52 protein-coding genes and 4 tRNA genes (2 of these 56 cut by a window edge) are annotated in these 57,157 nt (G+C 58.6%); 35 read left to right on the forward strand and 21 right to left on the reverse strand.

Annotated elements, in window-relative coordinates:
• The 5 genes from KUW67_RS01330 to KUW67_RS01350 form a co-directional block, all read left to right on the forward strand.
• On the forward strand, window positions 1-112 hold the final stretch of the coding sequence (locus KUW67_RS01330; protein WP_224823465.1) for a molybdopterin-binding protein. 881 nt of this gene lie to the left of the window's left edge; only the last 112 of its 993 coding nucleotides appear in the window; its start codon lies off the left edge, out of view; its stop codon occupies window positions 110-112.
• A 149-nt stretch (window positions 113-261) separates the two neighbouring features.
• Window positions 262-747: a (2Fe-2S)-binding protein gene (locus KUW67_RS01335; protein WP_224823466.1), complete on the forward strand. Its 486-nt coding sequence runs from the start codon at window positions 262-264 to the stop codon at window positions 745-747.
• Between the two features lie 65 nt (window positions 748-812).
• Window positions 813-3,176 carry a xanthine dehydrogenase family protein molybdopterin-binding subunit gene (locus tag KUW67_RS01340; protein WP_224823467.1) on the forward strand — a complete coding sequence of 788 codons (2,364 nt, stop codon included), beginning with the start codon at window positions 813-815 and terminating at the stop codon, window positions 3,174-3,176.
• Between the two features lie 98 nt (window positions 3,177-3,274).
• Entirely contained in the window at window positions 3,275-4,063 is a 789-nt protein-coding gene (locus KUW67_RS01345; protein ID WP_224823468.1) for a xanthine dehydrogenase family protein subunit M, read from the forward strand.
• Window positions 4,064-4,090: 27 nt separating this feature from the next.
• Window positions 4,091-4,534: a hypothetical protein gene (locus KUW67_RS01350; protein WP_224823469.1), complete on the forward strand. Its 444-nt coding sequence runs from the start codon at window positions 4,091-4,093 to the stop codon at window positions 4,532-4,534.
• A 46-nt stretch (window positions 4,535-4,580) separates the two neighbouring features.
• On the opposite strand, the gene infC is transcribed toward KUW67_RS01350, so the two are convergent.
• Window positions 4,581-5,096 (reverse strand): translation initiation factor IF-3, encoded by a 516-nt coding sequence (gene infC, locus KUW67_RS01355; RefSeq protein ID WP_370634860.1) that lies wholly within the window; start codon window positions 5,094-5,096, stop codon window positions 4,581-4,583.
• A gap of 217 nt (window positions 5,097-5,313) precedes the next feature.
• Between infC and KUW67_RS01360 the strand changes: the two genes are divergently transcribed.
• Window positions 5,314-6,159, forward strand: coding sequence for a translation initiation factor 3 (locus tag KUW67_RS01360; RefSeq protein WP_224823470.1), 846 nt, complete (start codon window positions 5,314-5,316; stop codon window positions 6,157-6,159).
• A 97-nt stretch (window positions 6,160-6,256) separates the two neighbouring features.
• Here the strand turns inward: KUW67_RS01360 and KUW67_RS01365 are convergent, their stop codons facing one another.
• The 6 genes from KUW67_RS01365 to cysG all read right to left on the reverse strand — a co-directional run bounded on the left by KUW67_RS01365 (window position 6,257) and on the right by cysG (window position 11,647).
• Window positions 6,257-7,075: a ferredoxin--NADP reductase gene (locus KUW67_RS01365; RefSeq protein WP_224823471.1), complete on the reverse strand. Its 819-nt coding sequence runs from the start codon at window positions 7,073-7,075 to the stop codon at window positions 6,257-6,259.
• A 70-nt stretch (window positions 7,076-7,145) separates the two neighbouring features.
• Entirely contained in the window at window positions 7,146-7,553 is a 408-nt protein-coding gene (locus KUW67_RS01370; RefSeq protein ID WP_224823472.1) for a DUF934 domain-containing protein, read from the reverse strand.
• 11 nt (window positions 7,554-7,564) lie between these two features.
• Window positions 7,565-8,290 carry a phosphoadenylyl-sulfate reductase gene (locus KUW67_RS01375; protein ID WP_224823473.1) on the reverse strand — a complete coding sequence of 242 codons (726 nt, stop codon included), beginning with the start codon at window positions 8,288-8,290 and terminating at the stop codon, window positions 7,565-7,567.
• On the reverse strand, window positions 8,280-9,950 hold the full coding sequence (locus KUW67_RS01380; RefSeq protein ID WP_224823474.1) for a nitrite/sulfite reductase: 1,671 nt from the start codon (window positions 9,948-9,950) through the stop codon (window positions 8,280-8,282). The genes KUW67_RS01375 and KUW67_RS01380 overlap by 11 nt, the downstream gene beginning before the upstream one ends.
• Before the next feature lie 3 nt (window positions 9,951-9,953).
• A complete protein-coding gene (locus KUW67_RS01385) occupies window positions 9,954-10,250 on the reverse strand; it encodes a DUF2849 domain-containing protein (RefSeq protein ID WP_224823475.1) in 297 nt (98 codons plus the stop codon).
• On the reverse strand, window positions 10,250-11,647 hold the full coding sequence (gene cysG, locus KUW67_RS01390; RefSeq protein ID WP_224823476.1) for a siroheme synthase CysG: 1,398 nt from the start codon (window positions 11,645-11,647) through the stop codon (window positions 10,250-10,252). Before cysG ends, KUW67_RS01385 begins: the two co-directional genes overlap by 1 nt.
• 135 nt (window positions 11,648-11,782) lie before the next feature.
• Between cysG and KUW67_RS01395 the strand changes: the two genes are divergently transcribed.
• Window positions 11,783-12,244, forward strand: coding sequence for an Lrp/AsnC family transcriptional regulator (locus KUW67_RS01395; protein ID WP_224823477.1), 462 nt, complete (start codon window positions 11,783-11,785; stop codon window positions 12,242-12,244).
• On the opposite strand, the gene KUW67_RS01400 is transcribed toward KUW67_RS01395, so the two are convergent.
• The 4 genes from KUW67_RS01400 to KUW67_RS01415 all read right to left on the reverse strand — a co-directional run bounded on the left by KUW67_RS01400 (window position 12,241) and on the right by KUW67_RS01415 (window position 15,030).
• Entirely contained in the window at window positions 12,241-13,365 is a 1,125-nt protein-coding gene (locus tag KUW67_RS01400) for a cytochrome P450 (RefSeq protein ID WP_370634861.1), read from the reverse strand. The genes KUW67_RS01395 and KUW67_RS01400 overlap by 4 nt on opposite strands.
• A gap of 35 nt (window positions 13,366-13,400) precedes the next feature.
• Window positions 13,401-14,144, reverse strand: a complete 744-nt coding sequence (gene tpiA, locus KUW67_RS01405; protein WP_224823478.1) for a triose-phosphate isomerase — start codon at window positions 14,142-14,144, stop codon at window positions 13,401-13,403.
• Between the two features lie 101 nt (window positions 14,145-14,245).
• On the reverse strand, window positions 14,246-14,608 hold the full coding sequence (locus tag KUW67_RS01410) for an iron-sulfur cluster assembly accessory protein (RefSeq protein WP_224823479.1): 363 nt from the start codon (window positions 14,606-14,608) through the stop codon (window positions 14,246-14,248).
• A gap of 59 nt (window positions 14,609-14,667) precedes the next feature.
• The gene (locus KUW67_RS01415) at window positions 14,668-15,030 is read right to left on the reverse strand and encodes an SUF system Fe-S cluster assembly protein (protein ID WP_224823480.1); all 363 of its coding nucleotides are present in this window, start codon (window positions 15,028-15,030) and stop codon (window positions 14,668-14,670) included.
• 151 nt (window positions 15,031-15,181) lie between these two features.
• Between KUW67_RS01415 and tgt the strand changes: the two genes are divergently transcribed.
• The 11 genes from tgt (at window position 15,182) to KUW67_RS01470 (ending at window position 23,038) form a co-directional block, all read left to right on the forward strand.
• A complete protein-coding gene (tgt, locus tag KUW67_RS01420) occupies window positions 15,182-16,312 on the forward strand; it encodes a tRNA guanosine(34) transglycosylase Tgt (RefSeq protein WP_224823481.1) in 1,131 nt (376 codons plus the stop codon).
• A gap of 302 nt (window positions 16,313-16,614) precedes the next feature.
• The gene (lon, locus tag KUW67_RS01425; protein ID WP_224823482.1) at window positions 16,615-19,026 is read left to right on the forward strand and encodes an endopeptidase La; all 2,412 of its coding nucleotides are present in this window, start codon (window positions 16,615-16,617) and stop codon (window positions 19,024-19,026) included.
• Window positions 19,027-19,222: 196 nt separating this feature from the next.
• Complete coding sequence (locus tag KUW67_RS01430; RefSeq protein ID WP_224823483.1) at window positions 19,223-19,666, forward strand: HU family DNA-binding protein; 444 nt, start codon at window positions 19,223-19,225, stop codon at window positions 19,664-19,666.
• A 19-nt stretch (window positions 19,667-19,685) separates the two neighbouring features.
• Window positions 19,686-19,760, forward strand: a tRNA-Val gene (locus tag KUW67_RS01435).
• A 25-nt stretch (window positions 19,761-19,785) separates the two neighbouring features.
• Window positions 19,786-20,340 (forward strand): histidine phosphatase family protein, encoded by a 555-nt coding sequence (locus tag KUW67_RS01440; protein ID WP_224823484.1) that lies wholly within the window; start codon window positions 19,786-19,788, stop codon window positions 20,338-20,340.
• Between the two features lie 121 nt (window positions 20,341-20,461).
• A tRNA-Val gene (locus tag KUW67_RS01445) sits at window positions 20,462-20,537 on the forward strand.
• Between the two features lie 100 nt (window positions 20,538-20,637).
• Window positions 20,638-21,378 (forward strand): LuxR family transcriptional regulator, encoded by a 741-nt coding sequence (locus KUW67_RS01450; RefSeq protein WP_224823485.1) that lies wholly within the window; start codon window positions 20,638-20,640, stop codon window positions 21,376-21,378.
• A gap of 97 nt (window positions 21,379-21,475) precedes the next feature.
• A complete protein-coding gene (locus KUW67_RS01455; protein ID WP_224823486.1) occupies window positions 21,476-21,721 on the forward strand; it encodes a hypothetical protein in 246 nt (81 codons plus the stop codon).
• A gap of 101 nt (window positions 21,722-21,822) precedes the next feature.
• Window positions 21,823-22,761, forward strand: a complete 939-nt coding sequence (locus KUW67_RS01460; RefSeq protein WP_224823487.1) for a pirin family protein — start codon at window positions 21,823-21,825, stop codon at window positions 22,759-22,761.
• Between the two features lie 74 nt (window positions 22,762-22,835).
• Window positions 22,836-22,912, forward strand: a tRNA-Asp gene (locus tag KUW67_RS01465).
• Window positions 22,913-22,961: 49 nt separating this feature from the next.
• Window positions 22,962-23,038: transfer RNA gene (locus KUW67_RS01470), tRNA-Asp, on the forward strand.
• 216 nt (window positions 23,039-23,254) lie between these two features.
• On the opposite strand, the gene KUW67_RS01475 is transcribed toward KUW67_RS01470, so the two are convergent.
• Complete coding sequence (locus tag KUW67_RS01475; RefSeq protein WP_224823488.1) at window positions 23,255-24,628, reverse strand: M20/M25/M40 family metallo-hydrolase; 1,374 nt, start codon at window positions 24,626-24,628, stop codon at window positions 23,255-23,257.
• A 94-nt stretch (window positions 24,629-24,722) separates the two neighbouring features.
• Between KUW67_RS01475 and KUW67_RS01480 the strand changes: the two genes are divergently transcribed.
• The 4 genes from KUW67_RS01480 (at window position 24,723) to ispG (ending at window position 29,162) form a co-directional block, all read left to right on the forward strand.
• Window positions 24,723-25,298 (forward strand): 5-aminolevulic acid synthase, encoded by a 576-nt coding sequence (locus KUW67_RS01480; protein WP_224823489.1) that lies wholly within the window; start codon window positions 24,723-24,725, stop codon window positions 25,296-25,298.
• A 131-nt stretch (window positions 25,299-25,429) separates the two neighbouring features.
• On the forward strand, window positions 25,430-26,659 hold the full coding sequence (hemA, locus tag KUW67_RS01485; RefSeq protein ID WP_224823490.1) for a 5-aminolevulinate synthase: 1,230 nt from the start codon (window positions 25,430-25,432) through the stop codon (window positions 26,657-26,659).
• 112 nt (window positions 26,660-26,771) lie between these two features.
• Window positions 26,772-27,959 (forward strand): helix-turn-helix domain-containing protein, encoded by a 1,188-nt coding sequence (locus tag KUW67_RS01490; RefSeq protein WP_224823491.1) that lies wholly within the window; start codon window positions 26,772-26,774, stop codon window positions 27,957-27,959.
• A gap of 69 nt (window positions 27,960-28,028) precedes the next feature.
• A complete protein-coding gene (gene ispG / locus KUW67_RS01495; RefSeq protein ID WP_224823492.1) occupies window positions 28,029-29,162 on the forward strand; it encodes a flavodoxin-dependent (E)-4-hydroxy-3-methylbut-2-enyl-diphosphate synthase in 1,134 nt (377 codons plus the stop codon).
• A 165-nt stretch (window positions 29,163-29,327) separates the two neighbouring features.
• Here ispG and KUW67_RS01500 read toward each other — a convergent pair whose 3' ends face one another.
• Together KUW67_RS01500 and KUW67_RS01505 are read right to left on the reverse strand one after the other, a co-directional pair.
• Entirely contained in the window at window positions 29,328-30,077 is a 750-nt protein-coding gene (locus KUW67_RS01500; protein WP_224823493.1) for a DsbA family protein, read from the reverse strand.
• Window positions 30,078-30,088: 11 nt separating this feature from the next.
• A complete protein-coding gene (locus tag KUW67_RS01505) occupies window positions 30,089-31,447 on the reverse strand; it encodes a M48 family metalloprotease (protein ID WP_224823494.1) in 1,359 nt (452 codons plus the stop codon).
• A gap of 22 nt (window positions 31,448-31,469) precedes the next feature.
• Between KUW67_RS01505 and KUW67_RS01510 the strand changes: the two genes are divergently transcribed.
• Together KUW67_RS01510 and KUW67_RS01515 are read left to right on the forward strand one after the other, a co-directional pair.
• Window positions 31,470-32,615 (forward strand): pyridoxal phosphate-dependent aminotransferase, encoded by a 1,146-nt coding sequence (locus KUW67_RS01510; protein WP_224823495.1) that lies wholly within the window; start codon window positions 31,470-31,472, stop codon window positions 32,613-32,615.
• 61 nt (window positions 32,616-32,676) lie between these two features.
• Window positions 32,677-33,897, forward strand: a complete 1,221-nt coding sequence (locus KUW67_RS01515; RefSeq protein ID WP_224823496.1) for an N-acetylmuramoyl-L-alanine amidase — start codon at window positions 32,677-32,679, stop codon at window positions 33,895-33,897.
• Window positions 33,898-34,015: 118 nt separating this feature from the next.
• Here KUW67_RS01515 and KUW67_RS01520 read toward each other — a convergent pair whose 3' ends face one another.
• Window positions 34,016-34,606 (reverse strand): trans-aconitate 2-methyltransferase, encoded by a 591-nt coding sequence (locus tag KUW67_RS01520; protein ID WP_224823497.1) that lies wholly within the window; start codon window positions 34,604-34,606, stop codon window positions 34,016-34,018.
• 122 nt (window positions 34,607-34,728) lie between these two features.
• On the opposite strand from KUW67_RS01520, the gene KUW67_RS01525 reads away from it, so the two are divergent.
• The 3 genes from KUW67_RS01525 to KUW67_RS01535 all read left to right on the forward strand — a co-directional run bounded on the left by KUW67_RS01525 (window position 34,729) and on the right by KUW67_RS01535 (window position 39,544).
• Complete coding sequence (locus KUW67_RS01525; RefSeq protein WP_224823498.1) at window positions 34,729-37,284, forward strand: PBP1A family penicillin-binding protein; 2,556 nt, start codon at window positions 34,729-34,731, stop codon at window positions 37,282-37,284.
• A 79-nt stretch (window positions 37,285-37,363) separates the two neighbouring features.
• A complete protein-coding gene (gene prfB, locus KUW67_RS01530) occupies window positions 37,364-38,491 on the forward strand; it encodes a peptide chain release factor 2 (RefSeq protein WP_224823499.1) in 1,128 nt (375 codons plus the stop codon).
• A 270-nt stretch (window positions 38,492-38,761) separates the two neighbouring features.
• Entirely contained in the window at window positions 38,762-39,544 is a 783-nt protein-coding gene (locus KUW67_RS01535; protein ID WP_224823500.1) for a DUF2189 domain-containing protein, read from the forward strand.
• Between the two features lie 151 nt (window positions 39,545-39,695).
• Here KUW67_RS01535 and KUW67_RS01540 read toward each other — a convergent pair whose 3' ends face one another.
• From KUW67_RS01540 to bcp, 4 genes are all read right to left on the reverse strand, one after another.
• A complete protein-coding gene (locus KUW67_RS01540; RefSeq protein ID WP_224823501.1) occupies window positions 39,696-40,187 on the reverse strand; it encodes a polymer-forming cytoskeletal protein in 492 nt (163 codons plus the stop codon).
• Complete coding sequence (locus KUW67_RS01545; RefSeq protein ID WP_224823502.1) at window positions 40,177-41,511, reverse strand: M23 family metallopeptidase; 1,335 nt, start codon at window positions 41,509-41,511, stop codon at window positions 40,177-40,179. Before KUW67_RS01545 ends, KUW67_RS01540 begins: the two co-directional genes overlap by 11 nt.
• A gap of 184 nt (window positions 41,512-41,695) precedes the next feature.
• Window positions 41,696-42,490 carry a ferritin-like domain-containing protein gene (locus tag KUW67_RS01550; protein WP_224823806.1) on the reverse strand — a complete coding sequence of 265 codons (795 nt, stop codon included), beginning with the start codon at window positions 42,488-42,490 and terminating at the stop codon, window positions 41,696-41,698.
• Between the two features lie 14 nt (window positions 42,491-42,504).
• Window positions 42,505-42,966: a thioredoxin-dependent thiol peroxidase gene (gene bcp, locus KUW67_RS01555; protein ID WP_224823503.1), complete on the reverse strand. Its 462-nt coding sequence runs from the start codon at window positions 42,964-42,966 to the stop codon at window positions 42,505-42,507.
• A 67-nt stretch (window positions 42,967-43,033) separates the two neighbouring features.
• Between bcp and KUW67_RS01560 the strand changes: the two genes are divergently transcribed.
• The 8 genes from KUW67_RS01560 to KUW67_RS01595 all read left to right on the forward strand — a co-directional run bounded on the left by KUW67_RS01560 (window position 43,034) and on the right by KUW67_RS01595 (window position 55,652).
• The gene (locus KUW67_RS01560; RefSeq protein ID WP_224823504.1) at window positions 43,034-46,324 is read left to right on the forward strand and encodes a DUF3971 domain-containing protein; all 3,291 of its coding nucleotides are present in this window, start codon (window positions 43,034-43,036) and stop codon (window positions 46,322-46,324) included.
• 10 nt (window positions 46,325-46,334) lie between these two features.
• Entirely contained in the window at window positions 46,335-47,381 is a 1,047-nt protein-coding gene (gene queA, locus KUW67_RS01565; protein ID WP_224823505.1) for a tRNA preQ1(34) S-adenosylmethionine ribosyltransferase-isomerase QueA, read from the forward strand.
• A gap of 111 nt (window positions 47,382-47,492) precedes the next feature.
• Entirely contained in the window at window positions 47,493-48,767 is a 1,275-nt protein-coding gene (locus tag KUW67_RS01570; protein ID WP_224823506.1) for an MFS transporter, read from the forward strand.
• A gap of 109 nt (window positions 48,768-48,876) precedes the next feature.
• A complete protein-coding gene (locus KUW67_RS01575; RefSeq protein ID WP_224823507.1) occupies window positions 48,877-49,449 on the forward strand; it encodes a DUF924 family protein in 573 nt (190 codons plus the stop codon).
• A 92-nt stretch (window positions 49,450-49,541) separates the two neighbouring features.
• Window positions 49,542-50,939 (forward strand): dihydrolipoyl dehydrogenase, encoded by a 1,398-nt coding sequence (lpdA, locus tag KUW67_RS01580; protein WP_224823508.1) that lies wholly within the window; start codon window positions 49,542-49,544, stop codon window positions 50,937-50,939.
• A gap of 180 nt (window positions 50,940-51,119) precedes the next feature.
• Window positions 51,120-52,250: an MFS transporter gene (locus KUW67_RS01585; protein WP_224823509.1), complete on the forward strand. Its 1,131-nt coding sequence runs from the start codon at window positions 51,120-51,122 to the stop codon at window positions 52,248-52,250.
• Window positions 52,251-52,332: 82 nt separating this feature from the next.
• Window positions 52,333-55,197 (forward strand): excinuclease ABC subunit UvrA, encoded by a 2,865-nt coding sequence (gene uvrA / locus KUW67_RS01590; RefSeq protein WP_224823510.1) that lies wholly within the window; start codon window positions 52,333-52,335, stop codon window positions 55,195-55,197.
• A gap of 155 nt (window positions 55,198-55,352) precedes the next feature.
• Window positions 55,353-55,652, forward strand: coding sequence for a hypothetical protein (locus KUW67_RS01595; protein WP_224823511.1), 300 nt, complete (start codon window positions 55,353-55,355; stop codon window positions 55,650-55,652).
• Here the strand turns inward: KUW67_RS01595 and mmsB are convergent.
• Both mmsB and KUW67_RS01605 read right to left on the reverse strand, forming a co-directional pair.
• Complete coding sequence (gene mmsB, locus KUW67_RS01600; protein WP_224823512.1) at window positions 55,649-56,518, reverse strand: 3-hydroxyisobutyrate dehydrogenase; 870 nt, start codon at window positions 56,516-56,518, stop codon at window positions 55,649-55,651. The two genes, KUW67_RS01595 and mmsB, sit on opposite strands and share 4 nt — an antisense overlap.
• A gap of 11 nt (window positions 56,519-56,529) precedes the next feature.
• Window positions 56,530-57,157 carry the 3' portion of an enoyl-CoA hydratase/isomerase family protein gene (locus KUW67_RS01605; protein ID WP_224823807.1) on the reverse strand. The gene runs 401 nt beyond the window's last position, so only the last 628 of its 1,029 coding nucleotides appear in the window; the start codon falls outside the window, past its right edge — the gene reads right to left on this strand; it ends in the stop codon at window positions 56,530-56,532.

The raw sequence follows: 57,157 nt of genomic DNA on the forward strand, positions 1-57,157 counted from the left end.
GATGGAGCGTGTTCTGTGCGGTATTCCAGTCACCTCGGATGACATTGCAGCGATGGGAGTAGGTGGCCTTCTTAAGGAAATCAAGACACGGCCCCAGCCCCGCGAAGGCTAGGTCTTCTTTTGTCCAAAAATACCTGAAAGCGCCTCAACCGGCCAAAAGTTGCGACAGGCTGTCCCGATCCGGAACATTCGCAAAAGAATTGTTCTCAAAACGAAAAACCCGTGCTTAACTCTCCTCAAGAATGAAAAGGGAGGAATTTCATGACACAGGTCTCAATGACCGTGAACGGGAAAGCTGTCAGTGGCGAGGTCGAAGGTCGTACGCTTCTGTCGGGTTTCTTGCGCGACAGCCTGAACCTGACAGGCACCCATGTGGGCTGTGACACCAGCCAATGTGGCGCTTGCGTGGTCCATGTCGATGGCGTGGCCGTGAAGGCCTGCACGATGCTGGCAGGCGAAGCTGAAGGTACCGAGGTCACGACAATTGAAGGTATGGCGAACCCTGATGGCTCGCTGTCGACGATCCAGCAGGCGTTTCAGGACCACCACGGGCTGCAATGCGGCTTCTGCACGCCGGGCATGGTGATGTCGGCGGCAGCGCTGCTGCAAGACAATCCCAACCCGTCTGAGACGGAGATCCGCGAATATCTGGAAGGCAATATCTGCCGGTGCACAGGCTATCATAACATCGTCAAAGCGATCATGGCCGCCGCCGGACAAGACGTCAGCAAAATTGCTGCGGAGTAAGACTTCTGACTATGGCGTAGGGGTATCCTCTCCGCGCCTGACCCACCTTTAAGGGAGGTAGAAACATGCCCAAAGACGGAGGCATTGGCGCCAGCTCAAAGCGGCGCGAGGACGTGCGGTTTCTGACCGGACGCGGACGCTACACAGACGACATCAACATCAACAATCAGACCTATGTGCATTTCCTGCGCTCGGATGTGGCCCATGCGACGATCAAGGGGATTGATACCGCTGCGGCTTCGGAAATGCCCGGTGTGGTGCGGATTTTCACAGGGGCCGATTTTGAAGGCATCGGCAGTATTCCTTGCGGTTGGCAGGTCACCGACCGCCACGGTGAGCCGATGCAGGAACCCGCGCACCCCGTGCTGGCCCAAGGTAAGGTGCGCCATGTGGGCGACCCGATCTGCGCCGTGGTGGCCGACACGCTGGAACAGGCCCGCGATGCCGCAGAGGCGATTGAGCTTGATCTGGAAGAGCTGCCCGCCGTTGTGGATATGAAGGCCGCCGTTCAGGATGGCGCCACCAAGGTGCATGACGATCTGACCAGCAATCTTTGCTACGATTGGGGTTTTGTTGAGGAAAACCGTGAGGCCGTGGATGAGGCGATCAAATCCGCTGCCCATGTCACCACGCTGGAACTGGTCAACAACCGCCTTGTCGCCAACCCGATGGAGCCGCGTGTGGCGGTGGGCGACTGGAACGCAGGCACAGACGACTACACGCTCTACACCACAAGCCAGAACCCCCATGTGATCCGGCTGCTGATGGGCGCGTTTGTGCTGGGCATTCCTGAGCATAAGCTGCGTGTGGTTGCCCCCGATGTGGGCGGCGGCTTTGGCACCAAGATCTTCCACTACGCGGAAGAGGCGTTCTGCACCTTTGCGGCCAAGCAGGTCGGGCGTCCGGTCAAATGGACCTCGTCACGTTCGGAAGCGTTCATGTCAGACGCCCATGGGCGCGATCACGTGACCAAGATCGAACTGGCGATGGATGCGGACAATAACTTCACAGCCCTGCGGACAGAGACCTATGCGAATATGGGCGCGTATCTCTCCACCTTTGCGCCGTCCATTCCGACATGGCTGCACGGCACGCTGATGGCGGGCAACTACAAGACGCCGCTCATCTATGTGAACGTAAAGGCCGTGTTTACCAACACGGTGCCGGTGGATGCCTATCGTGGCGCTGGACGGCCAGAAGCAACGTTCCAGTTGGAGCGTGTGGTCGACAAAGCCGCACGCGAGTTGGGCGTTGATCCGATTGAGTTGCGTCGTCAGAACTTTATCACGGAGTTCCCCTATGCCACCCCTGTGGCGGTGGAGTATGACACCGGTGATTATAACGCCACGATGGACAAGCTGGCCGAGATTGGCGATCTTTCCGGGTTCGAGGCGCGATTGGCTGAGTCCAAGAAACGCGGCAAGCTGCGCGGTCTGGGCGTGAACTGCTATATCGAGGCTTGCGGGATTGCCCCGTCGAACCTTGTCGGGCAGTTGGGCGCGCGGGCTGGCTTGTATGAAAGTGCCACCGTGCGGGTGAACGCAACCGGCTCGATTTCCGTGATGACCGGCAGCCACAGCCACGGGCAGGGGCATGAGACCGCCTTTCCGCAAGTGATTGCCGAGATGATCGGGATTGATGAAAGCCAGGTCGAGATTGTCCATGGCGACACGGCGACCTCCCCGATGGGGATGGGGACCTATGGGTCTCGTTCGTTGGCCGTCGGTGGCTCTGCCATGGTCCGCGCCGCCGAGAAGGTGATTAACAAGGCCAAGAAGATCGCCTCGCACCTGCTGGAAGCGTCCGAAGCCGATATCGAGTTGAAGGACGGCCAGTTCACCGTTGCGGGCACGGATAAATCCGTGGCCTGGGGCGATGTGACCTTGGCGGCCTATGTGCCTCACAACTACCCGCTTGAGGAAATCGAGCCGGGGTTAGAGGAAACGGCCTTCTATGATCCCAACAACTTCACCTACCCCTCGGGCGCCTATTGCTGCGAGGTCGAGGTCGATCCCGAGACCGGCAAGGTCACGATTGAGTCCTTCGCGGCAGCTGATGATTTCGGCAATATCGTGAACCCGATGATCGTGTCAGGTCAGGTTCATGGCGGGATCGCCCAAGGGGTTGGGCAGGCTTTGCTGGAGAACTGTTCTTATGACGAGAACGGTCAGATCCTGTCGGCCAGCTATATGGATTACGCCATGCCGCGCGCCGATGATGTGCCGTTCTATTCGGTGGATCACTCCTGCCAAACACCTTGCACGCATAACCCGCTGGGCGTGAAGGGCTGCGGCGAGGCTGGGGCGATTGGATCGCCGCCCTCGGTGGTGAATGCGGTCGTCGATGCACTGCAACGCGCGGGCCATGATGTGACCCATATCGATATGCCGCTGACGCCGGGCAAGGTCTGGGCGGCGATGAACGGATAACCTTTTCGGCGGCGGTCCTGATGGGCTGCCGCCGGATTGAGGTATTTAGAGACAAAAGAAGACAGGGGCATTGCCCAAGATCTTCAGGAGGACGAAAGATGTATGCATTCGAGTTTGAACGGCCCACGACGGTGGAGGATGCGGTCAAGGCGCTGGCATCGGAAGACGCGCAGGCGCTGGGCGGGGGGCAGACGTTGATCCCGACGCTGAAACAGCGGCTGGCGGCACCTGAGACGCTGGTGAGCCTTGGCGGCATTGCCGAGATGAAAGGCGTCTGTATCGGCGACAGTGGCGAGGTGTGTATTGGCGGCGCGACCACCCATGCGACCGTTTCGGGAGAGGCGGGGGATTATCCGGCGCTGGCGGAGCTGGCGTCGCATATCGGCGACCCGGCTGTCCGCAATCGCGGGACCATTGGTGGATCGCTGGCCAATAACGATCCCTCGGCCTGCTATCCGGCGGCGGCGCTTGGGTCGAACGCTACGATCATCACCAACAAGCGTGACATCGCGGCGGATGAATATTTTCAGGGCATGTTCACGACGGCGCTGGAAGAGGGTGAGATTATCACCGAAGTGCGTTTCCCGGTGCCGGAAAAGGCCAACTACCAGAAATTCGTGCAACCGGCCTCGCGCTTTGCGTTGGTGGGCGTTTTCGTTGCGAAATACAGCGATGGGGTGCGGGTGGCTGTGACGGGCGCCTCAGAAGAGGGCGTGCATCGCTGGTCGGAGGCGGAAGAGGCGCTTTCGGCGGATTTCAGCGCAGACGCGATTTCCGGGCTGAGCGTGCCTGCGGACGGTCTGATCGGCGATTTGCACGGCACGCCAGAATACCGTGCGCATCTGGTCAAAGTGCTCACGGGCCGTGCGGTCACCGCAGCTGCGTAATCAGTGCCTTTAAAGAAACGACACCGCGTGGGCCTAGCCTTCGCGGTGTTGCTTGTTGCGGGGGGCGTTCTGTCGGCGCTCCTGGCCTCGGACCGCCGCATCGAAGAACGTCAGCATGCGCGGCTTCAAGCCACGCAAAGCGGTCCGTTGACACCCTTTCAATCGGATGGATGCAGTGGCGGGTTAAGCGAGGTCTGGAGCGCCTTGCCGCGCGAGTTACGCGCGGACCCGCTGCCGTTTGAGGCCTGTTGCGTGACCCATGACCGCGCCTATCACGCAGGCGGAGGCGAAGCGCTACCGCGTGGCGGCTACATGGCGCGGCTCGCAGCTGACCGCGCCCTGCAGGCCTGTGTGGCACAAAGCGGCGGGCGGGCCTTGGCGGACGGGATGTTTCAAGCCGTGCGTTTGGGCGGAATGCCCTGCAGCGGGTTGGCGTGGCGCTGGGGCTATGGCAGGCCTGCCTGCAAATAAAAAGCCCCTCGAAAGGGGCTTTAAGATCACGCTGTAACAGATTGATTTATTTGGAGATCGGCCCGATCATCATGACCATCTGACGGCCTTCCATCTTGGGCATGTTCTCGACCTTGCCGGCCTCTTTGGTGTCCTCGGCCACACGTTCCAGCAATTCGCGGCCCAGATTCTGGTGCGCCATCTCACGGCCCCGGAAGCGCAGTGTCACTTTCACCTTGTCGCCGTTCTCGAGGAACTTGAACACATTGCGCATCTTGACGTCATAGTCATGCGTGTCTGTGTTCGGGCGGAACTTGACCTCTTTGACCTCGATGGTCTTTTGCTTCTTGCGGGCTTCGCTTTCGCGCTTTTGCTGTTCGTACTTGAACTTGCCGAAATCCATGATCTTGCAGACAGGCGGGTTGGCATTGGGCGAGATTTCGACCAGATCAAGCCCAGCCTCATCGGCCAGAACCATCGCGCGTGCAGGCGTCACGACATCCAGGTTTTCACCTTCCGCGCCGATAAGACGAATTTCAGGGGCCTTGATGTGTTCGTTAACACGGGGGCCGGTATTGCGCACCGGAGGTGCGTTATGGGGTCTGCGGGCTATGGCTCAGCTTCCTTCAATGGTGATAAATTCGAGTTGCCAATCTAGCCCCTGTCGGGCGCGCTTTCAACCGCTAAAGGATGCGCAAAAGGGTGCCGCGTCGCAGAATTTCCCCTTTAAGGTGGCAGGTATGAGTGCCATATGATCAGCCATGGGGGGCAAAAAGGCCCCGTAAGAGTGAGGAATTACCATGCGAAGTCTTTTTCTGATTATTGCGGCGGTCGCCGTGGCTGCGGTGGGCTACTTTGTCTACACGGGCGGCACGGCTGAGGACGTCGTGGAGGGCGCTCAGGAAACGGCAACCGAAGCGACTGACACGGCAAGCGAAGCTGCTGATGCCGCAACCGACGCGACAAGCGACGCAGCCGACGCTGCAACAAACGCCGTTGAACAGGCCACCGAAGCTGCAACAGAAGCGGCATCTGATGCTGTGACTGCCGTGGAAGAAGCTGTCGAGGGGGCCACAGAGGCTGCGACCGACGCTGTGAACAGCGCCGTCGAGGCAGTTGAGGGCGCCGTCGATCAGGTCACAGGCGCTGCCGAGGAAACGGCAACGGACGCGGCTGAGGCCACTGAAGAGGCTGCGACTGACGCTGTTGAGGCGACCGAGGGCGCTGCAACCGAAGCTGCGGACGCCACTGAAGAGGCTGCGACTGAAGCGACTGAGACGGCAACCGACGCTGTTGAAGCCACCGAAGACGCAGCAACGAACGCGGCAGAGGCAGCAACAGAGACCGCAAACGATGCGGCTGAAGCGACTGAAGATGCCGTGACCGACGCTACCGAAGAGGCGAGCGACGCAGCTACTGCAACGCAAAACGCTGCAACGGAAACCACCGAAGAGGCTGCGGGCAACATGTCTGAACTGCTGACTGTTGATGGCTTCGATTTCGACCAAGTCTCCGAGATGATCGACAATTCCGAGATTGGCGAGATGCAGAAATCCATGCTGAAGACAGCTGTGGATCAGGCACGGGACAATCCCGATGTGCTGCAAGGTGTTCTGGACCAGATCAAGGCGGCATTGGGCGAGTAAGCCTTTCAAAGCCTGACTAAAATGAAACGCCGCGCGAGAGACCCTCGCGCGGCGTTTTCTGTTTCATCTTTGCTTAAATACTCAACAAGTACGAGCCTTAGCCAACAAACGCTTTCTCGACCACGTAGTGACCCGGCTCGGAGTTGGCGCCTTCTTCAAGGCCGTATTCCTCGAAGATCGCTTTCAGATCGGTGTTCAAGCCGATTGAGCCGCAGACCATTGCGCGGTCGTTCTCGACGCTGAAATCGTCAATCCCGAGGTCCTTGAACAGCGTCCCGTCTTTGATCAGGTTGGTGATGCGGCCCATTTTCGGGCTCTCCTCGCGGGTCGTTGTGGGGTAGTAGCGCAGCTTCTGCTGTGCGTCTTCACCCACCAGCGGGTCGTCCTTGGTCAGCGCGATCAGTTCCTCGCCATATTTCAGCTCGGCCACGTCTCGGCAGGTGTGGGTCAGGATGACCTCGTCGAATTTCTCATACGTCTCCGGCTCGCGCAGGAGCGACGCGAAAGGCGCAATACCTGTGCCGGTCGCGAAAAACCAGATGCGCTTGCCGGGCAGCAGGGCGTCATGGACGAGCGTGCCCACGGGTTTGGGCCGCAGGATCACCTGGTCGCCGGGCTGGATGTGCTGGAGCTTGGAGGTCAGCGGACCGTCCTGCACCTTGATCGAATAAAAGCCGAGTGTTTCATCCCATGCGGGCGATGCGATGGAATAGGCGCGCAGCAAGGGGCGGCCGTTGTCGCCCATCAGGCCCAGCATCACAAACTCGCCCGAGCGAAAGCGCAGGCTTGCAGGGCGGGTCACGCGAAAGGAAAAGAGCCGGTCGGTGTAATGCGTCACCTCGGTTACGGTTTGCGCGTCGGGAAGGGTCGGTTGTTTGACAGGGGATGCTTCGGTCACGGTCACTTGCTCGTTCATGATAAATGTCCAGCGAAGTTGACACTTCGCGCCTTTTCATTAGCCAAATTTAAGAGGGTCGGGAAGGGGATTACGCGCCGCGCAGCCGCGACTGATAGTCATGGGCCTGCCAATCGGCGCGGGCCAGCCATTGGGGTTCGGGCTGTCGCGCGGCGAGGTCGTCGTCAATCTCGACCTCGTCAAAGCCTGCGCGGCGCGCCATGGCGTACTGGTCGGCCAGCACATGGCCCTTGGCGCGCAGGCGGCCCTTGTAGCCCATCAAGCGAAACTGGCGGGCCAGCGTGAAGCCGCGCCCATCGGCGAAACTGGGAAAGTCGATGCGGATCATGTCGAGACCGGTCAGGCGGTTGGCCAGTGCATGGGGGTCTGCGTCGGATGGCACGTCCAGTGCGGCCACGTCATTGGCGCAATCGGGGGACGCAAAACCACCCGTCCAGTTGTCTTCGCTGAAGCCAGTATCGGTTACGATGATGCTCATTTGAAACTCCTTTATGCGGCGGGACGGCGGACTATCTTGCCGTCCACGATATGAATGCCGCATTCCTCTTTTTCCGTGTTGCGCCAACGGCCTGAGCGGGGGTCTTCACCTTTGCGGACGGGCGAAGTGCAAGGCGCGCAGCCGATGGAGGGGTAGCCTTGAGCGACCAGCGGATGGCGCGGCAGGCGATTGTTGATGATGTAGTCCTGCACGTCCTCGGGCGTCCAATGAGCCAGTGGATTGACCTTAATGCGGGCTGGGCCATCAGCCTCAAAGAACTCGAGGCTCGCGCGCGACCCGGCTTGAAAGCGTTTACGCCCAGTGATCCAGCCATCGAAGGGTAGTAACGCCTTTTCCAGCGGCGCGGTTTTGCGCAGGGCGCAGCAAGCGTCGGGGTTGGACTGGTGGAGTGTTCCGTTGGGGTCCTGCGCGGCGATGTCAGCGGCGCGGATGGTCCGCACGTCTTGCAAGCCCAGATGGGTGGCGACGTCTGTCTGGTAAGCCAGCGTTTCGGGAAATAGCATTTCGGTGTCGATAAAGAGAACCGGCAGGCGTGGGTTTACGACCGACACCATATGCAACAGCACCACCGATTCCGCCCCGAAGGACGAGACCAGCGTCAACTGACCCGCTTTCGGATTGGTAATCGCACCCGACAGCACATCAATCCCCGCGTTATGGCGATAGTAGCCATTCAGCGCCGCGATCCGGGCGTGGATCGGCAGGTTATGCGGCATCTTGCTTGGCCTGTTCGGGATAAAGCACGGCCTTGAAGGGTGCGGCTCCGAGGCGACGGTAGGCCTGAAGGAATGTCTCGTCTGCACTGTCGCGTAGGTCGAGATAGCCCAGAACGAGGCGTTCTATGGCCGGAATAATCTCGTCCGCCGAGAAGCCGGGGCCAGCCCGTTCGCCGATGGCCGCATCTTCAGAGCCGTCGCCGCCCAGCGTGATCTGGTAGTTTTCTACGCCTGCACGGTCGAGACCAAGGATTCCGATATGGCCCACATGGTGATGCCCGCACGCGTTGATGCAGCCCGAGATCTTTATCTTGAGCGGGCCGATGTCGTGCTCAAGTTTCAACTCGTCAAAGCGTTCCGCAATCTCTTGCGCGATAGGGATCGAACGCGCCGTGGCCAGCGCGCAGTAATCCATGCCGGGGCAGGCGATGATGTCGCTGACAAGCCCGATATTGGCCGTAGCGAGGCCTGCCTCGCGAAGTTTTGCATAGATCGCTGGCAGGTCGGATTTGTGGACATGGGGCAGGATCACGTTCTGCTCATGGCTGATGCGCAGCTCGTCATGGGCGTAGGTTTCGGCAAGGTCCGCCATGACGCGCATCTGGTCGGCGGTGGCATCGCCGGGCGTTGCGCCATGGGCTTTGAGCGAGATTGAGACGATGGCATAGCCGTCGGCCTTGTGGGCGCTGAGGTTGGTGTCGGACCAGCTTGCGAAGGCAGGGTTGGTGAGGCGTGCGGCCTCATACCCCTTGGTATTGCCGGTCTTGAACGCGGGCGGTGCGAAGGAGGCCTCCAGCTTGCTCAGCAGCTTCTGATCGAAGCCTGCGAACTGGGCTTTGATCGCGGTGAAACGGTCCTCAACCAAAGCGCGAATACGCTCGATTCCGTTTTCATGAACGGTGATCTTGATGCGGGCTTTGTACTTGTTATCGCGGCGGCCCAGCAGGTTATAGACGCTGACGATGGCCTCGACATAGGGCAGCAGATCGGCCTTGGGCAGGAACGGCGCGATGACCTTGCCGATCATGGGCGTGCGGCCCAGACCGCCACCGACGATGACTTCGAAGCCGGGCTCACCGGCATCATTACGCACCATGCGCAGGCCGATATCGTGAGCTTTGGTGACGGCGCGGTCAACGGGCGATCCGCTGACGGCGATCTTGAACTTGCGCGGCAGGAACTGGAATTCCGGGTGGTCGGTGGACCACTGACGCAGCAGCTCGGCCACGGGGCGGGGATCTTCGACCTCATCTGCCGCGGCCCCTGCGAAATGGTCGGCAGTCACGTTGCGGATCGTGTTGCCGGAGGTCTGGATGGCATGCAGGCCAACCTCGGCCAGCGCGTCCAGTATGTCGGGCACGTCTTGCAGCTTGGGCCAGTTATACTGGATGTTCTGGCGCGTGGTGAAATGGCCGTAGCCCTTGTCCCACCGCTCTGCGATCTCTGCCAGCTTGCGCATTTGGGCGCCGTTCAGGGTGCCGTAAGGGATCGCGACACGCAGCATATAAGCGTGCAGTTGCAGGTAGAGGCCGTTCATCAGGCGCAGCGGCTTGAACTCATCCTCGGTTAGCGAGCCGTCGATGCGGCGTGCGACCTGCGCGCGGAACTGGGCGTTGCGTTCAGCTAAGAACGCGGTGTCAAAGTCATTGTAATGATACATGATTTATAGCTCCGCCTGTTTGCCGTGGCTGTAGTTCGAAGGCCCGCGCATGCGGAACGCCTCGCGGAAATGGGTGGGCCTGGGGCCCGCGTCTGTGGGTTCGACCTCGGCCAGATAGGCGCCGACAACGACATCACGCTGCTGCGTCGCCTCTAACAGGCGCAGGTCGGCATGGGCCTCGTCTTCAAGCACTTCGGCTTGGGCAAGATCGCGAGTCCAGCCTGTGGGGGTCTGGTAGATCACATCGCCCTCCAGCAGGTGGTTGGCGGTGACGACTTTCGGGGTGAAGGCGCGGGGCATTATGCGAATTCCTTCTCTTGGATCTCTTGCAGGGCGGTCATGGCGGCGCGCGGGGCGAGGCCGTAGAGGGTCAGCGCGGGGCCGATGAGGGACGCGTCCGATAGCGCCTCCGCCATCTCGGCCAGTGTGGTCGCGACGATGCGCTGATCGGGGCGAGAGGCGTTTTCGACGAACGTGACGGGGGTGGCAGGATCTGCACCGTGCATCATCAGGCGGCCCTGAATGAACCGGGCAGAGCGTTTGCCCATATAGATCGCCGCAACCTCGCCTTGTGCGGCCAGCGTGCGCCAATCGTGATCGGCAAAGCCCTTCATGTCATGTCCTGTCAGCAGCTGGACTGAGGCGTTGCGCTGGCGCTTGGTGAGAGACTGGCCGATGCCCGCAACAGCAGCCGAGGCGGCTGTGATGCCGGGGATGATACGCCAAGTGACGTCAGCGGCTTCGCAGGCCTCAATCTCTTCATCGAGCCGTCCGAACACGGTTGGATCACCTGCTTTCAGGCGCACCACATGGGCGCCCGATTGGGCATGTTCGACGATAAGTGCGTTGATATCGTTCTGTGCCATGGCTTTGCCAAAACCTTCTTTCCCCGCGTCGATGACCAGCGCTTCACGGCGCGCGAGTTCAAGGATTTCGGGGGTGACGAGGCGGTCATGGATGACGACATCGGCGGCATCCAGCGCTTTGCGCGCTTTCAGTGTCAGCAAGTCCGGATCACCTGGGCCTGCGCCGACCAGATCGACGGCGCCTTCTTTCTCAGGCGCGGAAAGATGCGTGGTAAGCAGATTGTCCAAAGCCTCTGGAACAGCCTCTATCCCATTTTCATCAATGATTTGAGGGCCGGTCTTAAAGTAATATTCCGACCAGAAGTCGCGGCGTGCGCGCCCCATGGGCAATGCTTCAACAACGTTGCGAAAGGCTTTGCCGATCCGAGCGAGTGGCCCCAGTGTGGCGGGCAGGCGTTCCTCCAGATCGCGTTTGATGGCGCGGGCCAGAACCGGTGCGGCCCCTTCAGTGCCGATGGCCACAGTGACCGGGTCGCGGTCCACGATGGCAGGGGTGATGAACTGGCTGTCGGCGAGATTGTCTACAATATTGACCCGCGCGCCATCGCGGTGGGCAAGGGCGGCCACGCGTGCATCTTCTGCCTCGTCCTCGTTTGCCGCGTAAAAGAGCACAGCACACATCGCATCGCCTGGCTCCATCGCGCGGGGGTGCAAGGTCAACTTGCCCTCCTGCGCCCATTGCTGGATCAGCGGCAGCGCATCCGTCGCAAAAACAGAGATTTTCGCCTCGGTCTTCAACAGCAGGCGCAGCTTGGCGACAGCTGCATCCCCGCCGCCCGATACGACGATGCGGCGGCCTTCGACGGCGATGAACACGGGGAAATGTTTCATAGGGATGCGATCCTTTGTTGGTCTTAAAGTAGGACAATTTCCTAACTAATGGCAGTATGCGCTTGCAGATAAGGAAATATGTTCTCATAAACCGCAGCGATAGAACGCCAGTTTCCCACTTGAGGATCAAATAGAATGTCTGTTCGTCTAGATGACATGGATCGAAAAATCCTGACCGAGCTGCAAACCGATGCATCGCAGTCGCTTGATGAAATTGCCCGTAAAGTGGGCTCTTCAAAGACGCCTGTCTGGAACAGGATTCGCAAATTGCGCGAGGGGGGCGTGATCGGGGCGCAGACAGTGCGGCTTGATCCAGAAGCGCTTGGATTTGAGGCGTGTTTCTTCGTCCTGATCCGCACGTCCGAGCATGAGGCAGAGTGGCAGCGCGCGTTTTTGCAAGCTTTGCAAGAGCGCCCGGAGGTGCAGGAAGCGCATCGGTTGGCAGGGGATATCGACTACATTCTGAAGGTTCGTGTGAAAAATGCACGGGCCTATGACGCGTTCTATCAGGCGCTGATTTCAGAAGTGCGCGTCTATAATGTGACGGCGCTGCTTTCGATGGAAGAGATTAAATCGACAACGGCTTTACCGCTTTAGATCTGCACCATGAGGCGCTCGAGCCCATGAAAATGGTAGATATTTGCGTATTTTGGCGACGCCGCCAGACGGAGTTTAGGACACCGTTCAAAGAGCACGCGAAGGCCTATGAGCAACTCTAGCCGTGCCAGCGGCGCACCGACACAAAAATGGATCCCGCCGCCGAAAGCCGTGTGCCGTTTGGCCTGCCGCTGGGCGAGAAAGCGATCGGGGTCGGGGTAGACAGCCGCATCGCGATTAGCACTTCCCAAGAGACATGCGACTTGGTCACCGCGCGTTAGCTTAGCGCCGAAAAACTCCATATCTTCATAGACATAGCGCGTAAACATGTGGAGCGGCGGGTCAAAGCGCAGCACCTCTTCAACGCAGGTTTCGGTGATCTTTTGGGGTCCGGTTTCAAGCAGAGTTTTCACGCCATTGCCTATCGTGTGCACCGTCGCCTCATGACCCGCGTTCAGCAGTAATATACAGGTCGAGATCAACGCCGCATCGCTGAGCTTTGCGTCACCCTCTTCGGCGGCGATTAGATGGCTGATCAGGTCATCGCCGGGGGCGCGGCGCTTGCGCGTGACCTCGTCCCGGATGAAGGCTGCAAACTCGGTAGAGGCGGTGGCGGCGGCGTCCTCGATCGCGCGGCTGCGGGTGGCCTGATACATGGCGACCATCGCATTGGACCAGCGTAAAAGCTGGTCCCCCATGGCGTCCTCGACACCTAAAAGCCGGGTGATAACGGTCACGGGGAGAGGCTTGGCGTAAGCCTCCAGAAGATCGAAGGGGGCGTTGGGGAATTGGTCGATAAGCTGGTGGCACAGTACTTCAATGTCACCTGCCAAACCTTTGATTTTACGCGAGGTGAAGCCGTGCAAGACCAGTTTACGCAGCTCGGTATGGCGCGGCGGTTCAAGCTCCAACATTGAGTGGGCTTCGATGTCGTAAAAGGGCTGCGTGTGCCCTGCGATGGGGGGTGCCAGCTCCGGTGGACACTCGCGGCCCATTTTCGGATGCCGCAAGGCAGCTTCCACCGCTCGTTGGCTAGCGGCGCAGGCCATGCCATATTCTGACCAATAGACCATGTCGCCCAAGGCGCGACACTCCGCGTAGAACGGATAGGGGTTCTGCACGAACCCCGGTTCTGTTGGCGATTGGAAGACCGGTTTCAGGAGGCGTCCAGCGCTGTGATGATGGGCGAAAATGCCTCGGCCGTCAGGCTCGCGCCGCCCACCAATGCGCCGTCCACATTCGAGACGGCAAAAATCTCGGCCGCGTTAGAGCCTTTGACAGAGCCACCATAGAGAAGGCGCACGGAGCGGCCCACGCCTTCGCCAAAGCGCGCTTCCAGTTTGGTGCGGATGAAGTCATGCACCTCGCCGATCTGGTCCGTTGAGGGGACAAGCCCGGTGCCGATGGCCCAAACGGGTTCATAGGCGACGACCATGTTGGTGCCGTTCGCCGCATCCGGGATCGAGCCTGCCAGCTGACCCGAAATGATGTCGAGCGTATTGGCCGCCTCGCGCTCGGCCAGGGTTTCGCCAACGCAGATGACGGCGATCAGCCCCGCATCCAGCGCGGCGCGGGCCTTGGCGCGCGCATCATCGTCGGTTTCGCCATGATCGGTGCGCCGCTCGGAATGGCCCAGGATCACATGGGTTGCCCCCGCATCTATCAGCATGTCAGCGGAGATATCCCCGGTATGCGCCCCGGTGGTGGCGGCGTGACAGTCTTGCCCGCCCACGGCGATTTTGGTCGTGCGCGCGGACATCCGAGCCAGCAAGGAAGCAGGGGGGCAGATCAGAATATCGACGTCAGCGTCGTTATGGGCCGCTTCAAGTGCATCAATCTGATCCAGATCAGATGTGCGCCCGTTCATTTTCCAATTTCCTGCTGCCAGTTTGCGCCGCATATCTGCCTCCTGTTGAGCTTCAACAAGGGATTACAGATGCAGCATCGCACTGCAAGTTACAGGTTTCGAATTTGAAGAAATAGTCGCGTCGCAGCCGGCGATTACTTGGTCGTCAAAGCATCGTCGAATTTGATCGACTCGCCGCAGCCGCAGGCCTCTGTCACGTTGGGATTGCGGAACTTGAAGCCTGCTTCCAGCAGGCTGACCTCGTAGTCGATCTCGGTGCCGAAGAGGAACATCTGTGCCATAGGCGCGATCATCACGCGCGCGCCGTCTTTCTGGACAATCTCGTCCAGCGGATCGACTTCGGTGACATAGTCCATCGTGTACTCCATCCCCGCGCAGCCGCCTTTCTTGACGCCAATGCGCAAGCCCTGATGGCCATCTTTTTCCATCAGTTTCGCGATTTGAGCCGCCGCGCGATCCGTGATCATCACGGCTTCTTTTCCAGGGATTGAGAACATCACAAAAGTCCTTTTGCTGACCCAAATCTAGGCGCGGCGACGGTGCCACGCAAGGGCGCTTACATAAAGCCAAGCTCTAATTTGGCCTCATCTGACATCATGTCCATGCCCCACATCGGCTCCCAGACCAGTTCGACATTGACATGTTTGACGCCGTCCAGCGGCTCAATCGCATCGGCAACCCAGCCGGGCATTTCGCCTGCCACGGGGCATCCCGGAGCTGTGAGCGTCATCAAGACATTCACTTCGTTTTCGGCATTGATATCAATTGTGTAAACGAGGCCGAGATCGAAGATATTGACCGGAATTTCGGGGTCATAAACGCTCCGACACGCCTCCACCACAGCTTCGTGGAGCGGGTGATCGGTCGTGGAGGGTTTGATCAGCGGTGTGCCCTCAAGGGCCGGGCTTGCATCAGTCATCTGCACGCTTTCCTGACGATTTTGATTAGATATAGGGGCTGGGGGCCGTCCCGTAAACCCGAACCCATTGCGATATTGTGCTTTGCGCAGACCGCTTTGGTTGTCAACGCCCCTGCGCAGGGCTAAGGCAGGGCGATCTGACGGAGCCGCTATGACACAGCCCTTTTCCTTTTCGCTCAACGCAACGGATGGCAAAGCTCGCACTGGCGTGATCTCGACCCCGCGTGGCGAGGTGCGCACGCCTGCATTCATGCCCGTCGGCACCGCTGCGACCGTCAAGGCCATGTTGCCCGAGAATGTACGTGCGACGGGCGCAGATATTTTGCTGGGCAACACGTATCACTTGATGCTGCGCCCTACGGCCGAGCGGATCGCGGCGTTAGGTGGCTTGCATAAGTTCATGAACTGGGAGCGTCCGATCCTGACGGATTCGGGCGGCTTTCAGGTGATGAGCCTGGCCGATCTGCGCAAGCTGACCGAGAAGGGCGTGACGTTCAAATCTCATATCGATGGCTCCAAACACGAATTGACGCCGGAACGCTCGATGGAGATTCAGCGGCTGCTGGGCAGTGACATCGTCATGTGTTTTGACGAATGTCCCGCACTGCCCGCGGACCGGGCGCGCATTGCGGACAGCATGCGCTTGTCGATGCGGTGGGCCGAACGGTCGCGCGATGCGTTCGGGGATCGGCCGGGCCATGCCTTGTTCGGTATCCAGCAAGGCGGGCTTGAGCAGGACTTCCGCGCGGAAAGCGCCGAGGCTTTGAAAGAGATCGGGTTTGAAGGCTATGCGGTTGGTGGTTTGGCCGTGGGCGAGGGGCAAGAGGCGATGTTTGGCTGTCTCGACTACGCGCCGGATATGCTGCCTGTCGACAAGCCGCGTTATCTGATGGGCGTGGGAAAGCCCGATGATATCGTCGGCGCCGTTAAGCGTGGCATCGACATGATGGATTGCGTCTTACCCTCCCGGTCGGGGCGTAACGGGCAGGCTTTCACCCGGCGCGGCGTCGTCAATATCAAGAACGCCCGCCATGCCGATGACCCACGCCCGCTGGACGAGGCCTGCACATGCCCGGCCTGCCGACAGTATTCGCGCGCCTATTTGCACCATGTTTATCGGTCGAACGAGATCATCGCGTCGATGCTGCTGACCTGGCATAACCTGCATTACTATCAGGAGTTGATGCAGGATATGCGCGACGCGATTGCCGCGGGGGATTTCGAGGGATTCGAGAAAGAGTTTCACGAGACCCGTGCACAAGGCGATATCGAGCCGATTTAGCGCAGAGTGCACAGACCCCGTCCCGGACGTGATCCGGGGACCTTATAGGCTGAGGTCCCGCTGAGGCCCCGGATCACGTCCGGGGCGTGCAAGGCGTCTTCCTGACCGCGGGCCTTTTTCCTTCAAATCGTGATAATTCGTGCCTTGTGCCGCCTTTGGCATCCTCTATGCTTTCCAGCAATTCCGCCGGCGGGATTGAAAGGGCGGGCTCTGCGCCCCACCTTAACCCTCCATGACAGGAGAAGGTCTATGGTTGCCGCAAACGGGACCCGCACCTTCTTGCCAATGATAAGGAAAAGAGCATGAACGAGCCTCTTAGCCCCTCCTACCCGGTCTTGCCTCTGCGTGATATCGTGGTGTTTCCGCATATGATTGTGCCGCTTTTTGTGGGCCGTGAGAAATCGGTCCGCGCTTTGGAAGCGGTCATGCAGGATGACAAGCAGATTCTGCTGTCCAGTCAGATTGATCCCACCGTGGATGATCCGACCAGTGACGGCATTTACAAGGCCGGTGTGTTAGCCAATGTACTGCAATTGCTGAAATTGCCCGATGGCACCGTGAAAGTGCTGGTCGAAGGCAAAAGCCGCGTGCGCATCACCGAATATCACGTCAATTCGGAGTATTTTGAGGCCTCTGCCGAATATCTGACCGAAATGCCGGGGGATGAAGCCGCGGTTGAGGCGCTTGTGCGCTCGGTCGGCGACGAGTTTGAGCGCTATGCGAAGGTCAAAAAGAACATCCCCGAGGAAGCACTTGCTGCTGTGGCGGAAAGCCGTGAGCCTGCAAAGCTGGCCGATCTTGTGGCCGGTCATCTGGGCGTCGAGGTCGAGCAAAAGCAGGAGCTTTTGGAGACGCTGTCCGTCGCGGAGCGCCTCGAGAAGGTCTATGGCCTGATGCAAGGCGAAATGAGCGTTTTGCAGGTCGAGAAGAAGATCAAGACCCGGGTCAAATCCCAGATGGAGCGCACCCAGCGCGAATATTATCTGAATGAGCAGATGAAGGCCATTCAGAAGGAGCTGGGCGACGGCGAGGACGGCCAGAACGAGGTCGCCGAGCTGGAAGCGCGCATTGAGGAGACGAAGCTCTCCAAAGAGGCCCGTGAAAAGGCCGACGCGGAGATCAAGAAGCTCAAGAACATGTCGCCCATGTCAGCGGAAGCCACGGTCGTGCGCAACTACCTGGATTGGATGCTGTCGATCCCGTGGGGTAAGAAATCCCGCGTGAAGAAGAACCTCGCCAATGCGCAGAAGGTTCTGGATAACGACCATTACGGACTTGAGAAGGTCAAGGAGCGGATCGTCGAGTATCTTGCGGTGCAGCAACGCTCAAGCAAGCTGAAAGGCCCGATCCTGTGCCTTGTTGGCCCTCCGGGTGTCGGTAAAACCTCGCTTGGCAAATCGGTCGCGACAGCCACAGGGCGCGAGTTCATTCGCATCTCGCTGGGTGGTGTGCGCGACGAAAGTGAAATCCGCGGCCACCGTCGGACCTATATCGGCTCGATGCCCGGCAAGATCATTCAGGCGCTGAAGAAGGCGAAAACCACGAACCCGCTGATCCTGCTCGATGAGATCGACAAGATGGGGCAGGACTTCCGCGGCGATCCTGCGTCTGCGATGCTCGAAGTGCTTGATCCGGAACAGAACGGCACGTTTGTCGATCACTATATGGAGGTCGAATATGACCTCAGTAACGTGATGTTCCTGACGACGGCGAACTCCTACAACATGCCCGGACCGCTTTTGGACCGGATGGAGATCATCACGCTGGCCGGTTACACCGAAGACGAAAAGCGCGAGATCGCCAGGCAGCACCTGATCGCCAAGCAGACCAAGAACCACGGCCTGCGTAAGGGTGAGTTCGAGGTGACGGATGAAGCGCTTCAAGAAATGATCCGCACCTATACCCGCGAAGCAGGTGTGCGGAACCTTGAGCGCGAGATCGCTAAACTGGCCCGGAAAGCCGTGACCCAGATCGTCAAGAAAGAGGCGAAAGAGGTCGTGGTGACGCCCGACAGCCTTGAGGACATGCTGGGCGTGAAGCGCTACAAGTATGGTCTGGCGGAAGAGGCTGATCAGATCGGTGTTGTAACTGGTCTGGCCTGGACCTCTGTCGGCGGTGATCTGCTGTCAATCGAAGCGCTGCGCCTGCCGGGTAAGGGTCGGATGAAGACCACCGGTAAGTTGGGTGACGTCATGAAAGAGTCGATTGACGCAGCCTCCAGCTTTGTGCGTTCGATCGCGCCGGATGTGGGGGTGAAACCACCGACTTTCGACAAGATCGACATCCACGTGCACGTCCCCGAAGGAGCCACGCCCAAGGATGGCCCGTCTGCGGGTATCGCGATGGTGACCTCGATTGTGTCGGTGCTGACGCAGATCCCCGTCAAGAAAGACATCGCCATGACCGGAGAGGTCACGTTGCGCGGCAATGTGCTGCCCATCGGTGGTCTGAAGGAAAAACTTCTCGCGGCCTTGCGGGGCGGCATCAAGACGGTCCTGATCCCCAAGGATAACGAGAAGGACCTGCCGGAGATCCCCGATAACGTCAAAGACGGGCTGACGATCATTCCGGTGGGGCATGTATCCGAAGTGCTGTCCCACGCGCTGACCGAAGTCCCGGATCCCATCGAATGGGATGAGGCGGCGGAGGAGGCTGCTGCCGCTGCTGCCGCGCTCGAAGGCAAAGGCACAAGTTCGGCCACTGTCGCGCATTAAGCGACGGTCCCAGTCCATCTAAACGGCGCGTCGGTCCTCCGCGCGCCGTTTTCTATGATTGCGCTGGGCAGGGATGCCTTCCTCAGAGATGCGGTGCACGCCGCACCGACGTCATGTCGGAAGCAGTGAAAACTGGTGTTACTCCACAAACTTCGCTATGCTGTTTCCAAAGAAGAAACAAAAGGCAGTGATCAGCATGGCAAAGACCACAACCCGCAAACCCAGCACAGCAGCGAAACGTCCGGCCACCGCAGCGACTCGAAAAGCGCCTGTGTCAGGGGCCAATCCGGCGGTTTCGACAGCCGTCAAAGCGGCTGTGACCTCGACATCGACCCCGGCGAAAGCGGCATCTGAGGATAACTTCATGCGCAAACCCGATCTGATTGAGAAGGTCGTGATCCGGTCAGGCGTGAAAAAGAAAGACGCCAAACCCGTTGTCGAAGCAATGCTTGCCGTTCTGGGAGAGGCCTTGGCCGAGGGACAGGAAATGCGCCTGCCGCCACTGGGGAAGCTCAAGGTGAATCGCATCAAGGATCTTGAGAACGGCACCGCCTATATCGTTAAAATCCGCCAGCCGAAAAAGGTGGGTGGCGATGCAGGTCCAGCCGGTAAAGACACTCTTGCGAAGGCTGCAGAGTAGGGCTATATCGCCCGCCAATGGGTGATTAGCTCAGTGGTAGAGCGCTTCGTTCACATCGAAGATGTCAGGAGTTCAAATCTCTTATCACCCACCATTTTCCCTTTTGGTGAGGCCCGCCCGTGACGCATCCCGAGCTTTTTGTGCTGCGCCATGGAGAGACAGTCTGGAACGTTGAAGGTCGTCTGCAAGGGGCTTTGGACAGCCCGCTGACGGACAAAGGTCGCGAACAAGCGGCACGCCAAGCACGACTTCTTATGGCGGCTCTGGCCTCTGTGCCGATCTATAGCTCTCCGCAAGGTCGTTCGCTGGACACGGCGCGGATCATTGGGGCGCAGTTTGGTCAGGATGTGATGCAAGACGCAGCCCTGCGCGAAGTGTCGATGGGGGATTGGGACGGTAAACTGGTCGCAGATGTGGCACCGATCAACCCGAAGGATGCACTTTTATGGAAGTTTGACGCGCCCGGTGGTGACCGGTTGGAGGGGTTTCGCGCACGCATTCTGGCCTTCGTGACGGCCTTGACCAGCCCCGCAATTCTGGTCACGCATGGCGTCACATCGCGTGTTCTGCGCGGTGCGCTGTTGGGGGTTCCCGATGATGAGCTGGTGAAATTGCCTGGCGGTCAAGGGGTCGTGTTTCACCTTAAAGACGGGGTGCAGACCTGTCTGGAATAACCATCTCAGAGCAGTTTTTGCCGTGTGCCCCCGCACAAATTGATCAACCACCGACTTGTTGCATTTTTTACAAGGCAAAACCCTTGCACTGCCCGAGGAGATTGCGCTATCGCCGACACGTGGGTGATTAGCTCAGTTGGTAGAGCGCTTCGTTTACACCGAAGATGTCGGGAGTTCGAGCCTCTCATCACCCACCATAATCAGTTGCTTTTTGAGAAAACGAGCAATCTAATACCACAGGTCCCGACACCGTGCAGGGGCAGTGTAGGTTTTTAGCATTTACGTCTGGTTACCGCGATGGCCCAAGACGACCTCAGTCACCTGATTGCAACCATCCGTGATGCGACGGATACAAGTGATCTATGGCAGATCGCCATCAACTTCTTCAATGCTCACGGCATCATTCGGGTCTCATACCATGTCTATGGCGAAGGCGGGGGCGATCCGGCGGGTCAAAGCGTGCGAACCGATGGCTTTCCGCGGGATTGGGTCTCCACCTATATCGAAGGGGATTACGCGGTCGTTGACCCGATCCCTGAACTTGCGCGTTTGCGTAGCCGGCCCTTCTTGTGGAGCGAGGTGGAACGTCTGCACCCTATTTCCGAGGACGCGCGCGATTTTCTGGAAGCCTTTCGTGATCGCAACCTGGGCGATGGTCTTGCGATGCAGGTCTTCGGACCTAATCTGCGCAATGCCTATGTGGGGTTGGGCTTTGGTGCCAAAGCGCCGGATCTTTCGGACGCCTATGTTTCATTCATGCAAATCGCGTCTCAAGCGCTTCATCTGCGCTATTGCGAATTGACGGAAGCCGAAGATCAGCGCCCGGCTGATCTTAGCCCTCGTGAGCTCGAAGTGCTGAAATGGATTGCGCGCGGCAAGAGCAATTCGGTCATCTCCGAGTTGATGAGCGTGTCGCCTCATACGGTTGATACTTTGGTGCGCAGGCTTTTCAGCAAACTGAAGGTCAGCGATAGGACAAGCGCAGCAATCAAGGGGATTGGCGCCGGATTTCTCCATAAAGGCGAACTGAAAGACTAGTCTTTCACGCTATTGTCACGTAACTGCGTGACTTTAAGCCGGGTATCAAAGGACATAACAGACCTGGGTTGTGTTTTGCAGTCTGAGGGTAGGGTACATGAGCTTCGAGAGACGACCGCCGAAAAAGACATCCAGCGATCTGCTGGTGCGGTATCGCGAAATGCTGGATGACCAGCCGATGGATACCCGTGTGCTGGAGGCACTGAAAGCGGCCTCTGAACTGGTCGAATACGCTGCCTATGAAATGGCGCGCGGCGGTAACTCGTCTGATGTGGCTACGCTTATTCTGCTAGCCGCCGACCTTGAACGGCGCGGTGTGCAAATCAAGAGCCCGCTGAGCTGAAGCTGATCTTGGTGCAGTAATGCACAGGACCTGTCCGCAGCCGTCGCTGGCATAAACAGTCTGCATGTCTATCTTGATGAGGCAACACCAGGAGCCTCACAATGAGTTGGAACCCCGCCCTTGATCCAGATTGCCCCACCGGCGATGCCGTGGACGCCATCGACACCGTTATCGTGCCACGCGCCCGTGATCTGGGCGGCTTTGAAGTGCGCCGTGCCTTGCCCGCGCCCCAACGCCAGATGGTTGGCCCGTTCATCTTCTTTGACCAGATGGGGCCTGCTGAGTTTGTGACCGGCAAAGGCATCGACGTGCGCCCGCACCCGCATATTGGTCTGGCGACGGTGACTTATCTCTACAAAGGCAAGATCCATCACCGCGACAGTCTTGGTACGGATCAGTGGATCGAGCCGGGGGCTGTGAACTGGATGGTGGCGGGGCACGGCATCACCCATTCGGAACGCACCGATGGGGCGATCCGTCAGAACCCGCACAGCCTGTTCGGCATCCAGACCTGGGTCGCCATGCCCAAAGACCGCGAAGATGATCCTGCGGCGTTTGAACATGCGCCCAAGGACACATTGCCCTTCATGGAAGGCGAGGGCAAAGAAGTGCGCCTGATCCTTGGCGACGCCTATGGCGAACGCGCGCCTGTAGAGACCGCATCCGAGATGTTTTACGCCGATGCCGTGCTGGAGGCCGGGGCCTCAATCCCGATGCCAGATAACCACGAGGATCGTGGTGTCTATGTGTTGGACGGGTCGGTCACAATCGCAGGAGATACGTTTGACGCGGGTCAGATGATGGTGTTTCGCCCTGGCGACAAGGTCAGCCTGAAGGCAGGCGAGGCAGGTGCACGGCTGATGCTGCTGGGCGGTGCCACGCTGGAAGGGCCGCGCTATATCTGGTGGAATTTCGTGGCCTCCTCGAAAGAACGGATCGAGCATGCGAAAGAAGCCTGGCGCGCCGAGGATTGGAAGGATGGGCGCTTCCATTTGCCGCCGGGAGACGATGCAGAGTTCATCCCGCTACCGGATCGGTGATTTTTCCGGGATGTGCGCTCAATCTCGCTTGACGGGGGGCGGCGCGCATCCTAAACCGCCCGTCACGGAAGCTGGCGGTTGTAGCTCAGTTGGTTAGAGTACCGGCCTGTCACGCCGGGGGTCGCGGGTTCGAGCCCCGTCAACCGCGCCACTTCCCGTCGAAAGACACGATAAAAGACCCGGACCATTGGTCCAAATGCGCGGTTGTAGCTCAGTTGGTTAGAGTACCGGCCTGTCACGCCGGGGGTCGCGGGTTCGAGCCCCGTCAACCGCGCCACTTTTCTTTTACCTTGTCAAAATGCGCGCCTGCGGCGCATGCGATGCTTTATTTGGCGCTTTTCTTGTGGACGTATCGCGTTGGGCTGATGTCGGGTTGAGGTATTTTTGGACAAAAGAAGCCTGTAGCCGCGCGTTATGGTTAATGGCTTTCATCTTTGTCTGAATATTCGCGCCGGAGGCATCAGCGCTCACCTGCCGAGATGTCGTTTGATGTTTAGGTGGCCAGTTCGGCCAGAATGCGCGCCCAGCTGCGGATGCCTTTGTGGAAGCTCTCCAGATCGTATTTCTCGTTCGGGGAATGGATCTGGTCGTCGTCCTTTGCAAAGCCGATCAGCATCGCATCCATATCAAGGTAGTCCTTGAAATACCCCGCAATCGGGATCGAGCCGCCGCAGCCGATATAGGCTGCCGGATTTGGCCATTCATCCGACAGCGCCTTGCGCGCTTTCTCGAACGCAGGGTGGTCGGTGGACATTTGCGAGGCAGGTGATGCGCCGTGGCCATCAAACGTGACCGTGCAATCTGCCGGCAGCATGTCCTGCACCATGTTGCGAAAGCTTTCGCGGATCGCGAACGGGTCTTGCTGGCCAACAAGGCGGAAGCTGATTTTGGCATGCGCTTCGCTTGGCAGAACGGTTTTGAACCCATCGCCGGTATAGCCGCCCCAGATGCCGTTGACCTCGCAAGTGGGGCGCGACCAGAGCTGTTCCAGCACGGTGCGGTCAGTCTCGCCAGCAGGCTCGGCCAATCCGACAGCGCCCAGAAACGCCGTGTGATCGAAATTCAGCGCGTCCCATTGGCGCGCGACCTCCGGGTCCAGAACGGGCACGCCGTCATAGAACCCGGGGATGGTGATGTGGCCCTGATCGTCATGAAGTGCGGCCAGCACCCGCGACAATACGCGGATCGGGTTCATCGCAGCGCCGCCATAGAGCCCTGAATGCAGGTCTTTGGAGGGGCCGGTGATCGTGACCTCTTCCTGCAACATGCCACGCAGGGTGGTCATGATGGCAGGCGTGTTTTCGCCAAAAAGACTGGTATCGCAGATCAGCGCGATATCGGCGCTCAATTCAGCGGTGTTTTCCTTGAGAAATGGGATCAATGACGGGGAGCCGGATTCCTCTTCGCCCTCAAAGAAGAGCGACACGCGGACGGGTAGTGCGCCATGCACCGCTTTCCACGCACGGCAGGCTTCGACGAAGGTCATCAGCTGGCCTTTATCATCGGATGATCCGCGCCCGCGGATCACGCGGCCTTTGGGTGTGTCTTCCAGCGCAGGTTCAAAAGGTGGGTTATTCCAAAGCTCAAGCGGATCAACGGGTTGCACGTCGTAATGACCGTAAAACATCACATGGGGGCCAGGGCCGTCCGCATGGCCGACGACCATGGGATGGCCTGGGGTTTCGCGTTTGGAGGCCTCTACGCCCAGGCTTTGCAGATCGCGCACCAACCAGTCGGCGGCTGTGTCGCAATCGGCTTTGTAGGCGGGATCGGTTGAGATTGACGGGATGCGCAAAAGCGTGAGCAGGCGATCAGTGGCCTTGGGTAAATCGGCGTCTATATGTGACAGGACGGTATCAAGGGTCATGGCAAGCTCCGCGTGGGTTTGCGGCACCGTAACAGCCCCGCTTGAGCTGTCCAATGGGCTGGATTATGTTGGCGCGACGTGAAGGGGGATCAGGATGAAACGAGCATATCTGGCAGGCGCACTGGCTTTGATCGCGGGTGCCGCACTAGCTGCACCTTTGACAGGTAAGGATGCGCGCAAGGCATTGTTCAAGCCCGGTCCGGTTGAGATCGTGGTGCTGGATTTGCCGTTTTTGAGTGCAGAAGACAAAGCTGTGCTGGGCCAGATCGCTCAGCAACAGAAGTATTACGGCGCGATTGCTTTTGCGCCAGAGGATGGCTTGCTTTCGGAAAGCCTGACGGGTGCGTTCAACTTTCACGATGTGACGGCCGCGCGCGCGGCTGCGATCAAGGGCTGCAAAGCGCAACGTACCAGTGATAATGCGTGCGAGGTCGTGGCGGAGTTGCGTCCCAAAGGATGGGAAGGTGGTCGTGCCTTGAGCCTGAGTGGCGACGCAACGGAAGCCTTTGGCAGCGAATACCGAAAGGCGAAAAGCCCCAAGGCGATGGCGGTCTCTCCGTCGACAGGGTTGTTCGCTGTTGCAACGGATCCTGCCGCACCCGGAACCGCAACCAGCCAATGCGAAGTGCTTGCACAGGCGGGTGACTGTACGGTGGTTCTTTCAGAATAACCCATGCCATTTGATCCAGCGCAAAGAGCCGCGTCAAAACGTGCTCTACTGACATTATATTCAACGCACTATATGCGTTGGCAGCCCTCCAGCCACAGCTCAGATGTGGCGATAGCCAAACGGAGAAGACCTTGGACGTAAACGCCCATCTGGACGCCGCCCTGCAACGTTTGCACGACGAAGGTCGGTATCGTACTTTCATTGATATCGAGCGTGAAAAAGGCAATTTTCCCCATGCGATGTGGCGCAAGCCTGATGGGTCTCAGCAGCCGGTCACCGTGTGGTGCGGCAACGACTATCTGGGGATGGGCCAGCAAGCCTGCGTTCTGGAAGCAATGCACGAAGCGCTGGATGCGACCGGAGCGGGTTCTGGCGGGACGCGCAATATCTCGGGCACGACCGTTTATCACAAACGGCTTGAGGCAGAGCTGGCTGACTTGCATGCCAAAGAGGCGGCGCTTTTGTTCACCTCGGCCTATATTGCCAATGACGCGACGCTGTCGACTCTGCCAAAGCTTTTTCCCGGCCTGGTGATTCTGAGTGACGGGTTGAACCATGCCTCCATGATCGAAGGCATCCGCCGCAATGGTGGTGCAAAGGCGATCTTCAAGCACAATGATCTGGACGATCTGCGCGCCAAGCTCAGGGCGATCCCGGCCAATACGCCCAAATTGATCGCGTTTGAGTCGATTTATTCGATGGATGGCGATTTTGGCCCGATCGAAGCGATCCTCGATATCGCAGATGAGTTCGGTGCGCTGACCTATATCGACGAGGTGCACGCGGTGGGCATGTATGGCCCGCGCGGTGCAGGCATTGCGGAACGTGATGGATTGATGGACCGCATTGACATCATCAATGGCACCTTGGCTAAGGCCTACGGTGTGATGGGCGGCTATATCGCTGCCTCAGCCAAGATGTGCGACGCGATCCGGTCTTATGCGCCGGGGTTCATCTTTACGACCTCGCTGCCGCCTGCGGTGGCGGCAGGCGCTGCCGCGTCGGTTGCGTTTTTGAAAACCGCAGAAGGCCAGAAGCTGCGCGATGCACATCAGACGCAGGCAAAAATTCTGAAAACACGTATTAAAATGATGGGACTTCCCGTGACGGATCACGGCAGTCACATTGTTCCTGTGCATGTCGGCGACCCGGTGAAATGCAAGATGCTGTCCGATAGGCTCTTGGAAGATCACGGAATTTACGTGCAGCCGATCAATTTCCCGACCGTGCCGCGCGGCACCGAGCGGTTGCGCTTCACGCCGTCTCCTGTGCATGGACCGCTTGAAATGGATGCACTTGTCTCTGCTTTGGACGATCTTTGGTCGCATTGTGCGCTAAATCGCGCCGATATTGCCGTGTAACCCTTGATTGCGGGTGCATTCGCTCCGCACGGATGTTAATTTTGCGTCAATTCTGTTACGGTGTGAGTCGAGGCAGAAGGACGGGGCAATAAGTGGCAGTTGGGACAGGCACATGATCGGGCGTAAATCACCGCCCCTTTCCGAGACGACAAACGTCGAGCCGAAAGGTTTCGACGATTTTGCGTTGCTTCTCGGGGATGTTATGCGCGGTGAACGGGCCACGATGGGAAAATCCCTGCTTGATGTGCAGCGTGAGCTGAAAATCAAAGCCGCCTATATCTCTGCGATTGAGAATACTGATCCTTCTGCATTCGAGACGCCGGGCTTCATAGCAGGTTATGTGCGCTCTTATGCGCGCTATCTGGAACTGGACCCGGAATGGGCTTTCACGACCTTCTGTCAGGAAAGCGGCTTTCAGACGGCCCATGGCATGTCGGCCAGCGCGTCGGTGACGCGCATCGACTCGGTTCCCGAGAAAGCCACTGGTCCGCGCGATTTTCTGGAACAACCCGCAACACCTTTCACGCCGAAAGGCGAGGGGGTTCTGGCCCGGATCGAACCCGGTGCGGTTGGCTCGTCGCTGGTCCTGCTCGCCCTGATCGGCGCGATTGGCTATGGTGGCTGGTCGGTTCTGCAGGAAGTGCAACGCGTGCAATTTGCCCCGGTTGAGCAGACGCCGACCGTTGTGGCTACACTTGATCCGCTGGCCGAACAGGCTGCTCCCGTCATCGCTGATCAAGCGCCCGATGTGATCGCCACAAACGAAGCGCTCGACCGGCTCTACCGCCCGCAGGCTTTGGACGTGCCAGTCATGACGGCGCGCGATGCGCCCATCGCAACGCTTGATCCGCGCACCATCGGCAGCTTTGCCGAAGAAGCACCTGACGTACCGAATGTGGCGACCGCTGGTCTGTTGCCCGAAGAGTTTGCCCCGCCTGTGCAAGTTGTCGAAGGCCCTGTGCCGGAAGTGGCTTTGCTGGCAGTGAACCCTGTTTGGGTGCGTGTGCGAGCCGCAGACGACTCGGTCATTTTTGAGAAGATCCTCGATGCAGGCGAGGAATACGTGCTGCCTGCCACCGAATTGCCGCCCAGCTTACGTGCGGGCAATTCCGGGTCGCTCTATTTCAAGGTGAATGGTGATGTCTACGGCCCTGCCGGGGAAGGCACGTCGACCATTCGCGATGTCGCGCTGGATCGCGAGGCCTTGAAAGAGAGCTATACTGTCGCAGATATTGCCGCCAATCCTGACCTTGCTAAGTTGGTGGATGTGGCCGAAGTGGCAGCTCCGATTACCGAGTGATCAGCGTTGCTCCAACGGTTCAACTGCGCTATCAGACTGTAAACCCAGCTTGACAGGAAAGCCGTCCAAATGTCGCTGAACCATGTGCGCCCATGGCGCAATATCTATCGCCGCACATCCCGCCAGATCATGGTTGGCAAAGTGCCGGTGGGGGGCGATGCACCCATCACCGTGCAGACCATGACAAACACGCTGACGACGGATGTCAAAGCCACGATTGAGCAGATTAATGCGGCCGTGGATGCGGGTGCCGATATCGTGCGTGTCTCGGCCCCGGATCGCGAGTCCGCGCTGGCTTTGAAAGAGATTACGTCGAACGTTTCTGTGCCCATCGTGGCCGATATTCACTTCCACTATAAGCGCGCAATTGAGGCGGCCGAGAACGGAGCCGCTTGCCTGCGGATCAACCCCGGCAATATTGGCGACGAAAGCCGTGTAAAAGAGGTGATCAAGGCCGCACGCGACTACGGATGCTCGATCCGGATCGGGGTAAATGCAGGCTCGCTTGAAAAGCACTTGCTGGAGAAATACGGGGAGCCATGCCCCAACGCGATGGTCGAAAGCGGTCTCGATCACATCAAGATCCTGCAGGACAACGACTTTCACGAGTTCAAGATCAGCTGCAAAGCCTCTGACGTCTTCATGGCGGCTGCGGCCTATCAGCAATTGGCCGAAGCCACAGACGCGCCAATTCATCTGGGGATTACCGAGGCGGGTGGACTGACCTCCGGCACGATCAAATCAGCCATTGGTCTGGGAAATCTGCTGTGGATGGGCATAGGCGACACAATCCGTGTAAGCCTGTCGGCTGACCCGGTTGAAGAAATCAAAGTCGGCTACGAGATCCTGAAATCTTTGGGCTTGCGGCATCGCGGTGTGAACATCATCTCCTGTCCGTCTTGCGCGCGGCAAGGCTTCGACGTGATCAAAACGGTCGAAGCGCTAGAGAAACGACTGGAACATATCAAAACCCCGATGAGCCTGTCGATCATCGGGTGCGTCGTGAACGGCCCTGGCGAAGCACTGATGACGGATGTCGGTTGGACTGGCGGCGGGGCAGGGTCCGGCATGGTTTATCTGGGTGGCAAACAAAGCCACAAGATGGACAATGACAGCATGATCGAGCACATCGTCGAGCAGGTGGAGAAAAAAGCTGCTGAGCTTGAGGCAGACGCCGCCGCTGCTGAGCAAGCCGCAGAGTAAGTTGTTAAGTCGGAATTTAGGTATTTAGAGACAAAAGAAGCCGTTAACCCAGCATTAAGGTTAACGGCTTTGTTTCTTGAAGGTCTTTCGCGCGACCCTCATTCGCTTTTTCAAAACATCCTCGCCGAAGGCTTCGACGCCTGTGGCACTGGCGCGTGGCACGGATTAGTTCGCGGCACGTTTCTGATCGACCAATTCCATCATCTGCGCCAATGGCACATAGCCGCGCAGCATCTGGTCTTGGAGCACAAAGCTCGGCGTCCCATTGATCTGCAAGCGCTGCGCCAGCGCGCGGTTATCGGCGATGACCGTCTGCACCTCGTCACTCAGCATATGTGGCATGATCTGGGATGTATCGAGCCCTAGCTCCTGCCCGAGACGGTCCAGACTTTCTGGTGTGATATCCGCACGCATCGTGATGAGCGCTTGGTTCACCTGCTCATACGCTTCGGGGCCTGCTTTTTGCAGTGTCGCGATAGCGAACTGAGACGCCATTACCGAGGCTTCGCCAAGGATCGGAAATTCTTTGGTGATCAGTTTGATATTGCCGTCAGTGTCCACGAGTTCGGTGACTTCCGGGTGCGCGCGGCGGCAAAACCCGCAGCGATAGTCGATAAACTCGACCATCACGACATCGCCTTCTGGGTTACCGCTGACCCAGGAATGATCATCGTTGAACAGATCTTCTGCATTTGTGGCGATCAGGTTGACATCGCCTTGTGCCTGGGCTTCTGCCTGACGTTCTTCAAGAACGCCCAAAGCCTCCATCAGCACCTCTGGATTTTCCATCAGATAGGAGCGGATTTCGGCGCGAAAGGCCTGACGTTCGGCATCATTCATCGTCGCCACGTCGAACGCGGTGGCCTGGCTTGCGATTAGAGAGGCCGCAAGGCCGGTCAGAAGGGTGCGTTTCATGGAAAGTCCTCTCATCGCTTCGTGGTTTGTGCCGCAAAGATCATATCCTGCGCACGCTGCCAAGGGGCCGAGCCGCGCGGCAAAAGGCCTTCGGCGCGTTTGGCGTGAACGGCGGCATCTTTCAGCCGGCCTGAGAACGCATAGCGCTCGGCGGTGGTCAGCGAGGCCATACCATTATTGCCCGCTTTTGCGTAGGCTTGTGCCAGATCACGCAGCATGCGGGGGTTCAATGGGTCACGCTGGCGCGATTTTTCGAGCGCCTGCAAGGCGCGGCGATTGCCGTCGGCTGTGTTGAGCGCCAGCAACGAACGCCCGTAGCCTGCAAGGATCAGCGGCTCGTTCGGGGCCAGTTGCACCGCGCGCCCATAGGCGTTCACGGCAGTGCCGAAATCGCGGTTCTCAAGATGAATTTGGCCGCGCAACTCGTGAGCGTAGGGGTTATTGGGCCGCGCCTGCGCCAGCGCGTTGATGTTTGCAAAGGCCCGCTTGCGGTCGGGTTTGCGGTGATAGGCCACGGCTTTACGCATCAGCGCATTGGCGGAGGTGTCGTTGCGTTTCACGCGGTTCAGTGTCCAGCCGGGCGCACGAAGAAATGCGCTGAGCTTGCCCTGGACCTGACTGAACCACGCTTGTGCACGAGGGTCCTCGCGCGCGTTTTCCTTATAGGCGGCAGCGGCGCCTTGCATGGCCCGAATACGGTCGCGGGTCAGCGGGTGCGTGCGCGTGTAAGGATCCTGACGCCCGACAGAAAGCGCCTCTTGCCCGCGAAAGATATTGAGCACGTCGACCGCAGCCGATGGGTCCACCCCGGCGCGCGCCATGTAGCGCGCGGCGGATTGATCGGCAGCGGCTTCTTCGGCGCGGGTATGGGCAAAGAAAAAACGGCGCACGGTTTCTTGCGAACCGATGGCCAGACCAGCGCCCGCTTGCGGGTTGGCGGCCCCGGCGGCCAGTGACACGGCCAGACCCAGCAGCGCATTGCGCCGTGCGGCTTTCATATTAGCCATCCGACGCGTTAGGTGGCCGTTCGAAATATGTGCGGCCTCATGGGCAATGACGGCTTGCAATTCTTCGACGCGCTTCATGCGCAGGACCAGCCCGGTATGCACAAAAATATGGTTGGGATCGGCCACAAAGGCATTCAGCGAACTGTCATTGATCAGCAGCACTTTCACGCGGGCAGGCGACAAGCCGGCGGCATTCAGGATCGGTGCCGAGATTTCGCGCAAGCCGCGTTCGATTTCGGCGTCGCGGATCAGGCCTTGGGCCTTGGCAGGCGACAGGGCGCCAAACGACAGCATTGCGGTTAGCATCACGCAGAGCAAGGCAAGAACCATTGACGGGCGGGGGCTGGCTTGAAAGAACCTCATGGAGGGCAGCTTAGGGACAAAGATGCGGAACTCAAGACGCGGCAATGTCGATCCTTTTATTGTGATGGACGTGATGGAGGACGCGAGACGCGCCGAAGAGGCCGGGCGTCACATCGTCCATATGGAGGTCGGCCAGCCTGGAACCCCAGCGCCCAAAGGCGCACGGGACGGTTTGGCCGCTGAGATGGAGACAGGCCAGCTGGGCTATACAGTCGCTTTGGGCTTGCCGGAATTGCGCGCCCGGATCGCGCAACTTTACGCCGATTGGTACGGCGTTGATCTGGACCCTGCACGCGTTGTCATCACGCCGGGTTCGTCGGGTGGTTTTATTCTGGCGTTCACGGCGCTTTTTGACGGTGGTGAGAAGGTTGCCATTGGGGCGCCGGGCTATCCCAGCTACCGCCAGATCCTGCGAGCGCTTGACCTGGAACCGATCGTCGTCGAAGCCGCAGAAGCGGCGCGGCTGCAACCTACTCCTGCTGATCTGGAAGCGGTCGATTTCCAAGGGTTGATGGTGGCCTCGCCTGCGAACCCGACCGGCACCATGCTCGGCAAGCCTGAATTGGCCGCTTTAATCAAATGCGCACATGATCGAGGCGCTGCTTTTATCAGCGACGAGATTTATCACGGTATCGAGTATGAAGCCAAAGCCGTCTCGGCGCTTGAGATCAGCGATGATGTTTATGTGATCAATTCCTTCTCGAAGTATTTTTCGATGACGGGATGGCGCGTGGGCTGGATGGTCGTGCCGCCTGATCATGTCCGCACGATCGAGCGGTTGGCTCAGAACATGTTTATTTGTGCGCCCCATGCGGCGCAGATCGCGGCCCTTCATGCAATGGAGTGTGACGAGGAGTTGCAGGCGAACCTTGCGGTTTACACAGAGAACCGCCGATTGATGATTGAAGGTCTGCCCGAGGCGGGGTTTGACCAGATCGCGCCGCCCGATGGGGCGTTCTACGTTTATGCCGATGTCAGCCATCTGACCGATGACAGCCGGGCCTTTGCAGCAGAGATACTGGAACAGGCTGGCGTTGCTGTCACGCCGGGGCTGGATTTCGATGCCGCGCGCGGGGCAGGGACCTTGCGGTTTTCTTATGCGCGCAGCACGCAGGATATCCGTGAAGGGCTGGCGCGTCTCAAAGCGTTTATGGCCGCGCGGGGATAATCGACAGGCCTGCGCAAATCAGCTAGGTTGCCGCATAACAAAAACAGGATCGAGCGGTTCGATGATCCGAATAATTGCAATTCTTGGCGTGCTCTTTTGCGCGCAGGCTGCCATTGCGCAAGGCTTTGGCGGTTTGGCGCGTGTGGATGTCGCGCAAAGTCAGGTCAAAGACCGTGGCGGTGATGTGCTGGTCGAGTTGCATCTGAGCCAGGCTGTGCCCTACCGCGTATTCACCGTTGATGATCCGCCCCGGCTGGTGATGGATTTTCGCGAAGTGCTGTTTGACGGGATGCGGAACGAAGTGTTCCTGAATTCTGACGGAGTGTCAGAAGCGCGGTTCGGCCCGTTCCGCCCCGGCTGGTCACGTATGGTACTTGATCTGACAGGACCTTTGGCAGTTTTTGAAGCAGGAATGATCGTCTCGCAGGAAGACGCAAGCGGGGTCCTGAATGTGCGCTTGCGCGAAACCTCGTCTGAGGCGTTCGCGGAGCAGGCTGGCGCGGCCACAACACCGGAATGGGCCTTGCAGCCCGACTTGCCAGAGAAACCACTGGCCAAGCAGCGCCAGCAAGGTGACCGCGCGGTGATTGTGTTGCTGGACCCCGGACACGGAGGGATTGATCCAGGTGCCGAGCGCAATGGTGTCAGTGAAGCCGTGCTGATGCTGACCTTTGCACGCGAATTGAAAGAGGCGCTGCTGCGCGCGGGCAATTTCGATGTGCGCCTGACCCGCGATGAGAATGTCTTCGTGTCGCTGGAAACGCGTGTAGCCATGGCGCATCGTGTGCAGGCGGATGTGTTTATCTCGCTGCATGCCGATACGGTTGCCGAAGGGGTGGCCACAGGTGCAACCGTTTATACGCTGGCGGATGAGGCAAGTGATGCGGCGTCGGCGCAATTGGCTGAACGGCATGACCGCTCGGATCTGCTTGCGGGCATTGATTTGACCCGGCAAGGCGATGAGATTGCGACGATCCTCATGGATCTAGCCCGATTGGAAACGGCCCCGCGCACCGACCGTTTGGCCGATACGTTGGTGCGTGAACTGCGCAATGCGGTGGGAGAGATCAACAATCGCCCGCGCCGTCAGGCGGCGTTTTCGGTACTCAAAGCGCCTGATATTCCTTCGGTGCTGGTTGAGTTGGGTTTCATGTCCAGCCCGTCTGATTTCGAAAACCTGATTGATCCCGAATGGCGGGCACAAGCCGCTTCGGGAATTGCGGCGGCACTGGTGGATTGGGTTGTGGCCGATGCGGCCGAGGCACGGCTGATCCGGCAGTGAGGTTTTGCGCTTTGGCTTCGTCAAATCGCCGTGAGCGGGGCTTTGCCCCGCTCACACCACCCGCTGGGGGGATTTCATCCCCCCAGACCCCCCGAGGATATTTCGAAAAAGCGAAAGCCTAGTTTTTTCGCAATTGCCAGATGGTATGACCGCGAAAGGTGGGATCTTCGGGCAGAAACGCCTGTTCCTGCCAGCCGTGTTTGGCAAATAACGCGCGGTAGTCTGCAGGCGAGAGGCTGGCATGATAAACCGGCTCGCCTTCGACCGCGCCAACTTTTTCGCCTGCTTCCGGCCCTGTGGTCAGGATAAGACTGGCGCTTGGCTTTGCATGAGCCAAGAAGCAGGCAAAGGCTTTGGTCTGATCGGCGGGGCTTAAGTGAAAAAAGGAGTTGAAGGCGATCAGGCCATCAAACAGTGCTCCAAGATCGAAGGCGCGCATATCAGCGTGCAGCACTGTCGCGTCCGGCACGTTTTCACGGCACAGGGCGACCATGCTGTGCGCGCCATCCATAGCCGTCACCTGCGCGCCTTGTTCAACGAGATAGCGCGCGATGGGCAGGCCGCCGCAACCAATATCAAGCAATTTCGGGCCGGGCGCTTTGCGCAGCAGCCAATCCAGAAGCGGCTTTTCCCACGGCTCGCAATTGCGGCTTGCTGCAAAGGCGGGGCCGACTTTTTCATAGGTGGGCAGGATATCATCAGGACGCATGGTTTGACCTTACGTCCAAGGCCGTGGTGTGGGCAAGAAACCGCAGCCGATCACGTCTTCTCGTTTTGACGCCTTGCGCGCGCGCGCGTATAGGAGGGCAACCAAACCAAGGATGCAGGCGCGTGATACGGTTTATCTTAGGCTTTTTCGGAGCGATCTTTTCATGGCTCACGCTGGGCATGCTGTTCGGTGCGCTAAGCCTTGGGGCCGTGTTCTGGATCTATGGCCGCGATTTGCCCAGCCATGAGAGCCTTGCGCAGTACACGCCGCCGACGATCAGCCGGATCTATTCGGGCGAGGGGCGCATCATCGATGAGTTTGCGAAGGAGCGGCGTCTTTTCGCGGCGTCCGAGGAAATCCCCGATCTGGTGAAACACGCGTTCATCTCGGCCGAGGACAAGAATTTTTACCAGCATCAAGGCTATGATGCACGCGGGATGATGTCTGCGCTGATCGACGCGGTACGCTCGCGCGGAGAGAATGTGCGCGGTGCCTCGACCATCACGCAGCAGGTGATGAAAAACTTCTTGCTTTCCGGAGATCGCTCCGTTGAGCGCAAGATCAAGGAACTGATCCTTGCCACACGCATCGAGAACACGCTGAATAAGGACCAGATCCTCGAGCTGTATCTGAACGAGATTTTCCTGGGCCAGAACAGTTACGGCGTAGCGGCAGCCTCGCAAACCTATTTCAACAAGCCGCTTGCGGCCTTGGCTCCAGAGGAAGCGGCCTATCTTGCGGCCCTTCCGAAAGCACCCTCGACCTATCATCCGGTCCGCCGGATCGAACGCGCCACTCAGCGCCGCAATTTCGTGCTGCGCGAGATGTTCGAAAACGGCTATTTGACCGAGGCGCAGTATCAATCCGCGCAGGCAGCCCCACTGATGACCGTTCAGAACGGCGATTATGAAGGCTTCAAGCAAGCCCTGCCGCCGCGCGATTACTTCACCGATGAAATCCGCCGCCAGTTAAGCGAAGACTTCGGTGAGGACGAGTTCTTTTCCGGCGGCATGACCGTGCGGGCCACGATTGACCCAGAGATGCAGGGTGTCGCCGCCAATTCGCTGCGTCTAGCGTTGGAGCAGTACGACCGTAGCCGGGGTGTCTGGCGTGGCACTGGCGAGACGCTGGAGCCCGAGGTGCTGGGCGACGAGACCTTGTGGCGTGCCGCTTTGGAGAATGTCCGCATTGCGCGTGATATTGATCTGGAAGACCAATGGCATCCGGCTGTCGTGCTGGAGGTCGGCGAAAATGATGCGCGGATCGGGATTGAAGGTGTTCCCGAGGACGATGATGGTCACTTCATTCCGGCAAATGATGTGCAATGGGCGCGTAAGTTGAATGAGGATGGCTCGCTTGGGCGCACGGCGCAGGTAGCGGGTGATCTTCTTGACGTGGGCGAGGTCGTGCATGTGCGGCGCATGACCAATGACGAGGATGGCAGCTTTATCCGCTGGACTTTGCGGCAGGTGCCAGAAGTGCAGGGCGGCTTTGTCGCGATGGACGTGGACACGGGCCGGGTGATCGCAATGCAAGGCGGGTTCAGCTATCAGCATTCGGTCTTCAACCGTGCGACACAGGCGCTGCGGCAACCGGGTTCTGCCTTCAAGCCCTTCGTCTATGCCGCCGCTTTGGACAGTGGCTATACGCCTGCGACCATCGTTGTCGACGCCCCGATTGAGCTGAACACACCGCAGGGCCTGTGGCGGCCCAAAAACTATTCGAACCGCTTTTACGGCCCAACACCGCTGCGCACCGGGATTGAGCAATCCAGAAACCTGATGACCATTCGTCTGGCCGAAGAGGTCGGAATGGATGTGGTGGCTGACTATGCAGAGCGGTTTGGCGTCTATGACCGGATGAGCCGGTTCTTGTCCAATGCACTCGGCGCGGAGGAGAGCACGCTTTACAAGGTGGTTGCTGCCTATGCGATGTTTGCCAATGGCGGCGAACGGGTGCAGCCAACGCTTGTGGACCGGGTGCAAGATCGCTACGGCAAAACCATCTTCCGGCACGATACCCGCGCCTGCGAGGATTGCCGTGTTGCCTCACTGGACCCGGGTTTTGCGCCGCGCATCATCTCGGACCGGGAGCGGGTGATTAACGCGATCACGGCCTATCAGTTGACCTCGATGATGAAAGGCGTGGTGGATCGTGGAACGGCGGCGCGCACGGTCAATTTGCCCGTGCCAGCAGCGGGCAAGACCGGCACAACGAATGACGCCAAGGACGTCTGGTTTGTGGGCTTTACCAGCAACATCGTGGCGGGCTGTTACATTGGCTATGATCAGCCGCGCACCTTGGGACGCGGCGCGTCGGGTGGCGGCATGTGCGGTCCGGTCTTCACGCGGTTCATGCAAGAAGCGACCAAGAAATACGGTGGTGGCGAGTTTGAAGTGCCCCCGGGCGGGCGCTTTATCAAGATCGACCGGTTTACCGGCGCGCGCCTGTCGGATGACGCGTTTGGCGATAATGTCGTGGCCGAGTATTTCCGCGACGGCGAAGAGCCGGTCTTTGGCATTACCTTTGACGGCGGTTTTGCGATGGCCGCGGACCTGCCGCTCTTTGGTCGTGGCGACAGCGATAGCATCCGCGAAGTCACGACCTCGACCGGGGAAAAGGCGCGCGTGGCACCCAAGGCCAGCTTTGGCACGCTCAGCTCTGGTGGGCTTTACTAAGCGGCGGCGCGCGTGACGCCTTGTCGGTTCGCGCGCGCGTTGCTACATCCTCCCCCTGACATCTGACGGGATTACGACCATGCGGGCTGAGGCTCAAAACGCTGTTGAGGCGATCGAAAAATCACTTACCTTGCTGCGCCAGCGCATGGATTGGGAGTCCGCTGAGCATCGCTTGGAAGAATTCAACGCGATGGCCGAGGATCCCGATTTGTGGAACGATCCCGAGAAAGCGCAAAAGCTGATGCGCGAACGCCAGACGCTTGTGGATGCCATGGACAGCTACAAAGCGCTGAGCCAAGAGCTGTCGGATAATGTTGAGCTGATTGAATTGGGTGAGATGGAAGACGATGCCGATGTCGTCACCGAGGCTGAGGAGGCCTTGAAAGCGCTTGTTGTCAAAGCCGCCGAGAAAGAGCTGGAAGCGCTTTTGAACGGCGAGGCGGATAGCAATGACACCTTCCTTGAGATCAACTCGGGCGCGGGCGGCACCGAAAGCTGCGATTGGGCGTCGATGCTGGCGCGCATGTATGTCCGCTGGGCTGAAAAGAAAGGCTATAAGGTCGAGCTGCAGTCCCAAAGTCCGGGCGAAGAGGCGGGGATCAAGTCTGCCGCATATAAGATTTCCGGGCATAATGCTTATGGCTGGCTGAAATCCGAAAGTGGCGTGCACCGCCTTGTGCGCATCTCGCCCTATGACAGTGCGGCGCGGCGGCACACATCTTTCAGTTCGGTCTGGGTCTATCCGGTGGTCGACGACAATATCGAGATCGAGGTAAATCCGGCAGATATCCGCATCGACACCTATCGCTCCTCCGGGGCAGGTGGTCAGCACGTCAATACAACCGATTCCGCCGTGCGGATCACCCATGAGCCTACGGGTATCGTCGTCACCAGTTCCGAGAAATCGCAGCACCAGAACCGCGACATTGCTATGAAAGCGCTGAAATCGCGGCTCTATCAGATGGAGCTGGATCGCCGGAACGCGGCCATCAACGAGGCCCATGAAAGCAAGGGTGATGCGGGCTGGGGCAACCAGATCAGGTCCTACGTGCTGCAACCCTACCAGATGGTTAAAGACTTGCGCACGAACGAGGAAACGTCAGACACAAGCGGCGTTCTGGACGGCGATCTGGATCGCTTCATGGCCGCCACTCTGGCGCAGGACGTGGCTGGCAAAAGCCGCGCTGAGGCGAACGCGGAAGACTAGAACCCGCATGGCGCTTTTGAGATGTGGTTGAATGCCAGCAACCTTTCTGCGGCTTAGGCAAAATTCCTGCTGGTTCTTGGTGTCTTTCACATCTTTACCGACAAGACCCTGAAGAGACGGCGGCGGGCGCCGATTCCAACCGGCCCGCGCCCCGATCAAAGTGACATTCGCGCGCTTCGAAAATCCCGGGCTTGATAGCTGACGCGACACTAGCCCCTTGCCGCAAACCGGTTCTGTCGCCTAGGCTTTGTAAAAGTGACGGAGCCTGCCATGCCGGACGCAATCTACAAAAGCCCGCCCCTCGGAGTGCCGGACTTGACCCCGGTGACCACCTCAATGCTGGCAACAGCCTTGCGCCGGGGATGGCGTGATTTCATGAAAGCGCCGGTCTTTGGGCTGTTCTTTGCCAGCATCTATGTGCTGGCGGGCTTGATCATGCTGTATGTGACACGGATCACGGGCCAGGCATACTGGCTGATCTTTGCGGCTATCGGCTTTCCACTGATCGGGCCGTTTGCCGCTGTGGGCCTTTATGAAGTCAGCCGCCGTCTGGAGCAAAACCGCGCGCTGGATTGGCGCGGCATTCTTGGGGTGGTGGCCTATCAGCGCAACCGGCAATTGCCATCGATTTGCGCGATCATCATCATGGTGTTCCTATTCTGGTTCTTCATCGCTCATATGATTTTTGCGCTGTTCCTGGGGCTATCGACGATGACGAATATCTCGTCGTCCTTCGAGGTTTATTTGACCCCGAACGGCTTGATGATGCTCGCCGTGGGCTCGGCAGTGGGTGCGGCGCTGTCGGCGTTGCTTTTTGCGATCACCGTAATCTCTTTGCCGCTTTTGCTGGACCGGGAGGTGGATTTTGTCACGGCGATGATCACCAGCTTTGGGGTTGTGCAACGCAGCCCCGGACCGCTTTTGATCTGGGCGCTGTTGATTGCGTCGGTGACGCTGGTGTCACTGGTGCCGCTCTTTTTAGGGCTGTTCGTGACCTTGCCGCTTTTCGGTCACGCCACATGGCATCTTTACCGGCAAATCTCATCCAATTGAGCGCGCAAGCGCGCATGTGATCCTTTATTTGGCACTCTAGCCCCGGCGAATCTGTGGGTAGGTGAGGACGGTTTTCAGGTATTTACGGACAAAAGAAAACGCCGCCTCCGGTGCAGGAGACGGCGTTGTTTTATCTTTTTGATGAGGCTGACTAGCCCTTGGGCGCGTCGGTCTTGAGCGCTGTCTTAGGGGATCCGGCGTTGAGCGGATCATCCTGACGCTGCACGGATCCTTCGAAATGCGCGCCGCTTTCGATGGCGATGGTCTTGTGGATAATGTCGCCTTCTACCCGAGCCGTGGAGGTCAGCCGAACCTTGAGGCCGCGCACACGGCCCACGACGCGGCCATTGACTACGACGTCATCGGCGATGCATTCGCCGCGCACGGTGGCACCTTCGCCAACGGTCAGCAGATGCGCGCGGATGTCGCCATCAACCTGGCCTTCGATCTGGATATCACCTGAGGTTTTCAGGTTGCCAGTCACCGTCAGGTCAGATGACAGAACGGATGCGGGCGGTTTTGCCTTTGGCGCAGAGGCTTGAAACTCTTTCTTGGGCGCGGCGGGCGCGTCAGACTTGGCAGGCGCTGCGCTGTCTGCAGCCGTGCCGGGGGCGGGGTCGTTGATTTTGCTTTTAGAAAACATCGTTCGCTGCCTTGATATATGTCATCGGGTTGACCGGTTTGCCGCCCACACGCACTTCGTAATGCAGATGAACACCGGTCACACGTCCAGAAGCTCCCATATCACCGATGCGATCCCCGCGCGAGACCCTTTGGCCCACTTTTACGCGAAGTCTCGACAGATGGGCGTAGCGGGTCTCGATCCCGAACTCGTGCTGAATTTTGACGAGGCGCCCGTAACCGGACTGCCAGCCCGCATGAACGACCACGCCGTCAGCGGTCGCATAAAGCGGTGTGCCGCTAGAGGCCGCGAAATCGACGCCATTATGCATCCGCCGACCACCTGTCTTGGGATCGCGACGATAGCCAAAGCCGCTGGTGAAGCGGAAAGCCGATTTCACAGGCGTTGCAAAGGGCGCCTTCTGAGCCGCAATGCGGTAGAGGTTCAACTGATCCATCTGTTCGATGATGCGATTGGCGCGTTCACTATCGGCGTCGGGCTCAAACCCCATGGACGAAAAGTTGAGCGGCGTCAGAGGGCCACCTTGACCGGAATAGCCGCGACGCACCTGGTTCAGCATGCTGTCGGTATTCATGCCGGCCGCGCGGAACATCTTGTCGAGCGGCTTGACGGAGACAGTCATCGCTTCTTCAAGCTGGCGGAAAATCTCGTCGTTGCGCTTTTCCATCGTTGCGAGCTTTTCAGTCAGAACTTCGGCTTGCTCCAAAGCATCTGCCGCGTCGCTAATCGTCGTGTCGCGCTCGCTTGCGGTATCTTGCAACACAGATGAGAGCAGGGCGACCGTCGCTTCCATCTCAGAGCTGCCAACGCTGCTGGTGCCGCCTTCGCCGCTTTCCATCGCGGTCAGAAGCGTTTGTGCCTCGTCGCGGTAGCGATCGCGTTCAACCATCACTTGGCGCAGGGTTTTCTGCACAACCTCAAGACCCGTCTCGACCTCGCGGCGACGATCTTCCGAGGCAAGCAGTTCGGACTGCATCACCGAGATCTGCTCAAGCGCAGAATTGAAACGGTCTTGTGCGGCCAGAGCCTCTTCCGCGCGCATGTGGCGCTCGGAGGACAGGGCATTCAGGCGTTCCTGATAGACCATCTGATCGCGCTTGGCTTGATCGCGGAAATTGCCTGCGCCGATGCTATCCATGAGCAAAATCGCTGTCGCGATGATCGTCCAGGCCACCAGCAGGGAGCTTCCCATAAGACCGATCAGCTGCGTTTCCGGTTTGAGACGGATGAAGCGCGTTTCGGTGTCTGATCTCAGAAACAAGCGTTTCTCTGGCAACCGTCGCTCGAGCGCGCGGTGCAATTTGTGTATCAGTCGCGTTTTCAAAATGTTTGTCCCGTGACCCATCCCAGTTTTACAACGGTCCGCTCCCCCGGCGGTGTGTTGCACGGGTGTTACTTTGTAGAGGAGTCTGCTGCAAGAAAAACGGGCAATTGACGGCAATTCGTCGCCATAAGGCTGTGAAATCGGCAAATTTTTGCCGATCTGAACATGTGTTCAGCTGCGAGGCCTAGGACCGTGCCTCGGCAAGGGGCCAGTAGAAATCTGGTGGGAGGCCGGCATCAGCCCGTTTTTCCTCGTTAAATGGTGGTTTGAGGGGGCTGCGAAAGTACCGCTGGACCAGCTTGTGAAAGAGCGGTTTGGGGTCCAGATTTTCGCGACCGCAAAGGAAGTGAAACCATTTTGAACCATAGGCGACATGGGCCACTTCTTCGGAATAGATCACTTCAAGTGCCGCGACCGTATCGGCGTCCTTGGCGCTTTTGAAAATCTGGATCATGCCAGGCGTTACGTCTAGGCCGCGCGCTTCCAACACCATCGGAACCACCGCCAGACGGCCCATGATATCGTCGCTCGTATCTTCGGCGGCGCGCCACATCCCGGCGTGGGCGGGCAGTGCGCCATAATGGCTGCCTTGTTCTTCGAGACAGGCGCATATCAAATTGAAATGATTAGATTCTTCATCTGCGGCTTTCACCCAGTCATCGTAAAAGCCAAGAGGCATTTCGATATGGCCAAACCGTGCGATCAGGTCCCAATGCAGATCGACCGCGTTCAGTTCGATATGCGCAACCGCGTGGAGGATCGCTTGCCGCCCTTCGACTGATCCCGGCTTGCGGCGCGGAACGTCGCGCGGGTCCAGAAGCTCCGGCTTTTCAGGGCGCGCGGGGCGCAAGGGCGGCGCACCGCGACCAATTTCGACCGGATCACCTGCGTCGCGTGCGGCAAACCACTGGGCCGCATACCGCCGCGACAGCGCCGTTTTTGTGGCACCATCGGCGGTTTGCAGCACGTCGCAAGCCATCTCGGTCAGGGATTTCACAGGGCCTTGACCGCGTCCAGAACGGCCTCGGCATGGCCGGGGACTTTGACCTTGCGCCAGACCTGCGCGATCTTGCCGGAGCCGTCGATCAGATAGGTCGCGCGTTCAATCCCCATGTATTTCTTGCCATACATGTTCTTCTCGACCCAGACGCCATAGCGCTCGCAGACGTCGCTCTCCTCGTCTGAAACCAGAGCCACTTTCAGATCATGCTTGGCGACGAATTTGTCGTGTTTGGCGACCGGGTCTTTCGAGATGCCAAGGATCACCGCGCCTGCCTCGTCAAAGGCGGCCAAATGCTCGGTGAAGGCGATTGCCTCTTTGGTGCAACCGGGCGTGTCGTCCTTTGGGTAGAAATAGAGAACCACGGCTTTGGGCTGAAGCGCCGAAAGCGTGATCTCGCCACCGCCATCGCGGGGCAAGGTGAAGTCCGGAGCGGCGGAGCCAATATCAGTCATGAGAGCGTGATCCTTTGTTCATCAGTTATGGGTTTTGTTTTAGGGCCAGCCGCGCGAAGATAAAGGCATGAGCAGTACGCCCGAGGATAACGGGTCTGAACCGGACCCGACACCAGAAAAGACACCCCGTCGTCGCGGCAGGGGCGGTTTGATCGTTCTTGTCGCGTTTATGGTGTTTTTCGGCGCGGTGGCTGTGACGGCCTTTGCGATGATCGGGCGGCCGATCACGGCACCCGATTGGGTGCGCGACCGGGTCGAGCGGGTGTTAAGCGATCAAATCCCCGAGGCAGAGATCGGTTTCGGGCGCATCCTGATTGGCGTGAATGACAGTCTAGAGCCTTACCTGCGACTTGAGGACATGCTGCTGCGCGACGCTGCCGGCCGCCCGATGGTGGCACTGGCCGATGCCGATATTCAGATCGCCGGACGCCCTTTGCTGTCGCGTCAGTTGCGCGTCACCAACGTGACGTTGACGGGCGGTCGTCTGACCTTGCGGCGTTTCGCGGACGGACAATTCGCCTTTGCCTTCGGTGAGGGTGACGCACCTTTGGGCGAGGCGGGCGGCTTGCTGCAAGCGCTGGAAAGCGTTGAGCAGATTTTCCTGACTGATGCCGCGCAGAATCTCGAGCGGGTCCAGTTGAGCGGTCTGACGCTGAGTTATGAAGATGCGCTTTCGGGCCAGTTTTGGGTGGTCGATGGAGGGCGGGCTGAACTGGAACGGGACGGGGTAGAACTGCGGTTGCGCGCCGATCTGGCCTTGCTGACAGGGCGCGAATACGCCTCCACGGTTGAGCTGAGTTATGACACCCGGCTTGACAGCGTCGCCTCTGACATCTCGGTTAATATCGACACACTGCCTGCGCAGGATATTGCCACACAGGTCCCAGCGTTGACGTGGCTCAGTGCGCTGGAGGCCCCGATTTCCGGCGCAATGCGGTTGTCTTTGAACGAGGATGGGCTGACGGGGCCGCTTTTTGGCACGCTTGATTTCGGAGCTGGTGCCTTGCAGCCGACCGAAGCCACGCGCCCGGTCAAATTTGACAGCGCACAGACGTATTTCACATTCGACCCGGTCGCCAACACCTTGTCTTTCGACACTGTCAGTGTGCGCAGCGAGATGGTGAATGTCACCGGAACCGGCCGCGCCTACATGAAGGAATTTCGCAACGGCTTGCCGCAAACTCTGCTGGGTCAATTCCAACTGACAGAGCTGCAGGCCAACCCGGATAACTTCTTTGACGAGGCGCTGAATTTTAGCCAAAGCGCGATTGACTTTCGGCTCAAGCTCGACCCGTTTTCGGTCGAGGTGGGGCAGTTCATGCTGCAATCGGACACGACACGCTTGACGGGCGATGCGTTGGTGACCGCCGATCCGGACGGCTGGTCCGTTGCGCTGAACGCCTTTGGTGACGAGATCACGCCGCAAGCTGTCACAGCGATCTGGCCCTCGACGCAAGTTGCGCGCACGCGCGAATGGGTGGCGCAGAATGTGACCGAGGGACGGTTGCACAATGTGCAGGCTGTTCTGCGTGCAGGCGCCGGTGAGGTGCCTCATTTCCGTGTCGGGTGGGAGTTCGAGGACGCCTCTGTGCGGTTCATGAACACGCTGCCGCCGATCACGGACGGCGTGGGCCGCGCGCTTTTATCGGACAACCGTTTTGTCGTCAGTGTCGATCAAGGCCAGGTGCAGGCTCCGCGGGGGGGCGCGATCCAGCTGACCGGATCTCGGTTTGAAGTCGCGGACATCAGGCGCAAACCCGCGCAGGCATCAATCCAGCTGAACACGGATGCCACGGTCACCGCCACGCTGTCGCTACTGGATGAAGAGCCGTTCGGCTTTCTGCAGAAAGCCGATTTGCCTGTTGATCTGGCCGATGGACGCGCGCGCGCAACCATTGATTTGTCGTTACCACTGAAAAAGGACTTACCGGTATCGCAAGTGACATACGCGGCGACCGGCACGGTATCGAACCTGCGCAGCACAACGCTGGTCAAGGACCGCACGCTGGCCGCCCAGCTTTTGGGGATCACCGTGACATCCGACGCTGTCGTGATCGACGGTGACGCGCGACTGGGCGAAGTGCCGTTGAGCGGCACCTTCCGACTGCCATTGGGGCCAGAGGCGGCGGCCCCCACGGTCACAGCCGCAATCGAGCTGTCGCAACAATTTCTTGATGAGTTTCGCATTGATCTGCCCCCCGACACCCTTTCGGGGCGGGCGAGCGGTGATTTGGCGCTGAGCTTGCCGCAAGGCGCGCCGCCCAGTTTTCGCCTGACCAGCGATCTGCGCGGGGCAAGCCTTCGTCTTGCGTCTTTGAACTGGGCCAAACCCGCCGCAGCACGTGGCGAACTGGCGATCAGCGGGCGACTCGGTACACCGCTTGAGATCGACGCGCTCAGCCTGTCGGCTCCGGGGCTGAGCGCGTCTGGGCGTATTGTTGTGAGCGAAGAGGGTGTGTTCCAGCGGGCCAGTTTTGACAGCGTGCGCGTCGGTGATTGGCTGAACGCGCCTGTGACGCTGATCGGGCGCGGTCGCGGTGCGGCTCCAGCGGTCCAGATCACGGCGGGCACCATGGACTTGCGCCGTGCCAAGCTGGGTCAAGGCACCGGACGCGGTGGCCCGATTGATCTGGCATTGAACGAGCTCGTGGTCTCAGACGGGATCAGCCTGACCAATCTGCGAGGCCAGTTCAGTGCGGCGGGTGGCTTCAACGGCAATTTCCGGGCGAACGTCAATGGCGGCTCGACGCCGATCCAAGGCACGGTTGTGCCCGATCGCAATGGCACCGCCGTGCGCATCACTTCAAACGATGCTGGCCGCGTGATGGGCAATGCGCGGCTGATCCGTTCGGCACGTGGAGGGGATCTGAACCTTATCCTGCGCCCACGCGCGGCAGACGGCCAATACGACGGCACGCTCACGATCACAGAAACCCGTGTGCAAAATGCACCGGCGCTGGCCAATCTGCTGAGTGCCGTTTCGGTTGTCGGCTTGCTGGATCAAATGGCCAACCAAGGGGTGCTTTTTACAAATGTGGATGCCAAGTTTGTGCTGACGCCAAATGTCATCGCTGTCACCGAAAGTTCGGCTACGGGGCCGTCTTTGGGCATCTCGATGGATGGCACCTATCGCCCAGCGACCAGTCAAATGGACATGCAGGGGGTTTTTTCGCCACTTTATCTGCTGAACGGGATCGGCAGTTTTCTGACCCGGCGCGGCGAAGGTCTAATCGGCTTCAATTTCACCTTGTCTGGTGACCCGTCCGAGCCGCAGGTCGCGGTCAATCCGCTTTCCGCCTTGACCCCCGGCATGTTCCGCGAGATCTTCCGCCGCCCATCCCCCCGCGTCTCGCAATAAGGCCTGCCTCGTGAAACTGTCTGATTTTGATTTCGACCTGCCGGACGATTTGATTGCCACACGGCCTGCCACCCCACGCACATCGGCGCGGATGCTTCATGTCGAGGATGGCTTGCATGACGTTCATGTATTTGATTTGCCAAAGATTTTGCGCAAGGGCGATCTTCTGGTTCTCAACAACACCAAGGTGATTCCTGCACGTCTGACCGGACACCGCAGCCGTGACAGCGGACAAGGCCCGGTCTCTGCCAAGATTGAGGTGACGCTGCTGTCGCCGACGCCTGCGGGCGATTGGACAGCACTGATCAAACCGCTTCGCAAAGTGACAGACGGCGAGCAGATCACCTTTGACGCTGGCCTTGTGGCGACGCTGACAGGCAAGCAGGACGGACAGGGCGTTCTGGCCTTCAACCTGACCGGAGACGCGTTTGACACCGCCCTTGCGGCTGCCGGTGCGATGCCTTTGCCGCCTTACATCGAGGCAAAGCGCAAAGCTGATGCGCGCGACCGGACCGACTACCAGACCGTCTTCGCCAAAGAGCAAGGTGCTGTCGCGGCCCCGACCGCATCCCTGCATTTCGATGACGCGCTCTTGGCGCAAATCGCGGATAAGGGTGTCGATTTCGCGGAAGTCACGCTTCATGTCGGGGCAGGGACGTTCTTGCCGGTGAAGGTCGATGACATCACCCAGCATAAGATGCATGCCGAATGGGGGTCGGTCAGTCCCGAGGCGGCGGCGCGCATCAATGCAACCCGCGCTGCGGGCGGTCGGGTGATCCCGGTTGGCACCACAGCCTTGCGCCTGATCGAAAGTGCAGCCGCTGAGGATGGCACGATGCGCCCTTGGCAGGGTGACACCGACATTTTCATCACGCCGGGCTATGAGTTCCGCGTGACCCAAGGCCTCATGACCAATTTTCACCTGCCTAAATCCACGTTGATGATGCTTGTCTCGGCGCTGATGGGCGCTGAGACAATCCGTGAGGTTTACGCCCATGCTATTGCCGAGCGGTATCGCTTTTTCTCTTATGGAGACAGCTCGCTTTTGATCCCCTGAGGATGCTGCGCTAAAAGCCGGAAACGACCCGCGAAAGTCGTCTCTGCGCTATCGCCTTGCATACGACTCAGGCAGTTTTAGAAAATCACGCCAAGGCCGAGGGTCGCGAATATGAAACAAGTGCTTGCCTCCTCATGGGCTTTGCTGCTGGGCATGATGCTCTTGATGGTCGGAAACGGTCTGCAAGGATCGCTTCTGGGTATCAGGGGTGGAGACGCCGAATTCTCGACCTTTCAGATGTCGATTGTGATGTCGGCCTATTTTGTGGGCTTTTTGGGCGGCTCGCGCTTGGCGCCCGAGATGATCCGCCGCGTGGGCCATGTGCGGGTCTTCGCAGCCCTCGGATCGCTGATCTCAGCGGTGCTGATCCTCTATCCGGTGCTGGTGGACCCGATCTCATGGACCGTGGGCCGTGTGATCATCGGCTTTTGCTTCTCGGGCGTTTACGTAACCGCCGAAAGCTGGCTGAACAATTCCGCCGATAACGAGAACCGCGGACAGGCGCTGTCTGCTTATATGCTCGTGCAGATGACAGGTATTGTGGTGGCGCAAGGTCTGCTGCTTGTTCCGGATCCCAGCGGCTACCTTCTGTTCATCCTGCCGTCGATCTTCGTGTCGTTGGCCTTCGCGCCAATCCTTTTGTCGATCAGCCCGACCCCTGCATTTGACGCGGCCAAGCCGATGACCTTGAAACAGTTGATTGCAACATCGCCTTTGGGCTGTGCGGGCATGTTCCTGCTGGGCGGCGTGTTCTCGGCGCAATTTGGGATGGCCGCGGTCTTTGCAACCTTGGTGGGACTGTCGCTTGGCCAAATCTCGATCTTTATCTCCACGATTTATGTGGGTGCTTTGGTGCTTCAGTATCCGATCGGGTGGATCAGCGACCGGATGGATCGCCGCAAACTCATCCTCGCCGTGTCGTTCGCGGGTGGCATCGGGGCGATGATCGGCTTCATCTTCACTGGCTATTTCCCGGCTCTGCTAGTTGCTGCCTTCATCATTGGCGGCATGTCGAACCCGCTTTATGCGCTGCTCATTGCCTATACGAATGACTTTCTGGAACACGAAGATATGGCCGCAGCATCGGGCGGATTGATCTTCATCAACGGGATCGGTGCGATTGCGGGGCCGCTGATCACCGGTTGGATGATGGGCGTGATTGGCCCGCGCGGGTTTTTCTTGTTCGTGGCGATCCTGCTCTTCGCGCTGGCGGCTTATGGCGCGTACCGGATGACCCAGCGTTCGGTCTCCACCGAGGTGGATGACACGACGTCCTATGCACCGATCTTCCCGTCCTCCTCGCCGGTCGCGGTTGAGGTTGCACAGGAATACTACATCGAGACTGCTCTGGAAGACGAAGCCGAGGACGCCGAAACGCGGCTGTGATGTTACGGTCTGTTACCGAAGGTGAGGCGGCAAATATAATTGGTTGCCGCAGGTTAACGGTTTTGTAACAGTTAACGGAACGATGCGGGGCGAGAGCAAGGAGCAAGCCATGCGGGGTCCGGACGACGTTTTGAACTACTGGCTCGACGACATTGGGCCAGAGGGGTGGTATAAGGGCGGCGCTGACATGGACGCCGATATCCGCGACCGGTTCGAAGCAACTTGGGACGGCGCGATGGAGGGGCGCTGCGCGCTCTGGCTGACATACCCGAGCGGTGCGCTTGCCTATATCATCCTGACGGATCAGTTTTCCCGCAACATGTTTCGCGATACCGCCAAAGCGTTCGCGTCAGATCATGTTGCGCTTGCGGCGGCCAAGGCGGCGATTGACAAGGGTTGGGACATGCGGATTGACGAGCCCGCGCGTCAGTTCTTCTATATGCCTCTCATGCATTCCGAGAACCTGTGCGATCAGGATCGCTGTGTGCGCCTGATGGTGACGCGGATGCCGGACTCGGGTGAGAGCAACCTTCTGCATGCTAAGGCCCATCGCGAAGTAATCCGTCAGTTTGGTCGGTTCCCGTTTCGCAACAAAGCGTTGTCGCGCCGCGCAACAGAGCCGGAAGCGGCATTCATCGCCGATGGCGGATATGGTGCAACGGTGGAAGCGCTTCGCGTCTGAGCCAGCGCTCGAACTGCGACACTATCCCCTGTCGCACAGTCTCCGTGTGCAATATAGTTTAGCATTAAACTTGTTTTGAATCGGAGGGCCAGATGGCTGCCAAATCCTTTGACATGATCGTAATCGGGGCCGGGCCAGGAGGCTATGTCGCCGCTATTCGCGGCGCGCAGCTCGGTCTGAACGTCGCGATTGTCGAACGCGAACATATGGGCGGCATCTGCCTCAACTGGGGTTGTATCCCAACGAAAGCGATGCTGCGCTCGTCCGAAGTGTTCCACCTGATGCACCGCGCCAAGGAATTTGGTCTGAAAGCCGAGGGGATCGACTATGACCTTGAGGCCGTCGTCGCCCGCTCGCGCGGTGTGGCCAAACAGCTGAACGGCGGCGTTGGCCATTTGCTGAAGAAGAACAAGGTGACGACGTTCATGGGCACCGCGACCATCCCTGCCAAGGGCAAGGTTAGTGTGAAGACCGAAAAGGGCACCGAAGAGCTGACCTCGAAAAACATCATTCTGGCGACAGGTGCTCGGGCCCGTGAACTGCCGGGGCTTGAGGCGGATGGCGAACTGGTTTGGACGTATAAGCACGCGCTGACCCCATCGCGCATGCCAAAGAAACTGCTCGTGATTGGATCTGGCGCGATCGGAATCGAGTTTGCGAGCTTCTACAATACGCTCGGCGCGGACACGACCGTGGTCGAAGTGATGGACCGCATCCTGCCCGTCGAAGATGCCGAGATAAGCGGGTTCGCGAAAAAAGCCTTTGAAAAGCAAGGCATGAAAATCCGCGAAAAGACGATGGTCAAGAAACTGGACCGCTCTGTCGGCAAGGTCACGGCGCATATCGAGCAGGATGGCAAAGTGACCAAGGAAGACTTTGATACGGTTATCTCTGCCGTTGGAATCGTCGGAAATACCGAGGATCTGGGGCTGGATGCGTTAGGCGTGAAGATCGACCGGACCCATGTTGTCACGGACGAGTTCTGCCGGACCGGCGTGGACGGGCTTTACGCGATTGGTGATATCGCAGGCGCGCCGTGGCTGGCTCACAAAGCCTCCCACGAAGGGGTGATGGTGGCCGAACTGGTCGCAGGAAAGAATAATGTTCACCCGATCAAGCCTGAAAGCATTGCAGGTTGCACCTATTGCCACCCCCAGGTGGCCTCGGTCGGGCTGACGGAAGCGAAAGCAAAAGAGCGTGGCTTTGAGATCAAAGTGGGTCATTTCCCGTTCATCGGGAATGGCAAGGCGATTGCGTTGGGCGAGCCTGAAGGCATGGTCAAGACCGTCTTTGACGCCAAAACAGGCGAGCTTTTGGGGGCACATATGATCGGCGCTGAAGTGACCGAGATGATTCAGGGCTATGTGGTCGGGCAAAAGCTGGAGACAACGGAAGAAGACTTGATGGAAACCGTGTTCCCGCATCCGACACTGTCGGAGATGATGCACGAATCCGTGCTGGATGCTTATGATCGGGCTATCCACTTCTGATCCCATCGTGCATCGCCACGCATTCTACCAAGAAATAGCGCGCTGACGCGCATTCTTTTTGTTGATTTGGCGCGTCGCTGCGAAGGCGAACTTTTCGCAGCGGCTGTTCTTATTTTAGGTATTTTTCGACAAAAGAAGAGAGACGTTGACGCGCTGCTTTCGGAGGTTCACTTGAGGGCTATGGATGCACAGCGCACAGATTGGCGGTTGGTGATTTTGCTTTGGGGTGCAGGCCTTTTGGCAGCGGCTCAATTTGCCAAGATTTCGCTCGTATTGGAAGATGTTGCGCGCTTCTTTGAGCGCGATTTGACGGGTGTAGCCCCCATCGTTTCGGTGGTCGGTGTCATTGGGATCATCTTTGGCGTTATGGCCGGGGCCTTCGTAACCCGCCTTGGGGCCCGGCGGGTCATCTTGTGGGCATTGATCGGCGGCGGTGCGTTGTCGCTGATGCAAGCCATCGGGCTTGGGTTCGGGGCGATGCTGGGTTTGCGCGTGCTGGAAGGCATCTCGCATCTGGCCTTGGTTGTCGCTGCACCGACCTTGATGGTGCGGGTCAGCGCAGCACGAGATCATTCAGTGGTTATGGGGCTTTGGGCAACTTTCTTTGGTGTCAGCTTCGCCATTGCGGCCGTCGTGTTGCCTTCTCTTGTCGCTCTGGGGGGGCTCAAGCTGGTCTGGGCGGTTCACGGTTTGCTCATGCTGCTCATCGCTGGTTGTTTGGCCCCATTTCTGCCGAGTGGTACACGTAGTGCCGTTCCCATTCGCTGGATCGAAGAGCATCGGTTGATCTACACAAGCCCAAGGCTTGTTGCCCCTGCACTCGGCTTTTTCTGGCACACGCTGATGTTCGTGGCTTTGCTGACCTTCTTGCCAGCGCAGGTCCCCGTCTGGGTGGCGGCGCTGTTGCCGCTCTTGTCACTGGTCGGCACGTTTGGTGCGGGCGTCCTGGCGCGCTGGATGGCTCCTGACAAGATCGCGATTGCCGGGTTTTTGGGGACGGTGATCTTGGCTTTGATCGGCTTTGGAGCACCTGTTCCTACACTGATGATGTTCATTTTCATCGGCCTTGTTCCCGGGGCCAGCTTTGCTGCGATCCCGTATTTCAACACAGCGTCCGAGGACGTCGCCAGAGCGCAAGGCGCTGTTGCCCAGCTTGGCAATATCGGCACAGCCAGTGGCACGCCGCTTTATGCGCTGGCCCTGGGCGGGTTGGGTCTTGGTCCGTTAACCATCGCGCTTTGCGTCTTCGGCGTCATCTCGCTTTTGTTTATTCGGTGGACCATTGACGGACGCGCGAAAGAAATGTCTTAATGTTCGCCTAATGTTCCGTTAGTTTATTGGCCGGTATCGCTTGGCCCGCTATCTGTAAGGGCAACATCGTCTGGGGGGCAGAATGCCTGAGCTGAAAAAGATCGAAGTGCGCGGTGCGCGCGAGCATAATCTCAAGTCTATCGACGTGGATATTCCCCGTGATGAGTTGGTGGTGATTACCGGTCTGTCAGGGTCCGGCAAGTCATCGCTCGCTTTTGATACGATCTATGCGGAAGGTCAGCGCCGCTATGTCGAATCGCTTTCGGCTTATGCGCGTCAATTCCTTGATATGATGGAGAAACCTGACGTCGATCATATCTCTGGCCTCAGCCCCGCAATCTCTATTGAACAAAAGACGACATCAAAGAACCCGCGCTCTACAGTCGGTACAGTAACTGAGATTTACGACTATATGCGTCTCCTGTTCGCACGGGTCGGCACCCCTTACAGCCCAGCAACTGGTTTGCCGATCGAGGCGCAGCAGGTGCAAGACATGGTTGACCGTGTCATGGCGCTGGAGGACGGGACGCGGGGCTACCTGCTGGCGCCTATCATCCGCGATCGCAAAGGCGAATATCGTAAGGAATTCCTAGAGCTTCGTAAGCAAGGTTTCCAGCGCGTTAAGGTTGATGGCGAGTTCTATGAATTGGACGAGCCCCCCACGCTGGATAAGAAGTTTCGCCACGATATCGACGTGGTCGTTGACCGGATCGTCGTCCGTGAAGGCCTTGAAACGCGGCTGGCCGACAGTTTCCGCACCGCCCTTGATCTGGCCGATGGCATAACCATTCTTGAAACGGCGCCCAGCGAAGGTGAGCCCGAACGGATCACGTTTTCGGAAAACTTCGCATGCCCCGTCAGCGGTTTTACCATCCCTGAGATTGAGCCACGTCTTTTTTCCTTCAACGCACCTTTTGGGGCATGCCCAAGCTGCGATGGCCTTGGGGTTGAGCTGTTCTTTGATGAGCGCCTTGTTGTGCCGGACGCGACCATCACATTAGAGGATGGCGCGCTGGCCCCTTGGCGCAAAGGCAAGTCGCCTTATTTCTTGCAAACCATTGAAGCTATTGCGAAACATTACGAATTTGACAAGAAGCTGCCTTGGAAAAAGCTACCTGCGTATGTGCAGCAGGTCTTTCTCTATGGCTCTGGCGACGAAGAAATTCCGTTTCGCTACGATGAAGGTGGCCGCGTTTATCAGGTCACCCGGAGCTTTGAAGGCGTGATCCCCAACATGGAGCGCCGCTACCGCGAAACCGACAGCAACTGGATTCGCGAAGAGTTCGAGCGGTATCAAAATAACAGACGCTGTGGCACCTGCGATGGCTACCGCCTGCGCCCCGAAGCATTGGCCGTCAAAATAGCGGGGTTGCACGTCGGTCAGGTCGTCGAAATGTCAATCAAGGACGCTTTTGAATGGTGTGAGACCGTTCCGGAAAGTCTGACTGCGCAAAAGAACGAGATTGCGCGCGCGATCCTGAAAGAAATCCGTGAGCGGCTTGGGTTCTTGAACAATGTGGGGCTCGAGTACCTGACGCTCAGCCGCAATGCTGGCACGCTGTCGGGGGGCGAAAGCCAGCGGATTCGCCTCGCCAGCCAGATCGGATCAGGGTTAACGGGCGTGCTTTATGTGCTGGATGAGCCCTCTATCGGCCTGCACCAGCGCGACAATGATCGGCTTCTAACCACGCTGAAAAACCTGCGCGATCAGGGCAATACGGTGATCGTGGTTGAGCATGATGAAGAAGCGATCCGCGAGGCGGATTACGTTTTTGACATTGGGCCCGGTGCGGGCATTCATGGCGGTCAGGTCGTTGCGCATGGTAAACCAGCTGATATCGCTGCAAATGAAAAATCAATTACAGGTCAATACCTTACAGGCACTCGCGAGATCACCGTGCCGACTGAGCGTCGCAAGGGCAATCGCAAAAAGATCAAAGTCGTCAAAGCGTCCGGTAACAACCTGCATGACGTGACGGTCGATTTCCCGCTTGGTAAATTTGTCTGTGTGACGGGTGTTTCTGGTGGCGGCAAATCAACATTAACCATCGAGACGCTGTTCAAAACGGCCTCTATGCAGCTCAACGGCGCGCGCCAGACGCCCGCCCCTTGCGAGACGATCAAAGGGCTTGAGCATTTGGATAAGGTCATCGATATCGACCAGCGTCCTATCGGGCGCACGCCCCGCTCGAACCCTGCCACATATACTGGCGCATTCACCCCGATCCGTGACTGGTTTGCCGGTCTGCCCGAGGCGAAGGCGCGCGGCTACAAGCCTGGCCGTTTCAGTTTCAACGTGAAGGGCGGGCGTTGTGAGGCGTGCCAAGGTGATGGCGTTATCAAGATCGAAATGCACTTCTTGCCGGATGTTTATGTGACTTGCGAAACCTGTAACGGCGCGCGCTACAATCGCGAGACGTTGGAGATTAAATTCAAAGGCAAATCCATTGCCGACGTGCTGGATATGACCGTCGAAGACGCGCAGGAGTTCTTCAAGGCCGTGCCGTCGATCCGCGAAAAGATGGATGCGCTGGTGCGCGTCGGTCTGGGCTATATCAAGGTCGGCCAGCAAGCTACGACGCTGTCGGGTGGCGAGGCGCAGCGCGTGAAGCTCTCCAAAGAATTGGCGAAACGCTCGACGGGTCGCACGCTTTATATCCTCGATGAGCCGACAACAGGTCTGCACTTTGAAGATGTGCGTAAGCTGTTGGAAGTACTGCATGAACTGGTTGAGGGCGGCAACACCGTAGTCGTCATTGAGCATAATTTGGATGTCGTAAAAACGGCTGATCATATTATTGATATCGGTCCCGAAGGCGGCGATGGCGGGGGTCGGGTTGTTGCCGAAGGCACTCCGGAACAGGTGGCTGAAGTCGCAGAAAGCTACACCGGCCATTACCTCAAACCGATGCTCGCGCCGAAGCCCAAACGTGTCGCGGCGGAGTAGCATCTTGGCTGGAATGCGTGTGTTTTCGTCATAACTTTGCCGAAAAGCCGTGACATATCACGAGGATGAGACAGAGCCTTGGAACATGTTGTATTTTGATATGCACGGCTGGCGTACAGCCGTCATATGCAGGCCAATCCTATAGCGAAAGTCTGATGGATTGTGCCGCACTTTTCGATTTGTCGAACCGTATGGCACCCGAACGCGCGAACCATGGGAAGGGCCTCGTGCTGTCACGCATGGCAGAGCGTCTTGAAAGGGCTGCGCTGGATGAAGCTGTGACAGAGGGGCAGGGCGATCCGGGCCTTTACATCGCGCGAACCAAGGCCGAGAAAATCGACCATTGGGACAGAAAAGGCACGCTGTTTGTCTTCTCTGAAGAGTTCAAGGATTGGATGGCCTATTGCCGCAAATTTTCCGCCCATATGGGCGTTGATTTCGACGATCTGCGTTAACCACGTTTTCGCGTTTCAAAACGCGGCAGCATCGCGCTGAAATCGCGGCCTTTGCCGTCTTCTTGTTCAACAAATTGCGCATAGAGCGCTTGTGCCAGTTGCCCCATCGGCGTGTCGGCATCTGCCACCTCGGCAGCTTGTTGAGACAGACGCAAGTCTTTGAGCATCAGTTCAGCTGCAAACCCGGGTTGGTAATCATTGTCAGCCGGGGATTGCGGCCCAATGCCGGGGGCAGGGCAATAGGCATTCATGCTCCAGCTATAGCCCGATGAAGTGCTCACGACGTCAAACATTTTTTGCCGATCGAGCCCTAATTTGTCCGCCAAAGCAAAGGCTTCGCAAGTGCCGATCATGGTGATGCCAAGGATCATGTTATTGCAGATCTTGGCGGCTTGTCCGGCCCCGGCTTCACCACAATGCACGGCTTTTTGTCCCATGATATCAAAGAGCGGATTAACCTTTGCAAATGCCTCCTGCGGCCCACCGGCCATAAAGGTTAACGTTCCTGCAGACGCACCACCGATGCCTCCCGAGACGGGCGCATCCACCGCCATTAACCCTGCCGCGTCAGCTTGTGCCGCGACATCCCGCGCGCTTTGCACGTCCACTGTCGAGCAATCCAGCAAGACCGCCCCTTTTTGCATCGTGGGAATTACCTCGGCCGCCACAGAACGCAGGATGTCGCCGTTTGGGAGCATCGTAATAACGACATCGGCGTCTCGCGCAGCCTCTGCCGCAGTTGCTGCAATCGTCAAACTTTCTGGTCGGGCCGAGACGTCAAAGCCGGTCACGCCATGCCTCGCTGCTACCAAATTCGCCGCCATCGGAGCGCCCATGTTCCCAAGACCAATGAAGCCGATTTTCATGAGAGTTCCTTTCAGAGAGTTAACGCATCCGCGCCGAGAGGGCGCAACATTTTCGACATGTCGACGTCCAGAGGATCGCCCAGACTATGCCTCCATTTGGGGTTGCGGTCCTTGTCGATGATCGCCGCACGAATGCCTTCGATGAAGTCCCCATGTTCCATCGCGCGATGCGTGAAACGATATTCCAGTTCCAAGGCGCGTTCGATGCTGTCTGTATTGCGCAACCGGTGGATCATCTCGACCGCACAAGCCATGGATAGCGGCGCGTTCCGGCCCAGCTTCTTCAAGGTTTCTGACGTAAAATCAGTATCTTCCGCATTCAAAGAGCGAAGGATATCGGCCAGTGTTTCACCGCCAAAATGCCGATCAATATCGGGCTGTAACGTGGACAAAGGCGCGTCAGGAGCGGTTTCGGCCAAGGCATCAACACGGGCCCAATCGCCTGTTTCAGCTAATTCTGACTTCAAGTCATCCCACCCATTCTCAGGTAAGTAATAATCCGCAAAACCAGCAAGGATCGCATCGCCCGGGCCCATCCGGGCCGCGGTTGTGCCAAGGTATTCGCCAAGCCGTCCCGGTGCATTCGCGAGTATTAACGAACCGCCCACATCTGGCACTAATCCGATGCCGACCTCGGGC

The sequence above is a fragment of the Cognatishimia sp. MH4019 genome (genome assembly GCF_020177595.1).
Classification (GTDB): domain Bacteria; phylum Pseudomonadota; class Alphaproteobacteria; order Rhodobacterales; family Rhodobacteraceae; genus JAHTBL01.

Excerpts from the sequence above, each read along its gene's own strand:
- cysG (WP_224823476.1), bottom strand. The coding sequence starts at position 11,647 with ATGAAACATTTCCCCGTGTTCATCGCCGTCGAAGGCCGCCGCATCGTC.
- KUW67_RS01360 (WP_224823470.1), top strand. The coding sequence starts at position 5,314 with ATGCGAAGTCTTTTTCTGATTATTGCGGCGGTCGCCGTGGCTGCGGTG.
- KUW67_RS01510 (WP_224823495.1), top strand. The coding sequence starts at position 31,470 with ATGCGGAACTCAAGACGCGGCAATGTCGATCCTTTTATTGTGATGGAC.
- KUW67_RS01515 (WP_224823496.1), top strand. The coding sequence starts at position 32,677 with ATGATCCGAATAATTGCAATTCTTGGCGTGCTCTTTTGCGCGCAGGCT.
- KUW67_RS01520 (WP_224823497.1), bottom strand. The coding sequence starts at position 34,606 with ATGCGTCCTGATGATATCCTGCCCACCTATGAAAAAGTCGGCCCCGCC.
- lpdA (WP_224823508.1), top strand. The coding sequence starts at position 49,542 with ATGGCTGCCAAATCCTTTGACATGATCGTAATCGGGGCCGGGCCAGGA.
- KUW67_RS01370 (WP_224823472.1), bottom strand. The coding sequence starts at position 7,553 with ATGAGCATCATCGTAACCGATACTGGCTTCAGCGAAGACAACTGGACG.
- lon (WP_224823482.1), top strand. The coding sequence starts at position 16,615 with ATGAACGAGCCTCTTAGCCCCTCCTACCCGGTCTTGCCTCTGCGTGAT.
- KUW67_RS01415 (WP_224823480.1), bottom strand. The coding sequence starts at position 15,030 with ATGACTGATGCAAGCCCGGCCCTTGAGGGCACACCGCTGATCAAACCC.
- KUW67_RS01380 (WP_224823474.1), bottom strand. The coding sequence starts at position 9,950 with ATGTATCATTACAATGACTTTGACACCGCGTTCTTAGCTGAACGCAAC.
- KUW67_RS01410 (WP_224823479.1), bottom strand. The coding sequence starts at position 14,608 with ATGTTCTCAATCCCTGGAAAAGAAGCCGTGATGATCACGGATCGCGCG.
- KUW67_RS01560 (WP_224823504.1), top strand. The coding sequence starts at position 43,034 with ATGAGCAGTACGCCCGAGGATAACGGGTCTGAACCGGACCCGACACCA.
- KUW67_RS01585 (WP_224823509.1), top strand. The coding sequence starts at position 51,120 with ATGGATGCACAGCGCACAGATTGGCGGTTGGTGATTTTGCTTTGGGGT.
- KUW67_RS01490 (WP_224823491.1), top strand. The coding sequence starts at position 26,772 with ATGATCGGGCGTAAATCACCGCCCCTTTCCGAGACGACAAACGTCGAG.
- KUW67_RS01455 (WP_224823486.1), top strand. The coding sequence starts at position 21,476 with ATGAGCTTCGAGAGACGACCGCCGAAAAAGACATCCAGCGATCTGCTG.
- KUW67_RS01340 (WP_224823467.1), top strand. The coding sequence starts at position 813 with ATGCCCAAAGACGGAGGCATTGGCGCCAGCTCAAAGCGGCGCGAGGAC.
- KUW67_RS01385 (WP_224823475.1), bottom strand. The coding sequence starts at position 10,250 with ATGCCCCGCGCCTTCACCCCGAAAGTCGTCACCGCCAACCACCTGCTG.
- mmsB (WP_224823512.1), bottom strand. The coding sequence starts at position 56,518 with ATGAAAATCGGCTTCATTGGTCTTGGGAACATGGGCGCTCCGATGGCG.
- KUW67_RS01575 (WP_224823507.1), top strand. The coding sequence starts at position 48,877 with ATGCGGGGTCCGGACGACGTTTTGAACTACTGGCTCGACGACATTGGG.
- KUW67_RS01480 (WP_224823489.1), top strand. The coding sequence starts at position 24,723 with ATGAAACGAGCATATCTGGCAGGCGCACTGGCTTTGATCGCGGGTGCC.
- KUW67_RS01505 (WP_224823494.1), bottom strand. The coding sequence starts at position 31,447 with ATGAGGTTCTTTCAAGCCAGCCCCCGCCCGTCAATGGTTCTTGCCTTG.
- prfB (WP_224823499.1), top strand. The coding sequence starts at position 37,364 with ATGCGGGCTGAGGCTCAAAACGCTGTTGAGGCGATCGAAAAATCACTT.
- KUW67_RS01535 (WP_224823500.1), top strand. The coding sequence starts at position 38,762 with ATGCCGGACGCAATCTACAAAAGCCCGCCCCTCGGAGTGCCGGACTTG.
- tpiA (WP_224823478.1), bottom strand. The coding sequence starts at position 14,144 with ATGCGGCGCAAACTGGCAGCAGGAAATTGGAAAATGAACGGGCGCACA.
- KUW67_RS01335 (WP_224823466.1), top strand. The coding sequence starts at position 262 with ATGACACAGGTCTCAATGACCGTGAACGGGAAAGCTGTCAGTGGCGAG.
- uvrA (WP_224823510.1), top strand. The coding sequence starts at position 52,333 with ATGCCTGAGCTGAAAAAGATCGAAGTGCGCGGTGCGCGCGAGCATAAT.
- KUW67_RS01570 (WP_224823506.1), top strand. The coding sequence starts at position 47,493 with ATGAAACAAGTGCTTGCCTCCTCATGGGCTTTGCTGCTGGGCATGATG.
- KUW67_RS01500 (WP_224823493.1), bottom strand. The coding sequence starts at position 30,077 with ATGAAACGCACCCTTCTGACCGGCCTTGCGGCCTCTCTAATCGCAAGC.
- KUW67_RS01395 (WP_224823477.1), top strand. The coding sequence starts at position 11,783 with ATGTCTGTTCGTCTAGATGACATGGATCGAAAAATCCTGACCGAGCTG.
- KUW67_RS01475 (WP_224823488.1), bottom strand. The coding sequence starts at position 24,628 with ATGACCCTTGATACCGTCCTGTCACATATAGACGCCGATTTACCCAAG.
- bcp (WP_224823503.1), bottom strand. The coding sequence starts at position 42,966 with ATGACTGATATTGGCTCCGCCGCTCCGGACTTCACCTTGCCCCGCGAT.
- KUW67_RS01430 (WP_224823483.1), top strand. The coding sequence starts at position 19,223 with ATGGCAAAGACCACAACCCGCAAACCCAGCACAGCAGCGAAACGTCCG.
- KUW67_RS01375 (WP_224823473.1), bottom strand. The coding sequence starts at position 8,290 with ATGCCGCATAACCTGCCGATCCACGCCCGGATCGCGGCGCTGAATGGC.
- KUW67_RS01365 (WP_224823471.1), bottom strand. The coding sequence starts at position 7,075 with ATGAACGAGCAAGTGACCGTGACCGAAGCATCCCCTGTCAAACAACCG.
- tgt (WP_224823481.1), top strand. The coding sequence starts at position 15,182 with ATGACACAGCCCTTTTCCTTTTCGCTCAACGCAACGGATGGCAAAGCT.
- KUW67_RS01450 (WP_224823485.1), top strand. The coding sequence starts at position 20,638 with ATGGCCCAAGACGACCTCAGTCACCTGATTGCAACCATCCGTGATGCG.
- KUW67_RS01345 (WP_224823468.1), top strand. The coding sequence starts at position 3,275 with ATGTATGCATTCGAGTTTGAACGGCCCACGACGGTGGAGGATGCGGTC.
- KUW67_RS01540 (WP_224823501.1), bottom strand. The coding sequence starts at position 40,187 with ATGTTTTCTAAAAGCAAAATCAACGACCCCGCCCCCGGCACGGCTGCA.
- ispG (WP_224823492.1), top strand. The coding sequence starts at position 28,029 with ATGTCGCTGAACCATGTGCGCCCATGGCGCAATATCTATCGCCGCACA.
- KUW67_RS01550 (WP_224823806.1), bottom strand. The coding sequence starts at position 42,490 with ATGGCTTGCGACGTGCTGCAAACCGCCGATGGTGCCACAAAAACGGCG.
- KUW67_RS01460 (WP_224823487.1), top strand. The coding sequence starts at position 21,823 with ATGAGTTGGAACCCCGCCCTTGATCCAGATTGCCCCACCGGCGATGCC.
- KUW67_RS01595 (WP_224823511.1), top strand. The coding sequence starts at position 55,353 with ATGGATTGTGCCGCACTTTTCGATTTGTCGAACCGTATGGCACCCGAA.